Genomic DNA, 57,671 nt, shown 5'->3' on the forward strand with positions numbered 1-57,671 from the left:
CTAAACTGTCACGGTATGGGGACGTTTGTCCGAGTAAGGACTTTTGGCGTGAAGGCCCCCCGTCTGCCATAGTCGGGGACACGACCTCTCTTTGACCCGAGCCAGGTCGTCTTCAGTCGCCGTGGATCACACCCCCTCCGGTCCACGGCGGCGCTCCGCAGAAGCCCCCGCAGGCAGGCCGTACCCGGCAGGCACGGGGGCTTCGGCGTCTCAGCGGCTCTTCGCCGTATCAGCGGTCCGCGACCCGCATCTCGAACCAGGTCGTCTTGCCGCGCGGCAGCAGGTCCACGCCCCAGCGGTCGGAGAGCTTGTCGACGAGGAAGAGCCCGCGTCCGCTGGTGTCCATCTCGTGGACCGGCATCAGACAGGGCAGCCCGCGCGAGGGGTCGCGCACCTCGATCCTGATCCAGCCCCGGCGCCGCAGCATCCGCAGCCCGAAGGCGCGGGCGCCGGTGTGCCGCACCGCGTTGCCGACCAGCTCGGAGACGAGGAGGATCGCCTGCTCGGCGAGGGCCGGGGAGAGGCACCACTGACGGAGTATCACGCACTGGGTGAGCCGGCGCGCGGTCGCCGCCGACTCGGGCCGGGACGGCAGCCGCACCTCTTCGTCCGTCGGGTTGCCGAACAACTCCAGCGCCTCGAGCGCCCGTTCGTCCTCGACGGCCGGCGTCCACCGAGCCGCGGTCGCGCCGCCACGCCGCCGCGGTTGTTCCACACCCTCCAGCCCCGCCATGGACCCATCATGGCCGCCCGGAGCCCGCTCCGGGGCCGTTCCCCGGGAAAACGGCCCCCGGAACCAGAGGTTCCGGGGAGCCCGCTCAGCATGTGCCGAGGGCGGTGGACCACGTCCGTACCGCCCGCGAGCTGCGATGACGGCTCGCGATCAGCTGATCACCAAGCGTTCGGAGCCGGTCGTACTTAAGGTTGCCTTAAGGCCGGGCTAATCCACCCGCAGGGTGTACGTCGGCCCGCCAACGGCGCCGGGGTCAGAGGAACTTGGCCTTGCCGGGGCCCTCCTCGACGAAGCTGCGCATGCCGCGCTCGCGGTCCTCGGTCGCGAACAGGCCCGCGAACCAGTTCCGTTCGATGGCGAGCCCGGTCTCGATGTCCGTCTCCAGACCCGCGTCGATGGACTCCTTGGCGGCGCGCAGCGCCAGGGCCGGGCCCTGGGCGAGCTTCGCCGCCCAGGCGTGCGCCTCCTCGTACACCTTCTCCGCCGCGACCACCCGGTCCACCAGACCGAGCTCGAGCGCCTCGTCGGCCCTGACCATCCGGCCGGTGAAGATGAGGTCCTTGGCCTTGGCCGGGCCGATCAGCCGGGCCAGGCGCTGGGTGCCGCCCGCGCCCGGGATCAGGCCGAGCAGGATCTCGGGCTGGCCCAGCTTGGCGTTGTCGGCGGCGATCCGGATGTCGGCGCAGAGCGCGAGCTCGCAGCCGCCGCCGAGCGCGTAGCCGGTGACGGCGGCGACGACGGGCTTGGGGATGCGCGCGACGGCGGTGAACGACTCCTGGAGCGCCCGGGACCGCACCACCATCGCGGCGTGGTCCATCGCCTGCATCTCCTTGATGTCCGCGCCCGCCGCGAACACCTTTTCGCCGCCGTAGATCACCACGGCGCGCACGTCGTCGCGGCGGGTCGCCTCCTCGGCGAGCTCCCGCAGCCGGTCCTGGATCGCGATGTCCAGGGCGTTCATCGGGGGGCGGTCCAGGCGGAGGGTGCCGACGCCTTCGGAGACTTCGAGGGTCACAGTCATGACAGCAGGTTAGTGGCCGTTAACGGCGAGGGACCCGGTGCCGTTGGTCACAGCACCGGGTCCGTCGCGCGCGATCGCGGGGGTGTTACTTCGTCCACTCCGCCCAGGACATGTTCCAGCCGTTGAGGCCGTTGTCGGGCTGGATCTGCTTGTCCTTGGAGTTCTTCACGACGACCACGTCACCGATGAGCGAGCGGTCGTAGAACCAGGCCGCCGGGGTCGAGGAGTCGCCCGCGCCGCGCGCGTCGCGCAGACCCACGCAGCCGTGGCTGGTGTTGGTGGTGCCGAACACCGACGGGTCGCCCCAGTAGTTGCCGTGGATGAAGGTGCCCGAGCTGGACAGGCGCATCGCGTGCGGCACGTCCTTGATGTCGTACTCGCCGCCGAAGCCCACGGTGGCGCCGTTCATCCGGGTCACCTGGTACTTCTCGCTGATCACCATCTGGCCGTTGTACGTGGTGTTCTGCGGGGAGCCCGCGCTGATCGGGATGGTGCGCAGGACCTTGTCGTCGCGCACGACCGTCATGGTGTGGGCGGCGGCGTCCACCGTGGAGACCTGCGAGCGGCCGACGGTGAACTTCACCGTACGGGTCTGCTTGCCGTACACACCGGGCCGGCCCTCGACGCCGTCGAGGTTGAACTTGACGGTCACCTTGGTGCCCGCCGCCCAGTACTTCTCGGGGCGGAAGTCCAGGCGGTCGTTGCCGAACCAGTGGCCCTCGACGGGCACCGACGGCTCGGCCGTCACCTTGATGGCCTTCTCGACGGCCTGCGGGTTGGTGATGCCGCGGCTGAAGTTGATCGAGACCGGCATGCCGACGCCGACGGTGTCGCCGTCCTCGGGGGCGTAGGTGCCGATGAAGGTGTTCTTGGGGACGAGCGTGGTGAAGGTGGTGTCCTTGGCGGACTCGCGGCCCTCGCCGTCCTTGGCGACGGCGTGGACCTTGTACTTGGTGGCGGAGGCGAGGTGCTGGTCCGGGGTCCAGGCGGCGCCGTCGGCGGATATCTTTCCGGCCACCGCGTTGCCCTTGGTGTCCGCGACCGCGACGGCGGTGAGCTTGCCCTGGGAGGCGGACACCTTCAGCGCGCCGCTCGTCTCCACGTCGCTCGACCCGTCCTTGGGCGCGATGGTCACGACCGCGGCCGAGGCCTTGGTGTCCTCGGCCGCCTTGCCGGCGCCGCCGCCCTTGCCCTTGCCGTCCCCGCCTCCGGCGGAGTCGTCGCCGCCGCACGCGGTGACCAGCAGAAGCAGCGCCCCCAACAGCAGAGCCAGCAGACCCGGCGTGCCGCGCCGCCGTCCCGCCACTCTCTTCGGAGCCCCCGATATGTGCTGCCCGTTCACGACAGTTCTCTCCCCTCGCACGGCCTGGATCACGCCACGGCCCGCACTGAAAAACACCCCCGCGCGCGTCCTCGCGCGCACACGATTGCCTAGGTAATCACACCGGACGCACACGCGACGCCACGCGAATGTCACCGTTCAGTCCCAATGGTCCTGTGCGTTCGCTGTGGCTACATCAGGACGTCACCGGGGGTGTGTATGTACGGGCCGGACCGGCCGGCGAGGGAGGGTCAGAGGGCCGAGCCCGCCCTCCACTTCGCCCAGCCGAGGTTCCAGCCGCCGAGCCCGTTGTCGGGCGCGACCGTTCTGTCCCGGGAGTTGACGACCTCCACCACGTCCCCGACGAGCGTGCGGTCGAAGAACCAGCCCGCCGGGGTGTCCGGGCTGCCGCCCTTCACATCGCGCAGGCCCACACAGCCGTGGCTGGTGTTGCTGGAGCCGAAGGTGCCCGAGGACGTCCAGTAGTTGCCGTGCAGGAAGGTCCCGGAGGCGGTCAGCCGGATGGCGTGCGGCACGTCGGGGATGTCGTACTCCCCGCCGAAGCCGACCGTACGGCTGTTCATCCGGGTCACGTCGAACATCTCGGTGACGACCATTTTGCCGTTGTACGTGGTGTTCTTGGGCGATCCCGCAGAGATCGGGACCGTACTGACCAGCTCGCCGCCCCGGCGCACCTCCATCGTGTGCGCGTCGGCGTCCACCAGGGACTCCTGGTCGCGCCCGATGGTGAAGCCGACCCGCTTCTCCTGGATGCCGTAGACGCCCGGGGCGCCCGGCAGGTCCCGCAGCTTCATGTCGACGGTGACCTTGGTGCCCGGCTTCCAGTACTCCCTGGGCCGGAAGTCCAGGCGCTCCTTGCCGAACCAGTGGCCCACCACCTCCACCGGCGGCTTCGAGGTGATCCTGATGGCGCGCTCCACGGCCGCCCGGTTCTCGATCGCCTGGTTGAAGTTGAACGAGACGATCATGCCGACGCCGACCGTCGAGCGGTTCTCGGGCTTGAAGTAGCCGATGAACCGGTGCGCGGGCACCAGCGTGGTGAAGCTGGTGTGGCGGGCCTGGCGATGGCCGTGGCCGTCGAGCGCCACCGCGTCCACCGTGTACTTGGCGGCCAGTTCGAGCCGCCCCGCCGCTCCCCGGGTCGGCTCCCAGGACAGCCCGTCGTCGCTGATCCGGCCCGGCACCTCCTCGGGCTGCGCGTCCTCGGCCTTCATCACCCTGACCCGTTCCAGGCGCCCGCCGGGCACCCGCACCTCGATCCTCCCGTCCGCCTTGACGCCCTTGGCCCCGTCGTCGGGGGTCACCAGGATCGCGTCCCGGGGCGACTTCGCCTTGCCCGCGACGACGTCCTTGATCCCGTCGACCCCGCCGATGTCCAGGTGGTCCCCGCTGCACCCGGCCATCCCGGCCACCAGTGCCGCCATCAGTCCCACCCATGTCAGGGCGGCCGCGGTGGCGGCCCCTGCCCGCTTCGTTACGAATCTCACGACCGGTCAACGACCGTGCCCCGCCGGGGGAAACGTGAGTACGAGCCGGGTAACGGGAAGAACACCTGCGAGAACACGCGTGGGGAGCCGCGGCCGGGACGCCGTGCTCCGTCCAGGCGCCGAGCCGCGGGAGGCCGAGGGGTGTCGAGCGCAGCCGAGCAGGAGGCAGAGCGGGCGGTGGGGCGACCGGCTCCGCACGGGGAAGGGCACCGGGAACTGAACGGCCACCTCGGCCGGCGGGAAGGCCCCGACGGGCTGCGGCCGCCGGTCTGGCCGGGCGCGCCGACGCCGCTGGGGGCCCGGTTCCGGGTGGGGCCGGACGGGGTGGCGGGCACCAACTTCGCGCTGTGGGCGGGCGGGGCGGAGGCGGTGGAGCTGTGCCTGTTCGACGCGGCGGGCACCGAGACCCGGCTCGCCCTCGTCGAGCTCACCCATGAGATCTGGCACGGCTTCGTGCCGGGCGTGCGGCCGGGGCAGCGGTACGGCTACCGGGTGCACGGCCGCTGGGACCCCTGGACGGGGGCCCGCTGGAATGCGTCGAAGCTGCTGCTCGACCCGTACGCGCGCGCGGTCGACGGCGCCGAGGGGAATGATTTCAGCGCGCTGCCGCCGCAGGTGTACGGGCACGTGCGCGACTGGCCGCAGCAGCAGGTCGCCGACACCGTGCGCGACGACCGGGACTCGGCGCCGTACGTCCCCAAGGGGGTCGTCGTCCACGATGACGACGACTGGGCGGACGACCGCCGTCCGAAGACGCCGTGGGCGGACTCGGTGATCTACGAGCTGCATGTGCGCGGCTTCACCAAGCGCCACCCCGGGATCCCCCAGGAGCTGCGCGGCACATACGCGGGCCTGGCGCACCCGGCGGCGCTCGACCATCTCGTACGCCTGGGGGTGACGGCGGTCGAACTCCTCCCGGTGCACCAGTTCGCGCACGAGGACCACCTGCTGCGCCGGGGCCTGCGCAACTACTGGGGGTACAACTCGATCGGCTACTTCGCGCCGCACGCGGCGTACTCGGCGTCGGGCACGGCGGGCCAGCAGGTCGGCGAGTTCAAGCGGATGGTGCGGGCGCTGCACGCGGCGGGCATCGAGGTCATCCTGGACGTCGTCTACAACCACACGGCGGAGGCGGGCGAGCGCGGCCCGACGCTGTCGCTGCGCGGCATCGACAACAAGGGGTACTACCGCCTCCAGTCGGACGCTCGCCGCTACGCCGACTACACGGGCTGCGGCAACACGCTGCACGTGGTGCAGCCCCAGGTGCTGCGGCTGATCACGGACTCGCTGCGGTACTGGGTGACGGAGATGGGGGTGGACGGCTTCCGCTTCGACCTGGCGGCGGCGCTGGCCCGTTCGATGCACGACGTCGACATGCTCTCCCCGTTCCTGGCCGTCATCGCCCAGGACCCGGTGCTGCGCCGGGTGAAGCTGATCGCGGAGCCGTGGGACGTGGGGCGCGGCGGGTACCAGGTCGGGGCCTTCCCGCCGCTGTGGACGGAGTGGAACGACCGGTACCGGGACGCGGTGCGGGACTTCTGGCGCGGCGCGCTGCCGGACGTGCGGGACCTGGGCTACCGCCTGTCGGGGTCGAGCGATCTGTACGCGTGGGGCGGCCGACGCCCGTACGCCTCGATCAACTTCGTCACGGCCCACGACGGCTTCACCCTGCGCGACCTGGTCTCGTACGAGCGCAAGCACAACGAGGCGAACGGGGAGGGCAACCGGGACGGCACGGACGACAACCGGTCCTGGAACTGCGGGGTGGAGGGCGAGACGGACGACCCCCGGATCAACGCGCTGCGCCGCCGCCAGCTGCGCAACCTGCTGACGACGCTGCTGGTCTCCACCGGGGTGCCGATGCTGGTGGCCGGGGACGAGATGGGGCGTACGCAGGGGGGCAACAACAACGCGTACTGCCAGGACGGCGAGGTGGGGTGGGTCGACTGGTCCCTCCTGGAGGAGCCGGGCCCGCGCGGGCTGCTGGAACTGGCGCGCCGCCTGGTCGCGCTGCGCCACCGTCACCCGGTGCTGCGCCGACGCGCGTTCTTCTCCGGCCGCGCGCAGGGGGCGGACGGGCTGCGGGACCTGGCGTGGTTCACGGCGCGCGGGTCGGAGATGACGGAGCGGGACTGGTACGCGCCGACGTCCACGCTCGGGCTGTATCTGTCGGGCCGCGACATCCCCGGCCGGGATGCCCTCGGCGCGCCCGTGGTGGACGACAGTTTCCTGATCGTGCTGCACGCGGGGAGCCGACCGACGGGTTTCGTGGTGCCGGGGGCGCCGTGGGCGGAGGGGTACGAGGTGGTGGTCGACACGGCGTGCGAGGACCAGGCGGGGGTGCCGGGGCGGGTGCACCGGGGTGGGGTGGAGGTGGTGGTGGGGGCGCGATCGGTCCAGGTCCTGCGGGTGACGGGGTGAGTTGGTGAGGGGGTGAGCCGGTGACAGGTGAGTCGGTCCCCGCGCCGCCCGTTCCTCCTGCGCCGATCGGTCGAGGCGGAGTACGACCTTGGTCCCGGGTCAAAAAGCCGGTGGGCGTCGTCGCCGGCGAAGTTTAGGCTCGATGATTGATGCCAGACATACATGCACCCACCAAGAACCAGTCGACGGTCCGTACGCTGCTGAGGCTCTGGCCGTACGTACGCCCCGTCCGAACTCGCCTGTTCAGCGCGGCCTTTGTCGCGGTCGTCGCGTCCTGCCTCGGGCTGGTGATCCCGCTCGTCCTGAAGTGGATCGTCGACGGACCGGTCAGCGACGGTGACCCCGGCGGGGTCTGGCTGGGCGCGCTCGTCCTGTTGCTGCTCGGGGTCGCGGAGGCGCTCCTGTTCGGCCTGCGGCGGTGGCTGGTCGCGCGGCCGCTGGCGGGGGTGGAGGCGGCGATGCGGGCGGATCTGTACCGGCATGTGCAGCGGTTGCCGGTGTCCTTCCACGACCGGTGGCCGTCGGGCCAGTTGCTGTCGCGGGGGACGACGGATTTGAGCCTGGTACGGATGTTCCTGGCGTTCCCGCTGACGTTCTTGCTGGTCAACGGGGTGACGATCCTGGTGGGTTTCGTCATCCTGCTGTCGCAGGAGTGGACGCTGGGCCTGGTGCTCATCGTCCCCGTGGTGCCGCTGGTGGCGCTGTGCTCGCTCTTCGAGACGCGGTACTCGCTGGCGGCGCGGCGGGCGCAGGACCAGGTCGGGGATCTGACGACGCTGGTCGAGGAGAGCGTGCTCGGCATCCGGATCATCAAGGGGTTCGGACGCCATCGCAGCCAGGCGCGGGCGTTCGGTTCGCTGGCGCGGGGGTTGCGGGGCACGGAGCTGCACAAGGCGCGGCTGCTTGCGGCGCTGTGGGGCGTGATCACGGCGATTCCCGAGCTGGCCATCGGGGCGGCGCTGGTGCTGGGTACGGTGCGGGTGGCTGACGGTGGCCTGTCGGCCGGGACGCTGGTGGCGTTCCTGTCCACGGCGCTGGCCCTGCGGTGGCCGGTGGACTCGATCGGTTTCCTGCTGGCGATGAGCCAGGAGGCGGGCACGGCGACGGAACGGTACTTCGAGGTCCTGGACGAGGCTCCCGAAGGCGGTCTCCCGGGGACTACGCCCCCGGCCCCCGCCGCGGGGCCTGCGGCCCCCGCGCCCCGCTTTCGGGGCTCCGCCCCGGACCCCGCTCCCCAAACGCCGGAGGGGCTGGATTTGCCCAAGGGGCGCGGACAGAGCCCCCGGCCGCCCGCCGAGGGCTTTCGGGAAGGGGCGGGGCGGGGGACTCAAAAAGCCACACCCACCCGCGGACGAACCCCGGGCCAAGACCTCGGCATCAGATTCCACCGCGTCGCCTTCCGCTACCCCGACGCCCCCAGCGACAGCCCGCCCCTCCTCTCCGAGATCGATCTGCACATCCGCAGCGGCGAGACCATGGCTGTCGTGGGCGGGACCGGGTCGGGAAAGACGACGCTCACCGCGCTCGTGCCACGGCTGTACGAGGCGACCGCGGGGCATATCACCCTCGACGGGGTCGACATCGCCGACATGCCCCGCGAGCGGCTGCGCGAGCTCGTCGCCGTGGCGTTCGAGGAACCGACCCTCTTCTCCGCCTCCGTGGGTGAGAACGTCCTCATGGGCGGCGGCGGGCCCGAGGACCTCGACCGGGCGCTGGCCGTCGCGCAGGCCGGGTTCGTACGGGAACTCCCCCACGGCGTCGACACGCAGGTCGGCGAGCAGGGGCTCAGCCTCTCCGGCGGCCAGCGCCAGCGGCTCGCCCTCGCGCGGGCGGTCGTCGGACGGCCCAGGTTCCTGGTCCTCGACGACCCGCTCTCCGCACTCGACGTCCACACCGAGGCCCGCGTCGAGGCGGCCCTGCGCGACGTCCTGCGCGAGACCACCGCGCTGGTCGTCGCGCACCGCCCGTCGACGGTGCTGCTCGCCGACCGGGTCGCGCTGCTCTCCGAGGGCCGCGTCGCCGCCGTCGGCACACATCACGAACTGCTGCGCAGCAACGCCGAGTACGCCTGGCTGATGTCCGGCGCGGGGGACGAGGGGGAGAACCGATGACCACCACCATGGGCGCGGAACGCCAGGCCGAACCGGAGGAGCCGGAGGGGCACGCGAAGGCGTCGGCGGCAGAACCCCCGCCCGCCGGCGGGGATCCCTTCGACCGCGACGCCCTCCCCTCCCCGGCCGGCGCCACCCGCGCCCTCCTCCTCGACCTGCTGCGCCCCATGCGGCGCCGTGTCGTCGTCACCGCGCTGCTCATCCTGTTGCAGCAGGCCGCGGTGCAGGCGGGGCCGCTGCTCGTCGCGTACGCCATCGACCGCGGCGTGCCCGCCTTCCGGGCCCACGACTACGGGCCGCTGATCATCGTCGGCTCCGGGTACCTCGTCTGCGCCCTGGGGGCCGGGCTGCTGCAGTACGCGTTCATCAGCGCCTCCACCCGCGTCGGCCAGGACGTGCTGCTCGATCTGCGCGGTCGGATCTTCCGGCACGCGCAGGCGCTGAGCGTGGACTTCCACGAGCGGTACACCTCGGGCCGGCTCATCTCCCGCTCCACCTCCGACGTGGAGTCGCTGCGCGAACTCCTCAACGAGGGGCTCCAGGAGCTCATCGGCGTCGTCCTCTCCTCCGTCTACATCTGCGCGATGCTGCTCTGGCTCGACTGGGGCACCGGCGCGCTCGCCGTCGCCTCGTACGCGCCGCTGCACCTGCTGATCCGCCGCTACCGGCGCCGCGCCTCGCGCGCGTTCGACGCCCGCTCCACGGCGATCGCGGCCGTGATCGTCAAGTTCGCGGAGACCCTCAACGGCATCCGCCCGGTCCAGGCGTTCCGCCGCGAGCGCGCCAACGACGAGGAGTTCCAGAGGCTCAACCACCACCACGAGCGCACCAACGGCGACGCGATCCTGGAGATGGCCCAGTACGTGGTGGGCTCGCGCCTGGTCGCCAACACCGCCGTCGCCGCGATGGTGCTGTGGGGCGCCTACCGGGTCGCCGACGGCACCCTGGCGCTCGGTGTGCTGGCCGCCGCCGTGCTGTATCTGCGGCGGCTGTACGACCCGATCGACCGGCTGGGGATGTTCCTCAACTCGTACGAGTCGGCGGTCTCCTCGCTGAAGAAGATCGCCGGGCTGCTCGCCCAGACGCCCACCGTCCCCGAGCCCGTGCGGCCGGTGCCGCTGCCCGAGCGGTCCGGTGAACTGCCGGGGCGGCGCGTCGAGTTCGACGGCGTGGGGTTCTCGTACCGTACGGGCGGCGAGGTGCTCCCCCGCTTCGACCTGACGATCCCGGCCGGGCAGACCGTGGCCGTGGTCGGCTCGACCGGCGCGGGCAAGTCCACCCTGGCCAAGCTGCTGGCCCGCTTCTACGACCCTTCCCCCAGCTCTCCGACAGGCTCCGAGCAGGGGACGCCCCGACCCGGCCGGGTTCTGCTCGACGGCGTCGACCTGCGCGACCTGGCCGTGCCGGACCTGCGGCGCGGGGTCGTGATGGTCACCCAGGAGGCGTTCCTCTTCTCCGGCACGGTCGCCGACAACATCGCCATCGGCCGCCCGGAGGCGACCCGCGAGGAGATCGAGCGGGCCGCGAAGGCGATCGGGGCGCACGACTTCATCGCGCGGCTGCCGGACGGCTACGACACGGACGTGCGCAAGCGGGGCGGGCGCATCTCGGCGGGCCAGCGCCAGCTGGTCGCCTTCGCCCGCGCGCTGCTCGCGGACCCGGCGGTGCTGATCCTGGACGAGGCGACCTCGTCCCTGGACATCCCGGGCGAGCGGGCGGTGCAGCGCGCGATGCACACGGTGCTGCACGGCCGTACCGCCGTCGTCATCGCCCACCGGCTCTCCACCGTGGAGATCGCGGACCGGGTGCTGGTGATGGAGCACGGCCGGATCGTGGAGGACGGCCCGCCCGCCGAACTCATCGCGGGGACGGGCCGGTTCGCGGATCTGCACCGGGCGTGGCGGGAGAGTCTCGCCTAGCGAGGCGGGCGGGGAACCGGATGGGCGCCGCGCCCGTCCAACCGTCCGCCTGGCGGACGCATCGCGCGCTCCGGAGCGGCACGCGCTCAGTCGCATTGCGGCCATTGTCGAAAGCGACTTCCGCGCCCGCTCCGGAGCCCCTTCGCGCTGGTGGGGCAGGGTGCGTATCCGGACACTCCCGTCGATCGCGACGCACCCGACTGCTCACTGGACACAGGGTGTTGACAAAGGAAACGTCCGCTTAACGAACGTCATCTTTCGTACAACGAACGATTTCCAGCCAACTTCTTGACGCGCTCCTGACAGCATGCGGCCACTCCTGGCACTCTCTCCCCGATCCAAGAACCACTGCTCCGCATGCTCCGCCCGGACGGCCCCACCCAGCCGCCGGTACCCCCCTCGCAGAAGGAGTTCGCGTGAGATCCACGCACCGTCGTCGTGCCACCGCCACCGCCGCTCTGCTCTCCGCAGCCGCCATGCTCACCGTCGGAGTCCAGGCCGGTAGCGCCAGCGCACGCCCCGACGACTCCGCGTCCGCCAAGGCCCTCAAGGCACAGGCCGTACGCAACCCGGGCGCTCTGCCCGCCAAGCTCTCGCCCTCGCAGCGGGCCGAGCTCATACGCCAGGCCGGCGACAAGACGGCGGAGACCGCCAAGAAGCTCGGCCTCGGCGCGCAGGAGAAGCTCGTCGTCCGCGATGTGATCAAGGACCAGAACGGTACCCAGCACACGCGGTACGAGCGCACCTACGCCGGGCTCCCGGTCCTCGGCGGCGACCTCGTCGTCGACACCGCCGCCGGCGGCCAGACCCAGGGCGTCATCAAGGCGAACGCCGCCCAGCTGAAGAACGTCGTCACCACGGCCAAGCAGGGCCCGGCCGGCGCGCAGAAGCAGGCCCTCGCGGCCGCCGCCGACAAGGGGGCCAAGAAGGCCACCGCCGACCGCGCCCCGCGCAAGGTCGTCTGGATGGCCAAGGGCACGCCCACCCTCGCGTACGAGACGGTCGTCGGCGGTCTGCAGGACGACGGCACCCCGAACCAGCTGCACGTCATCACGGACGCGGCGACCGGCGCCAAGCTGTACCAGTGGCAGGGCATCGAGACCGGTGTCGGCAACACCCACTACAGCGGCCAGGTCACCCTCGGCACCACGCAGTCGGGCTCGAACTACACGCTGACCGACGGCGGCCGCGGCGGCCACAAGACGTACAACCTGAACCACGGTTCGTCCGGCACCGGCACGCTGTTCTCCCAGACCAACGACACCTGGGGCGACGGCACCAACTCCAACGCCGCCACCGCGGGCGCCGACGCCGCCTACGGCGCGGGCGAGACCTGGGACTTCTACAAGAACGTCTTCGGCCGCAGCGGCATCCGCGGCGACGGCGTCGGCGCGTACTCCCGCGTCCACTACGGCAACGCGTACGTCAACGCGTTCTGGGACGACAGCTGCTTCTGCATGACGTACGGCGACGGCACGGGCAACAACGACCCGCTGACCTCGCTGGACGTGGCCGGCCACGAGATGACGCACGGCGTCACCTCCAACACGGCGGGCCTGGAGTACAGCGGCGAGTCCGGCGGCCTCAACGAGGCGACCTCGGACATCTTCGGCACCGCGGTGGAGTTCTACGCCAACAACGCCTCCGACGTCGGCGACTACCTCATCGGCGAAAAGATCAACATCAACGGCGACGGCACCCCGCTGCGCTACATGGACAAGCCGAGCAAGGACGGCGGCTCCAAGGACAGCTGGTACTCCGGCATCGGCAACCTGGACGTCCACTACTCCTCGGGACCGGCGAACCACTGGTTCTACCTGGCCTCCGAGGGCAGCGGCACCAAGGTCATCAACGGCGTGACCTACAACTCGCCGACCGCCGACAACCTGCCGGTCACCGGCATCGGCCGCGACAAGGCCCAGCTGATCTGGTACAAGGCGCTCACCACCAAGTTCAACTCGAGCACCGACTACAAGGGCGCCCGCGACGGCACGATCGCCGCGGCGACCGAGCTGTACGGCGCCGGCAGCGCCGAGGTCAACAACATCACCGACGCGTGGGCGGCCATCGCGGTCGGCGCCCGCCACGGCGGCGGCGACCCGGGCGGCAAGGTCTTCGACAACCCGAACAACGTCAACATCCCCGACTCGCCCGGCGCGGCCGTCACCTCGTCGCTCAACGTCACCGGGGTCACGGGCAACGCGCCCAGCACCCTCAAGGTCGGCGTGAAGATCGTCCACACCTACATCGGCGACCTCCAGATCGACCTGGTGGCCCCCGACGGGTCGACGTACCGGCTGAAGAGCACCGGGACCGGTGGCTCGACGGCGAACCTCGACACCACGTACACGGTGAACGCCTCCTCGGAGGTCGCCAACGGCACCTGGAAGCTGAAGGTCCAGGACAAGGCGGCGTACGACACCGGCTACATCGACGACTTCAAGCTCACGTTCTGAGCTCTGGAGCCCACCTGCCGGTCAGGCGGCTGACCGGCACGTGAAAAGGTGCCCGGACCCCCACAAGGGGTCCGGGCACCGCTCGTTCTCACGCCCTCCTACGGCAGGGTCACCAAGGGGAGCTGGTCGGGACGGGGGCCGCCGCGAACGCACGGCCCTCGATGACCGAGCCGTCCTGCCTCCTGGTGTCGACGAGCACCCGGTCGGTGCCCGCCCGCCGCAGCAGTCCGGCCACGTACTCCCCGTCCCCGCCCCAGACGTAGACGAAGGCGGGGGTCTCGAAGTACGTACGGTTCGCGTCGTCCATCCCCGGCAGGTGGAGGGACTCGCCAACGGCGACCCTCACCCCGGCGGGCACGGCGCCGGCCGCCGCGACATAGGCGTCCTTGACCGCGTCCTCGACGACCAGCACATAGTCGGCCGTCGCCTCGTCCGACAGAGCACGCGTGACGGCGCGGGTGTACTCATCGGCGATCTCCCGGGAGAGCTGCGCCATCGGCGCGTACTCCCCCTCGTCCCCGAGCCGGGCGGCACGGAGCCACAGCTTCTCCTCGCGCGTGCGGAACCAGTCGGGCTCCGGGGTCGGGATCCTGCTCTGCCTCAGCTGCCAGTCGACATGTCCGGCATAGCGGTCGATCTCCTCCCGAAGCCGTACGAGGAACGCGCCTCCTGGATTCCCGCCGAGCCCCCAGGCGCAGTGACTCAGGATCGCCGCCGCCTGGTACGGGTAGTACGCCTCACCCGTCGGGGTCTCGTCCACGGTGTCGAGCGCCTCGTCGACCAGGCTCTCCAGCCTGGCTACGTCCCGGGGGGACGGAGGGGTGGTCGCCCACCCCTCCGCCGCCCCGACGGCCGGGCGGTACCCGGCGGGCACCGCCTCATTCCACCAGGTGGAGACGGACAACAGGGCGAGTGGGGCGAACCGGGCGACGGCCAGCCTGGCCACCTGGTCGGATTCGCCGTCACTCAGCGAGTTGAGAACCTCAGCCACACCCACAGTCACTCCTGAACGAGAACCCACGATGTCCGAATGGATACCGCTGTCGGACGGCTCCGTCCAGCATGAACACCACTCGCTGCCGCCAGGATGTGGGACCACCCAGATGTCCACCGGCGTCACGGATCGCGTTCTCGCAGAACGGGCAGACATTGCGGCTCACACCGCCGTCCACCTTAGTCCAGCCGTTCTTGTCGATGTGTTCCATGGCGTTGGTCTCGGCATGGAGGGCCGGGTTGTTGTCGGCCGCGACCTCGCCGTCGCGCAGCATGTTCTTCTGCGCCGCCGACAGACCGTCGCCGTTGGCGGCGACCACGTCCACGAGGTCGGGCTTGTCCGCCGTGCCGCGGTTCGCCCGGACGATCGCGACCGTGCCGTTCTTGGCCGCTCGCTTGCCCGCCTTCGTACCGTCGTCGAGAGCCTTGTTGATCTCGATCGCGCGGTCGCGGAGCTCGGGGTTGCAGTTGTGGACGAGGAGCTCGGCGTCACCGGCGACCACGTAGTACGTGTGCAGTCCGTCGACCGTGAGGTCGTACGTGACCTGGTGGTCGCTGTAGCCGCGGGCCTCCGTGACCCTCGCGTCCTCGCCGTCGGCGGTCTGGACCCGGTCCCCCGCCTTGAGGTCCTGCGCCCGCGTCCACTCGCCGGTGGTCGCGTTGTAGATCTGGTGCAGGGCCGTGGTGTGGAGGGTCTTCGAGCCGCCCTTCGTCGCGATGGTCACCGCGACGAAGTCACGGTCGTGGGTGGTCACATGGAGCTCGGTGACGCGGTGCGCCTCCTGCCCCTTCTTGCCGGTCTTGCCGGGCTCGGCGGTCAGGACGTAGTCCCCGACCTTCACCTGGCTGATGGCCTTGGTGGCGCCACTGGCCAGGACCACGGAGGTGGCACCGGTGAAGCTGTGGCAGGCGCCCTTGCTCATCTTGCCCGCCGCGGCACCGAAGATGCCGCCGGTCGCCGCGCCGATCGCGGTGGCCTTGGCGACCCCGCTGACGCTGCAGCCCTCTTCACTCACCCCACAGGTCACGCCGTAGCTGGCGGCGCCTTCGGCCATTCCGCCGACCGCGCCCTGGATACCGCCCCGGATCGCGTTGCTGGCGATGCCGCCGAGCAGCCGGCTGGCCGCGCCGGACGCGAGACCGCCCGCCGCACCGCCGATGACGCCGGTGACCGCGCCGATCGCGACGGCTCCGAGGAACCCGTTCAGGGTCTTGGGCCCGTCGCTCATGGCATAGCCGACGGCGTTGGCCGCCGCGCCGGCGAGTGCGGCGCATCCGAGTGCTCCGGCGCCCGCTGTCAGTGCCGTGCATCCGGCGAACACCGCGACGCCCGTGGCCACCGAGGCGATCGTCGAGGCGTGTTGCTTGACGAAGTTGGCTGTGGCCTTGGCCGCCTTCTTGACCGCTCTGCCGACCTTCTTGGCCGCCTTCACGACCTTGTGGGCGACGTGCTTGACGGCCTTGGCCACCGCCTTGGCGGCCCGCTTGACGGTCCGGACGACCTTGTGCACGTACTTCTTGACGCGCTTGTACGTCCGTTTGACGAATCTCTTGACCTTCTTGACGGCGTCATGGACGTAGTGCACGGCCTTGCGGATCGCGTGCTTGACCTTGTGGACCGCCTTCTTGACGGCCTTCTTGATCTTCTTGGCAGCCTTCTTGACGGCCTTCGCGACGTGCTTGACGGCGCTCTTGGTCTTGTGCCAAGCGGACTTGGCGGCGTGCTTGACCTTCTTCTTGAACTTCTTCCAGGCGCCGCCGAAGCTCCAGTGACCGGTGGGGTCGGTCATGGTCATCGGGTTGGCGTCGCCATAGGCGAACTTGTTGGCGCCGACCGAGTCCGGCAGCGGATCCATGTCCACCGTGTCGCGGCTGTTGAACTGACCGGTCTGCGGTGAGTACCAACGGGCCGCCATGTTGACCTTGGCGGTCTCCGGGTCGGTCCAGCCGGACTGGTAGCCCAGCCGGCCGAGCATGGTCGCGCTCTGCAGGACCTCACCGAAGGGCGAGTACGTCGTCGAGCCGGACAGCGCCTCGCCACCCGCCGTGAACTGCGCGATGACATCGGTGTGCAGATCCGTCATCGCCAGCGCCGACTGCGTACCGCTCTTGATGCCGAGCAGAGAGCCGTCGGCGTCACGGCTGTACGTGGACGAGCCGTCCGAGGCGACGTCGTTGCCCGCGCCGCTGTACTGGAAGCTGAACACCGGCCCCGTTCCGGGGTCGCTGGCGGCCAGCACCCGGTCCAGACCGTCGTAGGTGTAGGTGCGGTCCCCTTCGCTGATCACCCGGTTGAAGGCGTCCGCCTTGACGTCGGTCTGGGTGCCTCCCTCGTTCGTGGTGGTGGTCATCGTGCCGCGGGGCGAGTACGTGTACGTGTTGTGCCCGTCGGAGGTGAGCTCGTTGCGGGCGTCGTACGTGTAGGTGTCACCGCCCACGCGCGTCCGGTTGCCGGAGGCGTCGTAGCCGTAGCTCTCCGTCGTCGTCCCGTTGTTCCAGGACGACAGGCGGTTGGCCCAGTCGTAGGTGTACGTGTTGGCGGACGCGCCCGCGACACCCGTCGTCGTCTTCGACGTCTCGTTGCCGTTCTCGTCGTACCCGTAGTTCACCGAGGCCAGCGTCTTGCCGGTCGGGGAGGTCAGGGTGTCCGACTTGAGCTGCTCCAGGGCGTCGTAGCCGAAGGCGCGCTTGGCCTTGCCCGTGCCGTAGTCGACGGACTTGACGTTGCTGTTCACGTCGTAGCCGTAGGTCAGGGTCGAGCCCGTGACCGCGTCGTTGACCGTGGACAGGCGTCCCGCGGTGTCATAGCCGTACGTGGAGGTACCCGACGCGTCGGTGCGCGAGGTGAGTCCGCCGTCGGCGTTGTAGGCGAAGGACGAGCTGCCGGACGGGCCTGTCGTCGACAGCAGCTGGCCGCGGTCGTCGTACCCGAAGGTGTCCTTGCCGGTGTCCGAGTCCGTCCCGGTCACCGCCACCAGCCGGTCGTCCGCGTCATAGCTGTAGCTGTGATCGACGGTCGCGGCCTCGGCCCCGGTGCCGGTCTGCCGGGTGAGCCGGTTCTTCTGGTCGTACTCGTTGCTGACGACCACGCCACCCGGCGAACGCTGCTCCTTCACCCGGCCGTTGGCGTCGTACACCGTGGTGAAGGTGCGCTCCGCCGCCGACGGGTGGGCCGGCGTCGACGGCTCGATCTGCGATTCCGGCAGCCCCCAGGAGTTGTAGGTCTTGATGAACGCGTTGTTGCGGCCGTCGGTGAACCGGGTCGCGTTGCCCGCGACGTCGTACCCGAAGGACGTGGTGATGGACTCGGTCGCGGAGACCGGCTGTACCGCCTGGGTGACCAGACCCGTGGGGTCCACCGTGAAGCTGGTGGTGTGCCCGCGGAAGTCCGTCGTCGTGAGCGGGTTGCCCATCCGGTCGTAGGTGGAGCTGGTCGTACGCAGCACCTTGCCGGTGGCGTCCAGGTCGCTGATCGAGGTCAGGCGGCCGAACCCGTCGTAGGTGTTCTTGGTGCTCGTCTGGTCCGGATCGGTGGAGGTGAGGATCTCACCGTCCATGTCGTACGTGAACCGGGTGGTGTTCCCCGCCCCGTCGGTGACGGACGTGGTCTCCCCCAGCGCGTTGTACCCGTAAGACTCACTCACCCCCGCCGGGCTCACCGTCTTCGACAGCTGCTGCCCCGGCGCGTCGTAGTAGTTGATCGCCGTGAACGCCCGCTGGGTCGGCTGGCGGACGATGTCCGTGTTGGTCAGCTCGCGGCCCAGGTAGTCGAAGGTCGACTCCTGGCGGGCGCCGTTGGGGCGGGTCGCCGAGAGCTGGTCGCCGTTGGTGTCGTAGGTGTACCTGGTGGTGTCGCCGCCCGGCTCCGTCACCGAGGCGAGGTCGCCGAGCTGGGTGTACGTGTAGGACGTGCGGTTGCCCAGCGGGTCGACCTCCGCGGAGACCTGGCCGAGGTGGTTGTACTCGTTCCAGGACACCGCCTTGATCGGCGTCGAGGCACCCGGCGGGGTGTAGTCGGGAAGCGTCGTGGACGCCTCCTGGCCCTCCCCGTCGTAGGCCGTGACCGTGACGTTGCCGAGCGGGTCCGAGGACTCCGTCTGCTCGCCGAACGTGTTGTAGCCGGTCAGCGAGACCGGACGCACCGAGGCGGGCGTGCCGCCGTTCTGCTCGGCGTTGACCGCCGGCTCGGTGACGCTGGTCTGCTGGCCCGACTCGTCGTAGCCGTAGTCGGTGGTCGCGCCGTTGGCGTCGGTCATCGAGACCGGCATACCGCGCTGGTCCAGCTTCCAGCTGGTGGTGCGCACCGAGCTGCCGGCCGCCGGGAGCGTCTTGCCGTACACGCCGGAGACCTGCGTCGCGGTGAGCGCCTCGCCGTACACCTGGACGTCCGCGAGGGAGCCCTTGTGGTACTCGCCCTGCGTACCGCCCGACATGCGGCGGCCGATCTGGAGCGGGCCGGTGGCCTCCCAGGAGCCGCTGTACGGGGTGGTCGCCTTGAGCGCGCCGTTGACGTAGAGACGGATCTCGCCCGCCGTCGCGTCGTAGACACCCGTCAGATGCGTCCAGGTGTTGGCCGTCACCGCCGCCGTGCCGGAGGTGGCACGGGCCAGCGTCGGGCTCGCCACGTCGCCGGAGGTGCGGTTGAACGACCAGCCGTACGCCGTCGAGTAGTACAGCTGGAAGCCGTGGTCGGCCGTGCCGTCCTGCGAGACGAACGTGTGGTTGGCGGTGGTGTCGGCCAGCTTCACCCAGGTCGAGACGGAGAAGCTGCCGTTGGTGTTGACGGCCGGGCCGGTGCCCTGGCCGTACGCGTTGGCCGTGCCGTCGAAGACGGCGCTGCCGCCCTGCTCGGTGGAGCGGGTCACGCCACTGCCGAAGGTGACCTTGTTGTTGCCGCCCGAGGAGTCGGCGGCGAGCGTGCCGCTGGTCTCGTTCAGCTTCCAGCGGCCGACCGGAGCGGTCGTGCCGTCGTGGACGGTGTTGCCGGTGACGTTGCCGAGCGCGTCGTAGCGCGTGTCGGTGGTGCTGGTGTCGCCGGTCGGGTCGTAGTCCGTCTCGGACACGACGTTGTCGTCGGGGTCGTAGGAGACCTTGTTGGTCCGGGCGAGCCCGCCCGGGTCCATCGTCGTCGACGTCGTACGGTCGGCCGCGTCCACCGTGAAGGAGGTGGTCGTGGTGCCGTCGTTGGTGACCTGCTTGACCAGGTTCCCGGCCGCGTCATAGGTGTTCGCCTGCTCGGTGAACGCCTTGTTGTTCTGCGGGTCCTTGCGGACAACTGTCGCGGACAGGCCGTCGTCGGTGTAGGTGTACTCGGTCACCCAGCCCATCGCGTCGGTGATCGACGCGAGGCGCCCGGCCGGGTCGTACGCCCGCGACTCCTGCACCAGCTTCGTCGGGGCGGACGGGCTGTTCGGGTCGCCGGTGTAGTTCAGCAGACTCGTGGTGAGCGGGCGCCCCTCGGCGTCGAAGGTGTACTCGTTGACGTTCCCGACCGGGTCCGTCTCCTTGACCTTGTTGCCGTAGACGTCGTACTCGAACGCCGTGACGTCGCCGCCCGGGTCCGTCCGGGTCGCGACCCGGTTGTACGCGTCGTACGTCATCGAGGTGACCCGGGCCGCGTCGCCGCCGGTGGCGTCCGCGACCGTCTGGGACTGGACGTTGCCGTCCGGGTCGTAGACGGTCGTCGACTTCGCCTGGTGGACCGCGCCGGTGACCCGGTTGGTGACCTTGGGGCTGATCTCCGAGACGACCTGGTCGTCCTTGTCGTACGCCAGCGTGGTCGTCAGACCCGCCGGGTAGGAGTCGGAGATCTCGGTCTTGGTGAGCTGGCGGCCCAGGTTGTCGTACGTGTACTTCACCGAGGCGCCGTTGGCGTCGGTGATCTGCGCCAGGTCGCCGTTCTTGAAGTACGTGTACTTGGTGCTGCGGCCGCCCGGGGTGCGCACCTCGGCGACGAGTCCGGCCGGGGCGTAGTTGGTGCCGCCCTCGGCCGCGACGGTGGTCGCGGTGGTGTAGGTGGTGGTGGCGGTCCTTCCGTTCGGCGAGCCCGGCACCGGCGGGGTGGTCACCGAAGTGACGTTTCCGCCCGTGTCATAGGTGTAGCTGGTGAGGTACGTGTTGTCCGTGGGCCCGGAGGAACGGCCGTCGCGCTCGGTGAGCACCAGGTCGTTGCGCGGGTCCATCGGCGGGAACAGCGTGGTCGCGTCCGGGTAGAACGTGTAGTACTCGGTCGCGCAGGTGTTGGCCGCGGTGTTCTGGCAGGTGGTCGTGGAGACCGTGTTGCCGCGCACGTCGTGGCCGGTCACCGACCGGTTGCCGTTGGCGTCCGTCACGGTGTGCAGGAAGCCGGACGTGTCGTAGCCGTAGGTGGTGCGCTGTCCGTTGGTGTCGGTCGCCGCGAGCAGGCGGTTGCCGAGCTCCGCGTCGTACACGTAGGTGAGCGTCTTGTCGGTCGGGTCGGTCAGCTTGACCGTGCGGACCGGGGCGGTGCCCGAGGACGCCTTGGCGGCCGAGTAGTGGCGGCCGACCTCGTCCGCGGTCAGCGGCTGTGCGTAGAAGGCGACTTCGGCGATCGAGCCGTCGAAGTAGCTGACGTCGGAGGGCGAGCTGATCCAGCCCTTGGTGAAGCCCGCGCCGATGAAGGTGCGGGTGGTCGTCTGGTCACCGGCGGCGCCGGTGTAGTCGGCCTGCTTCTCGCCGTCCAGGTAGAGCGTCTGGGTGGTGCCGGAGGCGGAGAGGACCGCGTGGTGCCAGGCGTTGTCGGTGACCGTCGACGTGGAGCCGAAGTCGGTCGTGCCGCTGCCGGTGGCGCTCCACCAGTGGCCGCGCAGCTTGCCGTCCGCGCCCACGTACATCAGCGGCGAGTAGGCAGCGCCCGCGCCCGCCGGGTCGTTGGGCACCCGGGCCTGGTCGGCGGCGATCACACCGGGCTTGGCGGTGCGGAACCACAGCTCGATCGCCCGGTTGCCGGAGCGGTGCAGCGGGGCGTAGGGCAGCTCGGCGAACGAGGCGGCGCCGTCGAAGTCGACCGCCGTGGCGTCGTCGGGCCCGAAGGGACCCTCCGCGCCCTGGGTGACCGCGTTGTACGTGCCGAAGCCGGTGTGCACCTCGTTGGCGGCCTGCGGCGCGCCCTGGGTGTCGCCGAGGCGCCAGTACCCGGAGGGGGCGGCGCCCATCACGGCCGAGCGGTAGACCTGCGAGGAGCCGGTCACGGTGGCCGGGTTCAGCTTCCAGGTGCCGCCGTCGCCGTCGACGGCCTGGGTGACCGTGTCGTCGGCGGTGGAGTAGGTGACGGCGCTCTGGACCTTGCCGTTCGGCGTGGTGATCTTGTTGAGCAGTCCGGCGGGGCGGGTCGCCGCCTGGTACTGGGCGGTGATCACGTCCTGGCTCAGCGGCTCGGAGTAGATCGCCGCCTCGGCGAGCTGGCCGCTGAAGTGGCCGAGCGGGTCGGCCGCGTTCATGTTCGGCCAGCCGTCGGTGTTCACACCGGCGCCAAGGGTGAGGTAGGGCTGCGCCCAGTCGTTGATGGTGCCGGACTTGGTGCCCTGCGAGACGCCGTCGAGGTAGAGCGACATGGTGGTGGCGGCGCCGGTGAGGACGGCCTGGTGCCACTTGTTGTCGTTGACGGCGGCGGCGGAGACGATCGTGGTGTTGCAGCCGGGCGACGAGGCGAAGCAGCCGTGCAGCTTGCCGTCGGTGCCGACGTAGACCGCCGGGGTGTTGTGGGTCGTGGTGCCCACCGGGTCGGGGTCGCTCAGCGGCTTGTCGCCGTAGTAGAAGAGGACGCCGCCCGCCTGGGAGGTCTTGAACCAGAGCGAGACGCTCGCGTACGAGGGGGTCGCGCCCGGGGCGCTGGGTATCTCCACGTAGCTGCTGGTGCCGTTGAACGACGCCGTGGGCTGGGTGGACCCGGCGAGCACGCTCGCGCCACCGGTGGTCACGTTGTGGTAGATGCCGTTGTACTTGCCCTGGTTGAGGTCGACCGCGTCCTTGGCGACGCTGTCACCGGCCGCCTCGCCGAGCCGCCAGTACGCGAACGGGTCCTCGTCCAGGACCGTGGTGCGGTAGTGGTTGCCGGTGGCGTACCCGTAGGTGATGCACTTGGACCAGTCGGCGGGCGGGCAGACCTTGCTGAGCTGGTCGCCGGTGTAGCTGTACTGCCAGGTCTGGGCGGTGGCGGAGTCGCCCGCGGTCGACGGGTCGGTGGCGACCGTCGCGACGTGCGCGGCGGTGGCGCCCGCGGGGGTCTGCCAGCTGAGGGTCAGCGAACGGTTGGACGTGGTGTTCGTGATCTTGGTCAGCTGGTTGCCGGTGTAGAGGAACGTTTCGCCACGGTTGGCGAAGTCCGTGATGGTCTTGAGCGCGTAGACGCCGGCCTTGGCCGTGGTCTGCGTGAAGCTGTAGGTGGTGAAGTCCTTGTCGACCAGCGTGTAGCCGCCGGTCACCGCCTGGAAGCGGGCGTACCGGCCCAGCGGCGGGACGAAGGTGCCGTCGCTGTTGCGGCCGAAGGCGACCTGCTCACCACCCGGGTAGGTGATCACCACGCTGGTGACCGCGCCGGAGCCGTCCTTGACCTCGGCGGCCTTCATGTCCGCGATGGTCGCCCAGCCCGCGCCGAACGCGCTGTCCTGGCGCGGGTCGAGGCTGTTGTAGGAGCGCTCGATGGAGAGCGAGGGCCCGGCGACCTCGACGTCCGCGTCGGTGTCGTCGGTGGTGTAGTTGCCGTCGCTGGGGTCGAACTCGTGGCCGTCGGTGTTCTGGGTGAGCCCCGAGGTCACCGGCGGCTGCGGCACGGCGGTGGTGAACCGGCTGTCGTACGACACCGAGTTGGTGCCGTCGCTGACGGTGGCGAACCAGAGGTAGTTCTTGCTCCACCGCAGCTTGCCGGCCGGGATCGCCCAGGCGCCCTTGGTCAGGGTGCCGGAGCTGACCACCGGGGTCTGGCTGGTGGAGTCGGCGTCGAAGACGTCGAAGGAGTACGACAGGGCGCTCGGGCCGTGGTCGGCGTCGGTCGCGTAGACCGTCAGCTCCGGGCGGAGCGTGTTGGCCTGGTGGTTCTCCGGCGGGTACTGGGCGTTGACCTGCGGGGCGACATTGGCCGTGTAGGTCAGGTCCAGCGCCGGGCGGAAGCCCGCGGTGGTGGAGTTGTCCGAGTGGAACTTCTTCCAGTGCAGCATGTCACTGGTGATCGCGGTCATCGCGAGGCCGTAGTTGGCCCCGCCGCCCGCGACCGTGTTGAACCAGCTGGTGTTGAGCGGGACGGGCATCTTCACGCCGACGCTCGTGGAGCTGGAGGAGTTGGAGCAGGACGCGCCGGGCGCCACCGTGGCCGAGCCGATCGCCGAGCCGTAGGCCGGGCCGGGGTAGCTCGTCACGCCGGACGGCGTCCAGGACTGGGTCACCGGGTGCACGTTGAACGGCTCGGCGGTGCAGGTCGAGGACCAGACCGCGTACACGTTCAGGGTCGCCGCGGTGACCTTCTGGCCGGCCAGCGTGGTGCCGAGCGAGGAGAACTGGAGGAACGAGTTCGCCTTGTTGGTACCCGAGTCGTACGACCCCACCTTGATCATGTTCTCGGTGGAGTGGTCCCCGCCGATGGTGTTCTGGGCGTACGTCGAGTTGCTGGCCGTCACCGTCGGGTCGACGGTCACCGGGAAGACGCGCTTCGGGTCGTCCAGCCAGGCCCGGTCCGCGGTCATCCGCAGCGCGGGGGCGCCGTCCACCGTGGTGAGCTCGTAGCTGACCGCGCGCGACTGGGCGGCGTCGCCCGAGCGCGGGTCGATCCTGGAGTCCTCCATGAAGGCGTGCGGAACGGTCGCGGTCACCTTGCCGTCGGCGTCGGTGAACACCACGTCGCCGTTCTGAGCGACCTTCGGGGTGAGCCCCTTGGTCTTCAGCGGGAAGAGCCAGGTGTTGGGCGCCGCCTTGGAGCGCAGGACGATCCGCTCCTTGAAGCCCTCGGTGAGCGGCGACAGCTTGAGGTCGGTGTCCCGGAGAACGTTGTCGTACGTGGCGGTGGAGTCGCCGTCGACCACCGGCTGGCTCTTGGCGGCGCCGTGCAGCCCGTACGACAGCGCGCGCCCGGAGCCGAAGTCGACCGAGGCGAGGTCGGGGGTGACCGCGTCGGGGGCGAAGGTGACGCCGAGCGAGTTGGCGTTCTCGACCAGCCGGCCGCCCTTCTCCTCGCGCAGCTTGGTGTCGATCGGCTTCCAGCTGCCGTCGGCGGCCTTGAAGTTGGAGCGGCCGGTGTAGTGGCGCACCGTCGTGGAACCGTCGGTGTTGGTGTAGAAGTCCGAGGTCGCCGTCGACTTCTTGGCGTCGCGCTTGCTGGTGCGCGCGTCGAAGCTCTTGGCGGTCCCGGCCGCCTTGCCGGTCTTCTTCAGCTCGGCCTTGTCCTCGGGTCTCTTGTACGCCCCGAGCTCACCCTTGCCCTTGCCGGGCTTGTGGCCGTTGCCGCCCTTGGCCCGGGTCTGCTTGGCGGCGGCGGTGTGGCTCTTGCCGCGCGCGGTGCCGCTCTGCTGGTCGGGGGTGTCGAGCGGGGACTTGTTGGCCCACTCCCACAGCCCCGACAGGGACCACTTCGGCATCGACAACCGGGGCAGCGTCGCCCCGGTGGCCTCCGCCGTCTCGGTGGTGAGCATGAAGGAGAAAGCCAACAGGACCAGGAGGGAGACCCTCCTGGCCCTGCGACGCCCCGGTGGACCGGGTGGGAACAACAGACGGGACGTTCGGGCCCATCGAGCACGCATTGAGGCAGCCTTTACTTACGCGTGGCTTACAGGAGACAAAGCCAGGCGATCGTGCCTCACGGTTTTACGGAGGTTGCCTCCACCCCATGATCCTTTGACATTTCTTTGCCATGTTCATGCGGTGCGGAACGACAAATTCCGGGCTATCCGGGTGTATTGACTCCCTGCTTGACCGCACGGGCGACATCGGCCCGCACTCCGTCACCCGGCTTCACGGCCGTCACATTGGCCGCCGAGGCCTCGCCGCCGACCACCACGAAACGGACCTTGGGGTGGCCCTTCGCCGCCGCCCCGGCCGCCGCCACCGGAGCCTTGCCGACCGCCACGACCACGTCGCAGGAGCGCTGGAGAAGGCTGTTGACGAACGGCGTGGCGTTGGCCGCGGTCTGCTCGCCCGTCACCGGCACGAAGTTGACCCGCGCGTGGGTGGCCTGCGAGGCGTCCTGCATCCCCGCCCACACCGGCGCGCCCTCGGTGCCCTCGGTGACGCCCTTGTCCCCGGTGAGCAGACAGGCGTCGACGTTCTTGTACTGCCGCGCCCGCGGATCCGGAGGCCCGGGCTTCTCGTCCCCGCCGAGCACCGAGACCAGCACCGCGGCCACGACCACGGCCGCCGCCACGCCCGCCGCGATCCAGATCCGCCGCCGGTGCGCCCGCGCCAGCGCGGTGAGCCGGGCGAACCGCACCCGGTAGCGCGCGTACCTGTCCTGCTTGTCCTGCTCCTCCCGGGCGGCCTTCGCCGCCTGGGCCTGACGTACCTGCTTGACCTGCTTCACGCCTTCTTGCCGTTCTCGTTCGGGGACTGCCGGGCCGTCGGCCACGCCTTCCAGGCGTGCACGGCCGCTCCGGCCGTCGACAGCCCGAGGAGCAGCACGTCGGCCGCGAACTTCATGCCGTGCGTGGTGTCCGGAGTGGTCGCCAGCTGGAGCACCCAGGACACCCACACCGCGCTGAAGACCGCGAAGGCGGCCCAGTCCGCGCTCCGGTGCCGCCGCAGGGCGATGACCAGCGACGGGACCGGGCACAGCAGCCCCAGGGTCGCGAAGGGCAGCAGCGCGAGGCCCGTGCGCGCCGCCCAGCTCCCATACGGACGTATGGGGCGAGCGGCGACATTCTCGACAGGGTTCACAATCGGACCTCGCAGTTCCGTACGGGGTGCATGGCAGCGGCCGACGTACGGTACAACCCCTCCGCCCTCAGCGCATCAGCACCCCCGCCCCCTCCCCCGTCGCCTCGGTGGGCAGCGCGACCAGGCCGAGATCGGCGCCGTCGGCCAGCAGCCGGTGGGCCGGCAGGACGCGGACCGTGTAGCCGTACGGGCCGGTGCGGTCCAGGGCGAGCGGGCCCTCGTACACCCAGCGGCCCTCCAGGTCCGGGCCGCCCGCGGGCTTCAGGGCGACCGTACGGGCCTCCGCGAGGGTGTCGGCGGCGTCCACCCGCCCCGCGACCGCCTGTACCTCCACGTCGTCCGGCTGGAGCCCGCCGAGCCCGGCCCGCACCCGCAGCACGAGCGTGGAGCCCAGCTCGGCGTGACCGTTCGGCGCGGTCGCGGCCACCGCCTCCACATGGTCGACGGCCACCCGCGGCCAGGCCGCCCGCACCCGGGCCTTCCAGTCCGCCAGCTCCCGGGCGGTGTCCGGCTCCAGCTCACGGTGGGCCCGCGCGGCGGGCGCGTACAGCCGCTCCACGTACTCGCGCACCATCCGCCCCGCCAGCACCTTGGGGCCGAGCGAGGAGAGGGTCTCGCGGACCATCTCGATCCAGCGGCCCGGCAGCCCGTCCGCGCCCCGGTCGTAGAAGCGCGGCGCCACCCGGTCCTCGATCAGGTCGTACAGCGCGTTCGCCTCCAGCTGGTCCCTGCGGTCCTCGTCGGTGGCAGCGCCGTCGGCGGTCGGGATGGCCCAGCCGAAGTCCGGCTCGAACCACTCGTCCCACCAGCCGTCCAGGACCGAGAGGTTCAGACAGCCGTTGAGCGCGGCCTTCATCCCACTGGTCCCGCACGCCTCCAGCGGCCGCAGCGGGTTGTTCAGCCACACGTCGCAGCCCGGGTAGAGCTTCTTGGCCATCGCCATCCCGTAGTCGGGCAGGAAGACGATGCGGTGCCGCACCCGGGGGTCGTCGGCGAACCTCACCAGCTCCTGGACGAGGCGCTTGCCGCTGTCGTCGGCGGGGTGCGCCTTGCCCGCCACCACAATCTGCACCGGCCGGGTCGGATGGAGCAGCAGCTCCATCAGCCGGTCCCGGTCGCGCAGCATCAGGGTCAGCCGCTTGTACGAGGGGACGCGGCGGGCGAAGCCGATGGTGAGGACGTCGGGGTCGAGCACCCCGTCCACCCAGCCGAGCTCGGCGGTGCCGGCCCCGCGGGTGCGCCAGGACGCGTACAGCCGCTCGCGCACTTCGAGGACCAGCTGCTCGCGCAGCTCGCGCCTGAGCTCCCAGATCTCCGCGTCCGGGATGTCGGCGACCGCGTCCCAGCGCGGCGAGCCGCCCACGGTCAGCGCGTCCTCGGCGCGCCCGGCCCCCATCTGCCGGGCGCCGAGCCGGTACACCTCGGGCGCCACCCAGGTCGGCGCGTGCACCCCGTTGGTGACGGAGGTGATGGGCACCTCCGAGGGGTCGAACCCGGGCCACAGGCCCGCGAACATCTGCCGGCTGACCTCGCCGTGCAGGGTGGAGACGCCGTTGGCGCGCTGGGCCAGGCGCAGCCCCATCACGGCCATGTTGAAGAGGTTGGGCTCGCCGCCGGGGTAGGTCTCCATGCCGAGCTGGAGGATCTTGGAGACGTCGACGCCGGGCAGTTCGCCCAAGTCGCCGAGGTGGTGGGCGACCAGCTCGCGGTCGAAGCGGTCGATCCCGGCGGGGACCGGGGTGTGGGTGGTGAAGACGGTCCCGGCCCGCACCGACTCCAGGGCCGCGTCGAATTCCAGCCCCTCACCGGCCAGTTCGCGGATCCGCTCCAGACCCAGGAAGCCCGCGTGACCCTCGTTGGTGTGGAAGACCTCGGGTGCGGGGTGCCCGGTGATCCGGCAGTACGCGCGCACCGCCCGCACCCCGCCGATGCCGAGCAGCATCTCCTGGAGCAGCCGGTGCTCGCTGCCGCCCCCGTAGAGCCGGTCGGTGACCTCGCGTTCGCCCGGGCCGTTCTCCTCCACGTCCGAGTCGAGCATCAGCAGCGGGACCCGGCCGACCCGGGCGATCCAGACCACCGCGTGCAGCGCGCGGCCGCCGGGCAGGTGAAGCGAGACGCGGGCGGGCTCGCCGTCGGCCTCCCGCAGCAGCGCGAGGGGCAGCTCGTTGGGGTCGAGCACGGGATAGTGCTCCTGCTGCCAGCCGTCGCGCGAGAGCGACTGGCGGAAGTAGCCGTGCCGGTAGAGGAGCCCGACGCCGATCAGCGGCACGCCGAGGTCGCTGGCGGATTTGAGGTGGTCGCCGGCGAGGATGCCGAGCCCGCCCGAGTACTGCGGCAGGGCGGCGGTGATCCCGAACTCCGGGGAGAAGTAGGCGATCGCGCGCGGCAGCCCCTCGGACTGCTCCTGGTACCACCGCCGCCCGCCCAGATAGTCGGCGAGGTCGTCGGCGCAGGCGGTCAGGGCGCGGACGAAGCGGCGGTCCTCGGCCAGCGCGGCGAGCCGGGCGGCGGAGACCGACCCCAGCAGGCGTACGGGATCCTCTCCGGCCTCCCGCCATCCCTCGGGGTCGACGGACTGGAAGAGTTCGCGGGTCTCCGGATGCCAGGACCAGCGCAGATTGCGGGCCAGCTCGCTCAGCGGCCGCAGGGGCTCGGGGAGGACGGGTCGGACGGTGAATCGACGGATTGCCTTCACGAGTTCCACCTTCGCAGGGGATGTACGCAACAGGTTGGACGTACGGCTCTGTTCGACTGTCCTTCACCCTCGAAGGTAGTGGGCGGCCGCCCCGCACTACCACGGCGCACGGGAGCGACCGCCCCCGGCGCGCGCGGCCACCGGGGTTCGGCACCGATCCCCTCGCGCCGGGTGTGGGCACCCGCCCGGCGTGGAACACGGAGGTCATGGCGTACCGGACCCGGTCGGGCACGCCGATGGCGGGCCCGCACGGGCCGCCACCGGGCGGATCGGCCGCGCCGGGCCCGGCGCGCCCGGCCGTCCGCCGCGGACGGGCGGCGATCCGGGCGCCAACTGAACTTGTGGGTAGGCAAATTCTGGTGCGGTCCCGCCGAAAGACGGGGCCGTTTCCTTGTCCTATCCGTTACGCGCAGGTAGTTAACAAACCACCGGAATGCCCACTCGGAGCCTGTGGAAGGCTCCACCGGTAGGACGCCGTCTGTGCAACCGCTAACCGCCACCCGAGTGAACGCGGACAGGAGCGGCCATGCCCGCAGCCCGCCAAACGTCAACGGAGCAGTTACAAAGAGCAGACCCCGCCACGCCCCGCACCCACCAGCCACCAGGTGAGCCCGTGAATCTGCCCATCGGCCGTATCCCCGTCCTGGACGTCCGCCCCGCCGTCGACTGCGGCAGAAGGCCGGCGAAGGCGGTGGCGGGTGAGACCTTCCTGGTCACCGCCACCGTCTTCCGCGAAGGCCATGACGCGGTCGCCGCCAATGTGGTCCTGCGCGACCCGCGCGGGCGGCCCGGCCCCTGGACCCCGATGCGCGAGCTGGCGCCCGGCAGCGACCGCTGGGGCGCCGAGGTCACTCCGGCGGCCGAAGGGCACTGGTCGTATACGGTCGAGGCGTGGGGCGACCCGGTGGCCACCTGGCGGCGGCACGCCTCGATCAAGATCCCGGCGGGCCAGGACACCGAGCTGGTCCTCACCGAGGGCGCCGCGCTGTACGAGCGGGCCGCGCGCGGGGTGCCGAAGACCAAGGGGCGCGAGGCGGTGCTCGCCGCGGTGGACGCCCTGCGCGACGGCTCCCGCCCGGCCGCCGCCCGGCTCGCCGCGGCCCTGACCCCGCAGGCGGACGCGGCCCTCGCCCGGTACCCGCTGCGCGAACTGGTCAGCACCAGCGAGCCGTTGCCGCTGCTCGTCGAGCGCGAACGGGCGCTCGTCGGATCCTGGTACGAGCTGTTCCCGCGCTCCGAGGGCGCGGTCGTCAAGGCCGGGAAGCCGATCGCGAGCGGCACCTTCCGGACCGCCGCCGAGCGGCTGCCCGCGGTCGCCGCGATGGGCTTCGACGTGGTCTATCTGCCGCCCGTGCACCCCATCGGCACCACCTTCCGCAAGGGCCCCAACAACAGCCTGTCGGCCGCGCCCGGTGACGTGGGCGTGCCCTGGGCGATCGGCTCGCCGGACGGCGGGCACGACGCGATCCACCCCGACCTCGGCACCCTCGACGACTTCGACCACTTCGTGCGCACGGCCCAGGACCTGCGCATGGAGGTCGCCCTCGACTTCGCGCTCCAGTGCTCGCCGGACCACCCGTGGGTGGACAAGCACCCCGAGTGGTTCCACCACAGGGCCGACGGCACCATCGCGTACGCCGAGAACCCGCCCAAGAAGTACCAGGACATCTATCCCATCGCCTTCGACCGGGACATGCCGGGCCTGGTCGCCGAGACCGTGCGGATCCTGCGGTTCTGGATGGACCACGGAGTGCGGATCTTCCGGGTCGACAACCCGCACACCAAGCCGGTGGTGTTCTGGGAGCAGGTGCTCGCCGAGGTCAACGGGAGCGACCCGGACGTGGTCTTCCTGGCCGAGGCGTTCACCCGGCCCGCGATGATGCACACGCTGGCCCGGATCGGCTTCCAGCAGTCGTACACGTACTTCACCTGGCGCAACACCAAGCAGGAGCTGACCGAGTACCTCACCGAGCTGACCGGCGAGTCGGCCGCCTACATGCGGCCCAACTTCTTCGTGAACACGCCGGACATCCTGCACGCCTACCTCCAACAGGGCGGACGGCCCGCCTTCGAGGTGCGCGCGGTGCTCGCCGCGACGCTCTCGCCGAGCTGGGGCGTGTACGCCGGCTACGAGCTGTGCGAGAACACGGCGCTGCACGACGGCAGCGAGGAGTACCTGAACTCGGAGAAGTACGAGCTGCGGCCCCGGGACTGGGAGGCGGCCGAGCGCGAGGGCCGTTCGCTGGCCCCGCTGCTGACCTCGCTGAACCGGATCCGCCGCCGCCACCCGGCGCTGCGGCAACTGCGCTCGCTGCGCTTCCACCACACCGACAACGACGCGGTGCTCGCGTACAGCAAGCGCTCGGGGTCGAACACCGTTCTGGTGGTCGCCAACCTCGACCCCCACCACACCCAGGAGGCCACGGTCTCGTTGGACATGCCGGAGCTCGGCCTCTCGTGGCACGAGTCCGTCCCGGTGCGCGACGAGCTCACCGGTGAGACCTACCACTGGGGCAGGGCCAACTACGTGCGTCTGGAGCCGGGCCGTGTGCCCGCGCACATCCTGGTCCTGCGACCGTCCCCGCCGATCGGAGGGTCACCCACACCATGATCGTCAACGAGCCCGTCCACGACACCTTCGAGGACACTCCCGCCAAGGACCGCGATCCCGAATGGTTCAAGCGGGCCGTCTTCTACGAGGTGCTCGTGCGGTCCTTCCAGGACAGCAACGGCGACGGCGTAGGGGATCTCAAGGGCATCACCGCCAAACTCGACTACCTGCAGTGGCTGGGGGTGGACTGCCTCTGGCTGCCGCCCTTCTTCAAGTCACCGCTGCGGGACGGCGGTTACGACGTCTCGGACTACACCGCGGTGCTCCCGGAGTTCGGCGACCTCGCCGACTTCGTGGAGTTCGTGGACGCCGCCCACCAGCGCGGCATGCGCGTGATCATCGACTTCGTGATGAACCACACCAGCGACCAGCACCCGTGGTTCCAGGAGTCGCGCAAGGACCCCGCGGGCCCGTACGGCGACTACTACGTCTGGGCCGACAACGACAAGCAGTTCCAGGACGCCCGGATCATCTTCGTCGACACCGAGACCTCCAACTGGACCTTCGACCCCGTCCGCAAGCAGTACTACTGGCACCGCTTCTTCTCCCACCAGCCCGACCTCAACTACGAGAACCCGGCCGTCCAGGACGAGATCCTGGCCGCGCTGCGGTTCTGGCTGGACCTGGGCATCGACGGCTTCCGCCTCGACGCCGTCCCGTACCTCTACCAGGAGGAGGGCACCAACTGCGAGAACCTGCCCGCGACCCACGACTTCCTCAAGCGGGTCCGGGCCGAGATCGACGCGAGCTACCCGGACACCGTGCTGCTCGCCGAGGCCAACCAGTGGCCGGAGGACGTCGTCGACTACTTCGGCGACTACGCGGCGGGCGGCGACGAGTGCCACATGGCGTTCCACTTCCCCGTGATGCCGCGCATCTTCATGGCCGTGCGCCGCGAGAGCCGCTACCCGGTCTCCGAGGTGCTCGCCAAGACCCCGGCCATCCCCAGGACCTGCCAGTGGGGCATCTTCCTGCGCAACCACGACGAGCTGACCCTCGAAATGGTCACGGACGAAGAGCGCGACTACATGTACGCGGAGTACGCCAAGGACCCCCGGATGCGCGCCAACATCGGCATCCGGCGCCGGCTCGCCTCCCTGCTGGACAACGACCGCAACCAGATCGAGCTGTTCACCGCCCTGCTGTTGTCCCTGCCCGGCTCGCCGATCCTCTACTACGGGGACGAGATCGGGATGGGCGACAACATCTGGCTGGGCGACCGGGACGCGGTGCGCACCCCCATGCAGTGGACGCCCGACCGCAACGCGGGCTTCTCGTCCTGTGATCCGGGACGGCTGTTCCTGCCCACGATCATGGACCCGGTCTACGGCTACCAGGTCACCAACGTGGAGGCCGCCATGGCCTCGCCGTCCTCGCTGCTGCACTGGACCCGGCGGATGATCGAGATCCGCAAGCAGAACCCGGCCTTCGGGCTCGGCTCGTACACCGAACTCCCGTCCTCCAACCCGGCGGTCCTGGCGTTCCTGCGGGAAGTACCCGCTTCTGGCGGAGAGGGCGACGACCTGGTGCTCTGCGTGAACAACTTCTCGCGTTTCGCCCAGCCCACCGAGCTCGATCTGCGGGCCTTCGCCGGACGCCATCCGGTGGAGCTGATCGGCGGGGTGCGCTTCCCGGCCATCGGCCAGTGGCCGTACTTGCTGACCCTGGCGGGTCATGGCTTCTACTGGTTCCGGCTGCGCAAGGACAGCATCGCGATCGGCTAGTTCCACCCCGCTGAGGGGCGCTTTCGGGCCGCCCCGGACGGGCCGGTTTCCTCCGGCCCGCCCGGGGCACTCTCCTCAGCGACGCTCCGGACCGCTCCCAGTGGCCTACCGGACGCTCCGCGCGCCGCCGGACAGCCAATGCCGCAATCCGGGACACTCTGCGCACATCCTTGTGAGCCCGGGGAAAGGACGCGCTGCCATGCCCAAGGCCGCACCCACCCTGACTCCTGTCGCGCTGCTGCCCTCGCTGGCGCCGCTGCTGCACGAATGGCTCCCCAGACAGCGCTGGTTCGCGGGCAAGGGCCGCCCGGTCACCGGCTTCTCGCTCGTCTCGGTCACCGAACTGCTCCCCGGCTGCCTCCACCTGCTCGTCCGGGCCGAGCAGCCCGGCTCCGCCTCCGAGCCCGGCCCCGGCGATGTCTACCAGCTGCTGCTCGGCGTGCGGAAGGTGCTGCCGCCGCCGCTCGCCCCCGCGCTCGTCGGCCACGCCACCGCCGGACCGCTGACCGGCCTCACCGTCTACGACGCGCTCCAGGACCCCCAGGTGGCCTCCCTGCTCCTGGAACGGCTGCGCACCCCGGGGCGGCTGGGACCGCTGCGCTTCGGCTGCGACGGCGCCATCCCGGTCCCGGCCGGACTCGCGCCCCGCCTCCTCGCCGCCGAGCAGTCCAACTCCTCGCTGGTGTACGGAGATACGTTCATCCTCAAGGTATTCCGCCGGATCCACTTCGGGGTCAACCCCGACCTGGAGCTTCCGCTGGTGCTGGCCCGGCACGGGTGCGCCCGGGTGCCCGCGCCCGCAGCCTGGATCCAGACGGACCTGCCCGAGAACGCCACGCTCGCCGTGCTCCAGCCCTATCTGCGCGGCTCGCAGGACGGCTGGCGGCTGGCGCTGCGCGCGCTCGCCGAGCGGCGCGACTTCACCCGGGAGGCGCACGCGCTGGGCCGGGCCACCGCCGAGGTGCACACCGCGCTCGCCGAGGCGCTGCCGGTGGTCACCCTCGGCCGCGCCCAGACCGAGCTGCTCGCGACCGCGATGCACGAGCGGCTGGAGGCGGCCGCGCAGGCGGTGCCGACGCTGCAGCCCCATGTGCCCGGGCTGCGGGCCGCGTTCGACGCGGTCACCCGGGTGGCCGCGGCCCGGCCCGCCCAGCGCGTCCACGGCGATCTGCACCTGGGCCAGACCCTGCGGACCGGCGGCGGCGACTGGGCGGTCATCGACTTCGAGGGCGAGCCCGCCCGGCCGCTGGCCGAGCGCCGCCGCCCGCAGCCGCCGGTCCGCGACGTCGCCGGGATGCTGCGCTCCTTCGACTACGCGGCCCGCACCCAGCGACCGTGGCGCCCCGAGTGGGCCGAGTCCTGCCGGGACGCGTACTGCACGGGTTACGCGGCGGCCGCCGGCACCGACCCGCGCGACGAGCCCGAGCTCCTGCGGGCGTACGAGACCGACAAGGCGGTGTACGAGGTGCTGTACGAGGCCCGCCACCGCCCCGACTGGCTCGCCGTCCCGATGGCGGCGGTCCGCCGACTGGCCCAGGACTGACCCCGACCCCGCACCACCCCCCGAGGAGGCCGTACCCGTGACCGCCCGCCCGCCCACCGGCGACCGACCGCAGAACCCCGATCCCTCGCGGCCCGCCCGCGCCGCCACGCCGTCGAAGCCGAAGCGCGCGTCGAAGCCGAAGCCCGAGCCGAAGGCGAAGCCCGAGTCGACGGCGAAGCGCGCGTCGAAGGCCAAGCCCGAGTCGAAGGCCAAGCCCGAGTCGAAGGCGAAGCCCGGCGGGAGTCAAGGCGTCCGGCCCGCGCGGCCGCTCGCCGCCGACGACCGCGCCCGGCTGCTCGCCGGGGCGCACCACGACCCGCACGCGCTGCTCGGCGCCCACTCCGTGCGCGGCGGCGTCGCCTTCCGGGTGCTGCGCCCGTACGCCCAGGGCGTGAGTGTCCTGGCCGACGGCCACCGCGCCGAGCTGCACGACGAGGGCGACGGCCTGTTCGGCGGGGTGCTGCCGCTGCGCGAGGTCCCCGAGTACTCGCTGCTGGTCACCTATGACGACAACGAGCTGAAGGCCGAGGACCCGTACCGCTTCCTGCCCGCGCTCGGCGAGCTCGATCTGCACCTGATCGGCGAGGGCCGCCACGAGGAGCTGTGGACGGCGCTGGGCGCCCGTCCGATGACCCACCAGGGCGTGCCCGGCACCCGGTTCACCCTCTGGGCACCCAACGCCCTCGGCGTCCGCGTCACCGGCGACTTCTGCTACTGGGACGGCACCGCGTTCCCGATGCGCTCGCTCGGCTCCACCGGTGTGTGGGAGCTGTTCCTGCCCGGCGTCGGCGAGGGCGCGCTCTACAAGTTCGAGATCACCCGCCCCGACGGCTCGCACACCCTGCGGGCCGACCCGATGGCTCGGCGCACCGAGGTCCCGCCCGCGACCGCGTCGATCGTGACCGACTCGCACCACGTGTGGCAGGACGACCTGTGGATGGCGGCGCGCGGCGACCGGCCGGTCCACGAGTCGCCCTTCTCGGTGTACGAGGTGCACCTGCCGTCCTGGCGGCCGCGGCTGACCTACCGCCAGCTCGCCGAGCAGCTCCCGGCGTACGTACGCGACCTGGGCTTCACCCACGTGGAGTTCCTGCCGGTCGCCGAGCACCCCTTCGGCGGCTCCTGGGGCTACCAGGTGACCGGCTTCTACGCGCCCACCGCCCGGATGGGCACCCCGGACGACTTCCGCTTCCTGGTGGACGCGCTGCACCGGGCCGGGATCGGGGTGATCGTCGACTGGGTGCCCGCGCACTTCCCGAAGGACGACTGGGCGCTGGCCCGCTTCGACGGGCGCACGCTCTACGAGCACGAGGACCCGTCCCGCTCCGAGCACCCCGACTGGGGCACCCTGGAGTTCGACTACGGCCGCAAGGAGGTCCGCAACTTCCTGGTGGCCAACGCCACGTACTGGTGCGAGGAGTTCCACGTCGACGGGCTGCGGGTGGACGCGGTCGCCTCGATGCTCTACCTGGACTACTCGCGCGAGGAGGGTGAGTGGTCGCCCAACGAGCACGGCGGCCGGGAGAACCTGGACGCGGTGGCCTTCCTCCAGGAGATGAACGCCACCGTCTACCGCCGCTGCCCGGGCGTGATCACCATCGCCGAGGAGTCCACGGCCTGGGACGGCGTGACGCGCGCGACCCACCACGTGGGCCCCGGCGGCTTCGGCGGGCTCGGCTTCGGCCTGAAGTGGAACATGGGCTGGATGCACGACTCGCTGGGCTACGTGTCCAAGGAGCCGGTCCACCGCAAGTACCACCACAACGAGATGACTTTCTCGATGGTGTACGCGTACAGCGAGAACTACGTCCTGCCGATCTCCCACGACGAGGTCGTGCACGGCAAGAGCTCGCTGGTCTCCAAGATGCCCGGCGACTGGTGGCAGCGGCGCGCCACCCACCGCGCCTATCTGGGCTTCATGTGGGCACACCCGGGCAAGCAACTCCTCTTTATGGGGCAGGAGTTCGCCCAGGGGGCGGAGTGGTCGGAGACGACCGGCCCCGACTGGTGGCTGCTCGACCCGTCGTACTCGGCGGAGCCGGACCACCGGGGCGTACGGGACCTGGTCCGCGACCTGAACACGGTCTACCGCGACGCCCCGCCGCTGTGGCAGCGCGACACCGACCCGGGCGGCTTCGCCTGGGTGGCGGGCGACGCGGCGGAGGACAACGTCTTCGCCTTCCTGCGCCACGACGCCTCCGGCAACCCGCTGCTCGCCGTCTCCCACTTCTCCCCGGTCGTCCGCCACGACTACCGGCTCGGTGTGCCCGACACCGCGTCCGCCTGGGCGGAGGTCCTCAACACGGACGCCGCGCGGTACGGCGGCGGCGACATCCGCAACGAGGACCCCCTCAAGCCGGACTCCACGCCGAGCCACGGCCGGCCGGTCAGCATCCAGCTGACGCTGCCGCCGCTGGCCACGGTGTGGCTGCGGCCGGTGTGAATCAGCCCTCCAGCGCCTGGGCCAGCGCCTTCGGCAGCGGCGCCGAGTGCAGCACGCCCAGGCGCTGGGTGGCACGGGTGAGCGCCACGTACAGGTCGCTCACCCCGTACTCGCCCGGCTCCACCACCAGCACCGTGTCGAACTCCAGCCCCTTGGCCTGACGCGGGTCGAGCAGGACGACCGGGCGGGTCAGATCGGGCTCGCCCGGCGGGACCTCCGGGAGCGCGGCGTGCAGCGCGGGGTGGAGGGTGCGGGGCGCGACGACCGCGAGACGGCCGTCCTCCGGCGTCTCCGCCTTCACCGCCTCGGCCACGGCCTGCGCGAGGGCGCCCGGCGCCGCCTGGCGCGCCCAGGGCCGCACCCCTGTGGCCCGTACCGAACTCGGCGGCTCGAAGGAGGGGTCCACCGCGCGGCAGACCTGCGCCGCGACCTCCATGATCTCGGCGGGCGTACGGTAGTTGACCCCCAGGCGCACATGCTCCCAGCGGTCCTCCACGTACGGCTCCAGAATCCGCCGCCAGGAGCCGACGCCCGCCGGGTCGGCGGTCTGTGCGGGGTCGCCGACCAGGGTGAGCGAGCGGGTCGGGCAGCGGCGCATCAGCAGCCGCCAGGCCATCGCGGAGAGCTCCTGCGCCTCGTCCACGATGATGTGGCCGAACGCCCAGGTGCGGTCGGCGGCGGCCCGCTCGGCGGCGCTGCGGTGGTCGGCCTCCTCGTGGCGGTCCGCGAACCGCTCGGCGTCGATGATGTCGTGCGCCGCGAGCACCTCGGACTCCTCGTCCTCGAACTCGAAGCTCTCCGAGCCCGCGGAGAGGTCGAGGACGCCCTGCGCGTACGCGATCCGGTCCTGACGCTCGGCCTCGGCGGCGGCGCGGGCCGCCGAGTCGTCCTCGCCGAGGAGTTCGGCGGCCTCGTCGAGCAGCGGCACGTCGGCCGCCGTCCAGGGGCCGCCCTCGCGCCGGATCAACTCCGCGTCGGCGTCCGCCAGATGGGTCGGGTCGGCCAGGAAGTCGGCGACAAACCGCTCCGGCGTGAGCGTGGGCCAGAACTCCTCGATCGCGGCGTGCACCTCGCGGCTGGTGGCGATCTCCTTGCCGAGCTGGGCGAGGTCGTCGGGGCCCAGCAGGTTCTCGCCGCCGAAGGGGTCGGCGCCGATCCGCTCCGCGAGCTGCGCGGTGAGCGCGTCGATGATGTGGAAGGCGAAGTGCGGGCGGGCCAGGTTGTGCGGCAGCCCGCTCTCGCGGGCCTTCCAGCGGGCGTCCTCGGCCATGGCGCGGTCGAGGCTGAGCGTCCCGTACCCCTCGTGGTCGATCTCGGCGGCGATGTGCGGAACGGTCTGCCGGTCCCGCACGGCCTTGGCGAGCACCTCGGCCATGTCACTGCGCCCCTTGACCTCGGCGGCGGCCGGGGTGTCGGTCCCCTCGGCCCGCACGCCCGGGAAGAGCTCACCCATGGTGGCGAGGAGCACCCCGGTCTCACCGAGGGCGGGCAGCACCTCCCCGATGTAGCCGAGGAAGGCGGGGTTGGGGCCGACGATCAGCACGGCGCGCCGGGCGAGCTGCTCGCGGTACGCGTAGAGCAGATACGCCGCGCGGTGCAGCGCGACCGCCGTCTTGCCGGTGCCGGGCCCGCCCTCGACGACCAGGACGCCGCGCTGCGGGGCCCGGATGATTTTGTCCTGCTCGGCCTGGATGGTCTGCACGATGTCGTGCATCCGGCCGGTGCGGGCCGCGTCGAGCGCGGCGAGCAGCACGGCGTCGGCGTCCGCGCCCTCGTGCCCGGTGCGGGCCGCGTCGGTGAGGTCGAGGATCTCGTCGTGCAGCGCGGTGACCGTACGCCCCTGGGTGGTGAGGTGGCGCCTGCGGCGCAGCCCCATCGGGGTGTACCCGGTGGCGAGATAGAACGGCCGCGCCACATCGGCCCGCCAGTCGACGACGAGGGGCGTGCGTTCCGTGTCGTCCCGGCGGATTCCGATGCGGCCGATGTGGTGGGCGCGGCCGTCGGAAAAGTCGAGGCGGCCGAAGCAGAGCCCGTTCTCGCCGCCGTCGAGCGCGCTGAGCAGCCCGGACTGCTCGGCCACCAGCACATCGCGCTCCAGCCGCGCCTGAAGACCGGTCCCGACCTGCGCCAGGGCGCTGCGCACCGACACCTCGGCCTGCGCGCGCAGGTCTTCGAGGCGCGCGTAGAGCCCGTCGATGAATTGCTGCTCTTTCCGAATTTCCTCGGTTGACAATTCCGCTCCTGACGCGATACAGTGCATTCTGTAAGGGCTTTTCGCGTGCTTCCGAATGGTCGCACACGAAGAATCCACTATACGCAGAGAAAAACCCCGGCCGCAATATCGGACCGGGGCTTTTTGGTTTCTCTGGTGCTTACTGCTGCAGTACGTCTTCGAGCTCCTGCATCAGGCGGCGCTTGGGGCGCGCGCCCACCATCGACTTCACCGGCTCGCCCGCGCGGAACACCATGAGCGTCGGCATCGACAGCACGCCGTACTTCACGGTCGTCTCCGGGTCCTTGTCGACGTCCAGCTGGACGACCTTGAGCCGGTCGCCCTCCTCGAAGGCGATCTGGCTCAGCACCGGCGCGAGCTGGCGGCACGGGCCGCACCACTCGGCGGTGAACTCCACGAGCACCGGCAGATCCGCCGCCAGCACCTCCGCCTCGAAGGTCGCGTCCGTCACCACGTCCACACCTGCGGCCTGCACTGTCATATCCGCTCCTCCGTCATCCCGGTCAGTTCGCACCCGGGGGCCCCGGGCACCAGCGAATCGGCCTCCAGCTCGGCGCGGGCCGTCTCCGCGCGGGCCAGCTGGGCGCCGACCTGGTCGCGTACGGACTGGAGCTGCCCGATGAGCCCGTCGAGCTCGGCCAGCTTGCGCCGGTACACGGCGAGCGACGCGGGACAGGTGTCGCCCGCCGGGTGGCCGGCCCGCAGACACTCCACGAACGGCCGCGTCTCCTCCAGCTCGAACCCGAAGTCCTGCAGGGTCTGGATCTGCCGGAGCAGACGCAGGTCGTCCTCGTCGTACGCGCGGTACCCGTTCTCCGCCCGACGCGCGGTCAGCAGCCCGCGCGACTCGTAGTAGCGCAGCGCCCGGGTGGTGGTCCCGGCACGTGCGGCCAGCTCGCCGATTCGCATGCTGTGACGGTATTCCTTGACGCGGACGTCAAGGCAAGGGGAGCCGCCCCGGCCGCGGCCTCCCGCCCCCGCCCCCTCACTCCGGCGGCAGCAACGGCCTCCCGTCCACCGGTGACGACAGCACGATCGACGTCGTCGTCCGGCCCAGTGCCGACACCTCCGCCAGCACCTCCTCCAGATGCCCCGTGTCCGTCACCGCGACCTTGATGATCCAGCAGTCCTCGCCCACCACGTGGTGGACCTCGCGGATCTCCTGGCGGGCCATCAGCTCCAGCGTCCGGGGGTGCTTCAGGGTGTAGCCGCCGTGCGGGTTGACCCGGATGAACGCCTGGATGCCGTAGCCGAGGCGGGCCGCGTCGACGCGGGCGCCGTAGCCCGTGATCGCGCCGCCCGCCTCCAGGCGCCGCAGCCGTTCCGTGACGGCGGCGGGGCTCAGCCGCACCCGCCGGCCCAGCTCGCTCAGCTTGATCCGGCCCTCCGACTGGACCAGTTCGAGGAGCTGCCGGTCCACCTGGTCGAAGGCCGGTGAGGAATCGTGGGCCGAAGCCCTCGAACTCCGTGGTTCCTTCGGTACAGCGGACAGTTCTCCCATGTTTCCCCCTTCAGGACGCCGCCCGTCAAAGTAACACTGTGTACATGGCAAACGACATGACACAGAAGCCCCGAAACGTGCTGGTCATCGGCGGCAACCGCTACTTCGGCAAGCGGCTGCTCGCGCGGCTCGTCACCGCCGGTGACCACGTCACCGTACTGAACCGGGGGTCCTCCCCACCTCCTCCCGGCACCGGCCACCTCGTCGCCGACCGCGACGACGAGGCCGCCCTCGAAGCGGCCCTCGGTGACCGGACGTTCGACGTCGTCTTCGACCAGGTCTGCTACACCCCGCGCCAGGCCGCCGTCGCCCGCCGCGTCTTCGCCCACCGCACCCGCCGGTACGTGATGACGTCGACCGTCGAGGTGTACGAGTACGAGGACTCGGGCCTGCCCGTGCCGGAAGCCGCCATCGAGCCCGGAAGTGTCGCGGTCGACCTCCAACTCCCCTGGGACGACGCCGAGTTCCTCGGTGCCCACTACGGCGAGGGCAAGCGGCAGGCCGAAGCCGTGTTCGCCGCCGCGCCCGGCTTCCCGTACGTCGGCGTCCGCGTCGCCCACGTCCTCGGCGGCGCCGACGACTTCACCGGGCGCGTCGCCCACTACGCGGACCGCCTCCGTAGCGGCGAGCCCATCGCCGTCCCCGCCCTCAACCATCCCGCCACGTACATCAACGTCGACGAGATCGCCGACTTCCTCTTCTGGACGGCGGGGCAGGACTTCACCGGGCCCGTGAACGCAGCCTCGCACGGGCCGCTCACCACCGAGGACATCGTGGCCGCGATCGGCGGCGGCCCCGCCCGGTACCTGACGGTGCAGGTCGGCGAGGTCTCGCCGTTCTCCTTCCGGCGCTCGTACGGCATGGACAACACCCGCGCCGAGCGGCTCGGATTCACCTTCTCGCACACCGGGGACTGGCTCACGGACGCCGTGGCCGAGACGCTCAAGGGGAGCAACTGACATGCGGTACCGCACACTTGGGGATCTGAAGGTCAGCGCCATCGGGTACGGCGCCATGCCCCTGTCCATCGAAGGGCGGCCCGACGAGGCGCGCGCCCTCGCCACCGTCCACGCGGCGCTCGACTCGGGCGTGACCCTCCTCGACACCGCCGACTCGTACTACGCCCCCGGCGGCGAGCCCGGCCACAACGAGCTGCTGCTCGCCCGCGCCCTCGCCTCGTACGGCGGCGACACGTCCGACGTCCTCGTCGCCACCAAGGGCGGGCGCGGGCGGACCGACGACGGGGACTGGAGCGTCGACGGGCGGCCCGAGCACCTCAAGCGGGCCGCGAAGGAGTCGCTGCGGCGGCTCGGCACCGAGGCGATCGGCCTCTACCAGCTGCACAAGCCGGACCCGGCCGTCCCGTACGCGGACTCGCTCGGCGCCCTGCGCGAGCTCCTCGACGACGGTACGGTCCGGCTCGCCGGGATCTCCAACGCCGATGTCCACCAGATCCGGCAGGCGAAGGAGATCCTCGGGGACCGGCTGGTGTCGGTGCAGAACCGCTACTCCCCCGCCGTCCGCGACGCCGAGCCCGAGCTGCGGCTCACCGCCGGGCTGGGGCTGGCGTTCCTGCCGTGGAGTCCGCTCGGCGGCATCTCGCGCAGCTCGCTCGACGGGGAGTCGTCCGGCATCGCCGCCGACCCCTCGTACGCCGGGTTCCACGCGGTCGCCGGCGCCCGGGGAGTCAGCCCGCAGCGGATCGCCCTGGCCTGGCTGCTCGACCGCTCCCCGAACGTGATCCCCATTCCGGGCGGCAGCCGCCCCGAGTCCGTACGGGACTCGGCGGCGGCCGCCGATCTGGTCCTCACCGACGAGGAGCGGGCACTGCTGCCCCGCGACCTGTAGGCCCAGGGCCTGGCGGCTGTACGTCAGTGGCTCGTGCGGCGCCCGCGGATCTTGCGCACGATCAGCCAGATCACCAGGACGATCAGTGCCACGAAGAGCAGGAAGATCACCAGCAGGAAGATGCCCAGCTTCTTGAGGAAGCTCTTCTTCTTTTTCTTCTTCTTGGGCTTGGCGAGCGTCACATGGGACGACTTGCCGTAGGTGTGGTGCGCGGCGGCCGACGCGCCCGTCAGCGCGGGCGCCTGGGCGTCGGGCGCCGCCACCGACACCGTCCGCACCACCGCGCTCGGCGCGGCCTCGGCCGCCGCCGGTGCCACCAGGGCCGTGCCCAGGAGCAGGGCGAGTACCACTGCGATCTTCTTGCTCATCGTTCGGCTTCCCTTCACGTCGTCCCCACCAGGAGGCCCGCCGTCGCCTCGACTTCCATCAGCGACGCGCTGTGCCTCTCCGCCTCAAAGGCTGCCCGCCCACCCCGCAGGCCGAACAGGCGCTTGGAGAGCAGGATGTAGAGCACGGCGAGGATGTTGAGCCCCAGCGTGGCGATCTTGAGGTAGCTGATCTTCTCGGTGAGCTCGTAGATCTCCAGCGGCAGGAACGCCGCCGTGGCCACCACGGTCAGGTACTCCGCCCAGCGCTCGGCCCGCCACAGCCCGACCGCCTCGACGATCTCGATCAGCGCGTACACGAGCAGCGCCACGGCCACGGCCACCAGCGTGGAGTGCTTGTAGCCGAAGGACTTCTGGATGGTGCCCACGACGGGCGAGTGGTCGAGGTCGTAGTGGAAGTGCTGGAACACCGGGCGGAAGACGTCCAGGTTCTCGTCGAAGAGCCGGCGCACCGCGTCCTGGCTGTTGCTGAACTTCCACACCGCGGCCGCCACCAGGACGATGAACACCCCGCGCACCAGCCGTTCCACGGCCAGGAACCGCAGGATGAACAGGTCCCGCAGCACCTTGCCGCGCGGCACCAGCGGCGCGTCCTGTGCGGGCCCCGAGCCGTGCGGGGCGCCGAGGGCGAAGTCGCCGCAGCGCAGACAGCGCCAGGCGTCGCCGAGCCCGGTGTGGGCGCGCAGCCGCTCGCGCAGCTCCGCCTCGCTCGGCTCGTACGTCACATGCCCCCGGCGCGCACAGGTACGCCGGTCCCAGTCGATCTTCATTCCGCTCACTTTCCCCGTCACCCGCTTCCGGACGGACGCCCCGCACGGTAGTGGACACCTGTCCGGACGCGTTCAGGGGGTGGCGGGTTCCCGCGGCTCGGGAACGTCCTGAGCGGCGGCTTCCTTGGTGAGGGTGACCTCCCGCTCCTGGACCTGCTCCCGCTCCCGCTCCCGCTCCCGCTCCCGCGGCGAGTCGGCGGGGCCGTGCGCGTCGCTCGCCGCGAACGTCACCTCGTCGAACGGCATCCGTCCCGCGAGCACCTCCTCGACCCGCGCCTTGTCGATCTCCTTCGTCCAGGTGCCGACGAGCACCGTCGCCACCGCGTTGCCCGCGAAGTTGGTCAGCGCCCGCGCCTCGCTCATGAAGCGGTCGATGCCGACGATCAGGCCGACGCCGTCGACGAGTTCGGGGCGGTGCGACTGGAGGCCGCCGGCCAGCGTCGCCAGGCCCGCGCCGGTCACTCCGGCCGCACCCTTGGAGGCGACGATCATGAAAAGGAGGAGCGAGATCTGCTGCCCGGCGCCGAGCGGGCTGCCCATCGCGTTGGCGATGAAGAGCGAGGACATCGTGAGGTAGATCGCGGTGCCGTCGAGGTTGAACGAGTAGCCCGTCGGCACGGTGATGCCCGCCACCGACCGGCTGACCCCCAGGTGCTCCATCTTGGCGATCAGCCGCGGCAGCGCGGTCTCGGAGGACGAGGTGGAGAGGATCAGCAGGAACTCGCGGCCCAGGTACTTCAGCAGCCGGAAGATGTTCACCCCGGCCAGCAGGCGCAGCAGCGTGCCGAGGACCACGAAGACGAAGAGCGCACAGGTGATGTAGAAGCCGACCATGATGACGGCCAGCGACTTCAGCGCGTCCGTGCCGGTCTCGCCGACCACCGCCGCGATGGCGCCGAACGCGCCCAGCGGCGCCACCCACATCACCATCGACAGAATCCGGAAGACCAGTTTCTGGATGTGGCCGATGCCGCGCAGCACCGGCTCGCCGGCCGAGCCCATGGCCTGCAGCGCGAAGCCCACGAGCAGGGCGATCAGCAGGGTCTGCAGGACCTGGCCCTCGGTGAAGGCGGAGACCATCGTCTTGGGAATGATCCCGAGCAGGAAGTCGGCGGTGGACTCGCTGGCCCCGGCCGCCTGCTTGGCTCCCGCGTGCTTGGTCGCCTCGGTGAGGTGCAGGCCCGAGCCGGGCTCCAGGATGTTGCCGACGACCAGACCGATGGCGAGCGCCACGGTCGACATGATCATGAAGTAGCCGAGCGCGAGTCCGCCGACCGCCCCGACCTTGGCGGCCTTGCGGACCGATCCGACGCCGAGCACGATCGTGCAGAAGATGATCGGCGAGATCATCATCTTGATCAGGTTCACGAAGCCGGTGCCGATCGGCTTGAGCTCGACGGCCACCCCGGGGGCGGCGAAGCCCACGGTGATGCCGATGAGCACCGCGGCGATCACGGCTAGATAGAGATAGTGCGTGCGGTCCCGCCGGGCGGCTGCTGGGGTCACGGGGTGCCTCCTACTGATTCCGTACGCGTCCCACGTACGTGCGTCTGTGTCCCGATGGCTCGATGGATCCCCGCGACTATCCACCAGGCTGTGACGCCGGTCACCCTTGCGTGCATTTCGTTCACACGGCTTGTCCTCACCGTGATGTGCGCGGGTGCACACTGTCCGGCATGCGCATACCCCGTCCCCGCAGCCTCGCGGGCCAGCTCTTCGCCATGCAGGTGGTGCTGGTCGCGGCGATCGTGGCGGGCTGCGTGCTCTACTCGTACGTCCAGGACCGGGCCCAGGCCGAGGAGACCGCGCGGCGCCAGACCACCGCGATCGCGACCGCGGTGGCCACCTCGCCCGCGGTGGTGGAGGCGGCCCGCTCCCCGGACCCTACGGCGGTCCTCCAGCCGTACGCGGAGACCCTGCGCCACACCTCGGGCGTCGACTTCGTGGTGATCCTGGCGCCGGACGGGACCCGCTGGACGCATCCGGTGCCCGGCGAGATCGGCCGCAAGTACCTCGGTGACATCCGGCCCGCGCTGCGCGGCGAGACCTTCAGCGAGACGCACATGGGCGTGCTCGGGCCGTCCGTGCGGGTCGTCTCGCCGGTGCGCGACCACGGTCGGATCACCGCCCTGGTCAGCGCGGGCATCACCATCGACAGGATCAGCGAGCAGGTACGCGAGCAGGTGGCGGCGCTGCTCGCGGTCGCCTCCGGGGTGCTGGCGTTCGGCGGGCTCGGCACGTATGTGATCAACGCGCGGCTGCGGCGGCACACCCACGGGATGAACGCGGCCGAGCTGAGCCGGATGCACGACTACCACCAGGCCGCGCTGCACGCGGTGCGCGAGGGGCTGCTGATGCTGGACGGGCAGCGCCGGATCGCGCTGATCAACGACGGCGGCCGGGAGCTGCTCGGGCTCGGCGAGGACGCGGTGGGCAGGTCGGTGGCCGAGCTCGGGCTGCCCGCGCCGCTCGCGGGGGCGCTGCTGGCGAGCGAGCCGAGGGCGGACGAGGTCCATATGACGGCCGACCGGATCGTGGTGGTCAACACCCGCCCGGTCTCCAGCGGCGGCCGCCGGGGCACCGTGGTGACCCTGCGCGACCACACCGAACTCCAGGCGCTTTCGGGGGAGTTGGACTCCGAGCGCGGGTTCACCCAGGCGCTGCGGGCGCAGGCCCACGAGGCGGCGAACCGGCTGCACGCGGTGGTCTCGCTGATCGAGCTGGGCCGGGTCGAGGAGGCCGTCCAGTTCGCCACCGCCGAGCTGGAGCTCGCCCAGGCCCTCACCGACCAGGTCGTCACCGCCGTCGGCGAGCCGGTGCTCGCCGCCCTGCTGCTCGGCAAGGCCGCCCAGGCCAACGAGCACGGCGTCGAACTGGCGCTCACCGAGGGCAGCGCCATCGAGGACGGCCTGCTGCCGCCCACCCTGCCGCCCCGCGACCTGGTCACGGTCCTGGGCAACCTGGTGGACAACGCGGTCGACGCGGCCCAGGGCAGCGCGGGTGCCCGGGTCGCGGTCACCCTCACCACCGAGGACGAGGAGCTGGTGGTGCGGGTCGCGGACAGCGGGAACGGGGTCGACCCGGCCGCCGTGGACGCCGTCTTCGAGCGCGGCTGGTCGACCAAGAGCCCGGGGCGCGGCATCGGCCTGGCGCTGGTGCGGATGACGGTGGCGCGGCACGGCGGAAGCGTGGAGCTGTCGCAAGGGCCGTACGGGGGCGCCGAGTTCACCGTACGGCTGCCGCTGCGCAGCGAGGTGGTCGCGGTATGACGGCCGCCGACGGGCCCATCAGAGTGCTGGTCGTCGAGGACGACCCGGTCGCCGCCGACGCGCACCAGCTGTACGTCGGCCGGGTGCCCGGCTTCGCGGTGGCCGGGGCCGCGCACTCGCGGGCCGAGGCGCTGCGGGTGCTGGAGCGCGTCGAGGTGGACCTGCTGCTGCTCGACCTCTATCTGCCGGACGGGCACGGCCTCCAGCTGGTGCGCTCGCTGCGGGCCGCCGGGCACGGCGCCGACGTCATCGCGGTGACCTCGGCCCGCGATCTGACGATGGTGCGCGAGGGCGTCTCGCTGGGCGTCGTCCAGTACGTCCTGAAGCCCTTCACCTTCGCCACCCTGCGCGACCGGCTGGTGCGGTACGCCGAGTTCCGCGCGACCGCCGGGGAGGCCAGCGGGCAGGAGGAGGTCGACCGGGCCCTGTCCACCCTGCGCGCCCCGCAGCCCGCGGCCCTGCCGAAGGGGCTCAGCGCGCCCACGCTCCAGGCGGTGACCCGCACCCTGCGGTCCTCGCCGGCGGGCGTCACCGCCTCGGCTGCGGCCGAGGCCGTCGGCATCTCGCGCATCACCGCACGCCGCTATCTGGAGCACCTGGTCACCACGGGCCGCGCCGAGCGGACCCCGCAGTACGGGCAGATCGGGCGCCCGGAGCTCCAGTACCGCTGGGTCGACTCCCGCCGCTGACAAGTGACTTGACGAGCCATCAGGAGATCGCGACGGCCGACGGGCCCCATTGACCATGCCCCGGGGCGGCTTTACGTTCACCGGGCAGCCATTCGTGGCCCGAGGAGGTCGTGCCCGTGCGCCCCACCGCCCTTGCCCCACTGGTCCTCGCCACCGCGCTCGCCGCCGGTTCGCTCGCCGCCTGCGGCGACTCCGGCGGTGACTCCGCAACCGTCAAGATCGCCTACAACCGGAACACCGACAACAAGGTGCACTTCAAGGACGACTTCCTCCAGTCGATGAAGGAGCGGTTCGAGAAGGACCACCCCGGCAAGAAGGCCAAGCTCGTCCCCATCCAGGCGCCGGACAACGACTACGCCACCAAGGTCCAGCAGATGATGCGCTCGGCCAAGACCGCGCCGGACCTGGTCTACGAGGACACCTTCCGCATCAACTCCGACATCAAGGCCGGGTACTTGAGACCGCTGGACGACCAGCTGGCCAAGTGGGACGCCTGGAGCCGCTTCGTCCCCACGGCGAAGGCGGCCGCGAAGGCCGAGGACGGCAAGACGTACGGCGTCCCGGACGGCACCGACACCCGGGGCCTGTGGTTCAACAAGCAGTTCTTCGCCAAGGCGGGCCTGCCCGTCGACTGGCAGCCCCGCACCTGGGCGGACATCCTGGACGCGGCCCGCACCATCAAGAAGAAGGTCCCCGGTGTCATCCCCATCAGCGTCCTGACCGGCAAGGCGCTCGGCGAGGCGGCGGTGATGCAGGGCTTCGAGATGCTGGTGTACGGGACCGGCGACAACCCGCTGTACGATCCGGCCGCCAAGAAGTGGGTCACCGGCTCGCAGGGCTTCAAGGACGCGCTGGACTTCGTCAGGACGGTGTACGGCGAGAAGCTCGGCCCGGACGTCTCCGACGCGCTCGACCCCAATGTGAACACCCGCGTCGCCACCGAGTGGCTGCCCGAGGGCAAGCTGGCGATCGCGCTCGACGGCTCGTGGCTGGGCCAGTTCTGGGGCCCCAAGGGCGCGAAGGAGTGGCCGCGCTGGCCCGCCGTACTCGGTCAGGCCGCGATGCCGACCCAGAACGGCCAGGCGCCCGGCCGGGTCTCCCTCTCCGGCGGCTGGACCTGGGCGATCCCGCGGAAGGCCGGGAACCCGGAGCTGGCCTGGGAGTTCCTCCAGCAGATGCAGACCCCGGCCAACGCGGTGAAGTGGGACGTGGTGGACGCGCAGATCGCGGTGCGCGACGACGTGGCGAAGGACCCGGCGTATCTGAAGTCGATGCCGGGCATCGACTTCTTCACCGGCCTGGTGAAGGACACCCACTACCGCCCGGCCCTGCCGGTCTACCCGCAGGTCTCCTCGGCGATCGGCGAGGCGATGGAGGCGGTGACGACGGGTGACTCTACGGCGGCCGAGGCGGCCAAGGCCTATGACGGTCAGTTGCGAACGATCACCGGGGGTGCGGTGACTTCGCGGTGACCGGCGCGCGCCGTGGCAATCGTACGGGCCGTGCGCTGGGGGCTCTGCCTCCAGACCCCCGCTCCTCAAACGCCGGAGGGGCTGTCTTTCGCTGGCTGCCGCTGGCACCCGCCACCCTCCTGCTGCTGCTCTTCCTCGCCGGGCCCATCGGCTACTGCGTCTACATCGCCTTCACCGACATGCAGCTGACCGGCTCGTCCGGCACCAGCTTCGTCGGGTTCGCCAACTTCCGGCGGGCGTTCGCCGACCCCGGCTTCCGCAACGCGGTGTGGCTGACGGTGGTGTTCACCGTCCTCTCCTCGATCGTCGGGCAGAACACCCTGGGCCTGGCGCTGGCCGCGCTGATGCGGCACGCCTCGCGGCCGGTGCGCACGCTCACCGGGACGCTGGTGGTCGCGGCCTGGGTGCTCCCGGAGATCGTCGCGGCCTTCTTGCTGTACGCCTTCTTCCGCCGCGAGGGAACCCTCAACGCCGTCCTCCACTGGCTCCATCTGCCCACCCAGAACTGGCTGTTCGGCCTGCCGATCCTGGCGGTCTCCTTCGCCAACGTGTGGCGCGGCACCGCCTTCTCGATGCTGATCTACTCGGCCGCGCTCGCCGAGATCCCGCAGGAGATCACCGAGGCGGCGGAGGTGGACGGCGCGAGCGGGCTGCGCCGCCTGTGGCACATCACGCTGCCGATGATCCGCCGCTCCATCGGCACCAACCTGATGCTCAACACCCTCCAGACCCTCTCCGTGTTCGGGCTGATCTGGGCGATGACGAGGGGCGGCCCGGGCCGGCGCAGCCAGACGCTCCCCGTGTTCATGTACGACCAGGCGTTCCTGAAGAGCCTCATCGGGTACGGGACGGCCGTGGCGCTGCTGCTGCTCCTGGTGGGGGCGCTGTTCTCCGTCGTCTATCTGCGGCTGATGAAGGTGGAGGTATGAGGGTGCTCCGAGGCGGGCCGCGCCGCCGGACCCGGGAGCGGCTGGCCGTCGACGCCGCGCTGCTCGCGGTCGCCGCCGCGTTCGCGCTGCCGCTGCTGTGGCTGCTGCTGTCCTCGCTCGACGCGGACGCGGACCTCAGGGTGCGGCTGCCCAGCTCGCCCACCCTGGACAACTTCTCGGCGGTGTGGACCGACGAGGTCACGTTCACGCCGATGCTCAACAGCCTGGTGCTGTGCGGCGGCGCGACGGCCCTGACGGTGGTCTGCGCGGTCCTCGCCGCCTACCCCCTCTCCCGCTACCGCTCCCGCCTGACCCGCCCGTACCTGCTGACCGTCCTGTTCACCACCTGTCTGCCGATCACGGCGGTGATGGTCCCGGTGTACGGGCTGTTCGTGCAGGTCGACCTGATCGACACGGTGTACGGCACGGCCCTGTTCCTGGCCACCGCGCAGCTGCCGTTCGCCATCTGGCTGATGAAGAACTTCATGGACGGCGTGCCCCGGGTCCTGGAGGAGGCGGCGTGGACGGACGGGGCGTCGATGCCGCAGACGCTGTGGCGGGTGGTGCTGCCGCTGATGGGCCCGGGCGTGATGGTGGTGACGATCTACACCTTCATCATGCTGTGGGGGAACTTCTTCGTCCCCTTCATGCTGCTGCTCTCCCCCGACCGGCTGCCCGCCTCGGTCTCGATCTTCACCTTCTTCGGCAACTACGGCTCGGTGGTCTACGGCGAGCTGGCCGCCTTCTCGATCCTCTACTCGACACCGGTCCTCCTCCTGTACGTGGCGATCGCCCAGCGTCTGGGCGGCGGTTTCGCGCTGGGCGGGGCGGTCAAGGGGTGAGGGGCGGGTTGTGATGTACCCGATAAATCAAGCCGTACCTTCCTACGGACTGACAGGTTTGGGTGAACACACCGTGGTCATCCGTCACCCTGTGCACCTACGGTGTGCGCGTGCACCCCACCCCGCCGTTCAACGCCCCCGCCATGCGCCGTCTGCGCGAGGCGCTGGGCATGGCGCCCGGCCATGTCGCCTACGGCCTGTACGCCCAGTACGGGCTGCGGGTCTCCCCCGAGACCGTCTCCTCCTGGGAGCAGGGCTTCGCCACGCCCGACTCCCGTGAGCTGACCGCGCTGGCGGGGGTGCTGTGGTGCTCGCCGGGCGATCTGATGGCGGCGGCGGCCACGCTCCGCGAACACCGCATGGCCCGCGGCCTCAGCCCCGAGGACCTGGCGCGGCGGGTGGGCCTCGACGTGACGGCCTATCTCCGCATGGAGGAGTCGGGCCGCTGGCGCGGCAACGAGCGCCAGTCGGAGGCGCTGGCCCAGGCGCTGAACCTGTCGCTGCGCGAGTACGTCACGGCGACGGGCCAGCACGAGGACCTGGCGGAACTGCTGCGCAGCGCGGTCACCACCCGCTGGCAGGCCTACGTCCGCCCCGCCTCCAAACTCCTCCCCCTCCCCCGCCACCACCTCCAGGACGTCCTGGAGCAACTGCACACCGACTACCAGGGCCGCATGGTGTCCACGATGAGCTGGGGCACGAGCGGCTCGGCCGCGGAGTCGACGGCGGGCGACGCGGGCCGCGAGTTCCTGGAACGGATCGTGGACCACTTCTGGGCGCTGGCGCAGGTGTAGGGGCCCGGGGGTCGTCTGCGGGCCGGTGGTGGTTGCCCGCGCCCCCGGGCCGCAGACAAACGCGCAGCGGGGTGCGGTCCTGACCCGCACGGTAGCGCTGATCGAACAGACCGGTACAGCGTGGACGGCGAGCTGTGGACGGGACCGACCACGGCCTTGGTCACCGTGGCCGCGAACTGCTCCCACACGCCGAAGCCAGGAGGGTGCGGGCCCATCAACCCCGGCAAGTGCGCCTCCCACTGTGCGGGAGGCGACGACGGTGATGATGGCTAGGCTTCCTGCACCTACGGCTGAGAGGTGAGGGCATGGACGCGGAAGAGGCCCGCCAGACGGACGCCAAGCTGCGGCGGATGGGGATCCCGTGGGTGGTGGCGCCGGTGGATCCGGAGGCCCCGGCGGGGAAGTGGGGCGTGTACGACAGCGCCGAACCATCGACCCGCAAGCCCATCACCCCAGACGTGCTGGGGGATGTCATGGCGAAGCTCCGCGCAACCCGGCCTGAGTCATCAGGGAAGCGGCAGGCCCCGACGCGGGGATTCGTCCTCCTGTCCAAACAGGACTGACAAGTCGGTGGGGCCCCGGGCGGCGTCTACGTGAACGCCGGCCGGGGCTCTTGGCAACGGGCAGGGGGTGCAGCCCCGCCAGGGGTGCAGGGGGCCCAGCCCCGCGAACGGGGGGCCGGGGGCGTAGCCCCCGGGAAACCCCCTCAGAACACCGACTCCGCCTCGAACATCCGCCTCGCCGGCACCCTCTTCAGCTCGGTGACCGCCGACGCCAGCGGCGCCATCACCACGTCCGTCCCCCGCAGCGCCGTCATGTTGCCAAAGTCCCCCCGGTGCACCGCCTCCACCGCGTGCCACCCGAACCGGGTGGCGAGGACGCGGTCGTACGCGGTGGGCACGCCGCCGCGCTGGACGTGGCCGAGGATGACCGGCCGGGCCTCCTTGCCCAGGCGCCGCTCCAGCTCGATGGCCAGCCGGTTGCCGATGCCGGCGAACCGCTCGTGACCGTACTGGTCGATCGCGCCCTTCTCGTACGGCATGGCACCCTCCGCGGGGTGCGCGCCCTCGGCGACGCAGATGACCGCGAACTTCTTGCCGCGCGCGAAGCGCTCCTCGACCATCTTGACCAGGTCGTCGACCTCGAAGGGCCGCTCGGGCAGACAGATGCCGTGGGCGCCGCCGGCCATGCCGGACTCCAGCGCGATCCAGCCCGCGTGGCGCCCCATGACCTCGACGACCATCACGCGCTGGTGCGACTCGGCGGTCGTCTTCAGCCGGTCGATGGCCTCGGTCGCGACCATGACGGCCGTGTCGAAGCCGAAGGTGCGGTCGGTCGCGGAGATGTCGTTGTCGATGGTCTTCGGCACGCCGACCACCGGCATCCCGGCGTCGGAGAGCATCCGGGCCGCCGTCAGCGTGCCCTCGCCGCCGATCGGGATGAGCGCGTCGAGGCCGTAGCGCCGGGCCAGCTCCGCGCAGTTCTCGGCGGCCTCGCGCAGCCGGGCGCGCTCCAGGCGGGCCGAGCCGAGGATGGTGCCGCCGCGCGCGAGGATGCCACTGACCGAGTCCAGGTCGAGCGGGCGGAAGTGGCCGTCGAGCAGGCCCTTGAACCCGTCCTCGAAGCCGATGACCTCGTCGCCGTGGCCGGTCAGGGCGCGGTGCACGACCGACCGGATCACTGCGTTCAGGCCGGGGCAGTCGCCGCCCGCGGTGAGGACTCCGATGCGCATCGTGACTCAGTCTCCTGCTCTGTGGTGCCGTGCCCGCCGGCGCGAGGAACCGGGCCGACGACCCGATTGTCACACGCACCGCACCGGCCCCGCCCGCCCAGTACCGCCACACCGCTCCCACTGGAGGCCTTTCGCCCCTTGGGTTCCGGGCCCTTCGGCCCCTGTGCAGGGGCCCGTCGTCCGTACCGCCGTCCGGCGGGCGCCTTAACCACCCGTGGGGGTATTGTCAAGGGGGCAACCTTGGCCTATCTGCATTTTTTCCGACCGTCAGAGCGACCACAGACAGAAACAGACAGAACGGGAGAGCACGCGTGACGCGCAGCGTGTACGTGACCGGGATCGACCGGGGAGACGGCCGCCAGGTCATCGAGCTGGGAGTCATGGAGCTCCTGACCCGCCAAGTGGACCGGGTGGGCGTCTTCCGCCCGCTCGTGCACGACGGCCCGGACCGCCTCTTCGACCTGCTCCGCGCCCGCTACCGGCTGTCCCAGGACGCCGCGACCGTATACGGGATGGACTACCACGAGGCCTCCGCGCTCCAGGCCGAGCGCGGCACCGACGAGCTGGTCTCCCAGCTGGTCGAGCGCTTCCACAAGGTCGCCCGCGACTACGAGGTGGTGCTGGTCCTCGGCACCGACTTCGCCGCCACCCAGCTCCCGGACGAGCTCTCGCTCAACGCGCGCCTGGCCAACGAGTTCGGCGCGTCGGTGATCCCGGTGGTCGGCGGCAAGGGCCAGCCCGCCGAGTCGGTGCGGGCCGAGGCGCGCAACGCCCACCGCGCCTACCAGGCGCTCGGCTGCGACGTGTTGGCGATGGTCGTCAACCGGGTGAACCCGCAGGACCGCGACGGTATCGCGGAGCGCCTCAAGGCCCGCCTCCCGGTGCCCTGCTACGTGCTGCCCGACGAGCCCGCCCTCGCCGCGCCGACCGTCGCCCAGATCACCTCGGCGCTCGGCGGTACGGTCCTGCTCGGCGACGACGCCGGGCTCGCCCGGGACGCGCTGGACTTCGTCTTCGGCGGCGCGATGCTGCCGAACTTCCTCAACGCCCTGACCCCGGGCTGCCTGGTGGTGACCCCGGGCGACCGCGCCGACCTGGTGGTGGGCTCGCTGGCCGCGCACAGCGCCGGGACACCCCCGATAGCGGGCATCCTGCTGACCCTGGACGAGCGGCCCGGCGAGGCCATCCTCAAGCTGGCCGACCGGCTCGCGCCCGGCACCCCGGTGGTCGCCGTGACCGGCGGCTCCTTCCCGACTGCTGGTGAACTCTTCTCCCTCGAAGGCAAGTTGAACGCCTCGACGCCGCGCAAGGCGGAGACCGCGCTCGGCCTCTTCGAGCGGTACACCGACACCGCCGACCTGCTGGCCCGGATGTCGGTGGCCCGCAGCGGCCGCGTCACCCCGATGATGTTCGAGCACGAGCTCCTGGAGCAGGCCCGCGCCAACCGCCGGCGGGTCGTGCTGCCCGAGGGCGCCGAGGAGCGCGTGCTGCGCGCCGCCGACGTGCTGCTGCGCCGCGACGTCTGCGAGCTCACCCTGCTCGGTGACGTCGAGGCCATCCGCAAGAAGGCCGCCGACCTCGGCATCGACCTCACCACGTGCCAGATCATCGACCCGCACACCTCGGAGCTGCGCCAGCGCTTCGCCGAGCGGTACGCCGAGCTGCGCGCGCACAAGGGCGTGACGGTGGAGCTCGCGTACGACGTGGTCGCGGACGTCAACTACTTCGGCACGCTGATGGTCCAGGAGGGCCTGGCCGACGGCATGGTCTCCGGCTCGGTGCACTCCACCGCCGCCACCATCCGCCCCGCCTTCGAGATCATCAAGACGAAGCGGGACGCTTCGATCGTGTCGTCCGTCTTCTTCATGTGCCTCGCCGACAAGGTGCTGGTGTACGGCGACTGCGCGGTCAACCCGGACCCGAACGCCGAGCAGCTCGCCGACATCGCGGTCCAGGCGGCCGCCACCGCGGCCCGGTTCGGCGTGGACCCGCGGATCGCGATGCTCTCGTACTCGACGGGCACCTCCGGCTCGGGCGCCGACGTCGACAAGGTCCGCGAGGCCACCAAGCTGGTCCGCGAGGCCCGTCCGGACCTGCGGATCGAGGGCCCGATCCAGTACGACGCGGCCGTGGAGCCGTCGGTGGCCGCGACCAAGCTGCCGGAGTCGGAGGTGGCCGGCCAGGCCACCGTCCTGATCTTCCCGGACCTCAACACCGGCAACAACACCTACAAGGCCGTGCAGCGCTCGGCCGGCGCCGTGGCCGTGGGCCCGGTGCTCCAGGGCCTGCGCAAGCCGGTCAACGACCTCTCGCGCGGCGCCCTCGTCCAGGACATCGTCAACACCGTCGCCATCACGGCCATCCAGGCCCAGGCTCAGGGGCAGGAGACCTCCGCATGACCACCCCCGCCACCCCGTCCCGCGTGCTCGTACTCAACTCCGGCTCCTCGTCGGTGAAGTACCAGCTCCTCGACATGACCGACTCCTCCCGCCTGGCGGTGGGCCTGGTCGAGCGGATCGGTGAGGAGACGTCGCGGCTGAAGCACACCCCGCTGGCCACCGGCGGCGAGCCCCGCGAGCAGACCGGCCCGATCGCGGACCACGCGGCGGCCCTCAAGGCGGTCTCCGAGGAGCTCGCCAAGGACGGCCTGGGCCTGGACTCCCCCGAACTCGCCGCGATCGGCCACCGCGTGGTGCACGGCGGGCTGAAGTTCAGCGCGCCGACCGTCATCACCGAGGAGGTCATGGCGGAGATCGAGCGGCTCGTCCCGGTCGCCCCGCTGCACAACCCGGCGAACATCACCGGCATCCGCACCGCGCAGTCGCTGCGCCCGGACCTGCCGCAGGTGGCCGTCTTCGACACCGCCTTCCACACCACGATGCCCGAGCATGCGGCCCGGTACGCGATCGACATCGAGACCGCCGACGCGCACCGCATCCGCCGCTACGGCTTCCACGGCACCTCGCACGCGTACGTCTCGCGCGAGACCGCGAAGCTGCTCGGCAAGGACCCCTCCGAGGTCAACGTGATCGTGCTGCACCTGGGCAACGGCGCCTCGGCGTCGGCGGTCCGGGGCGGGGTGTGCGTGGACACCTCGATGGGGCTCACCCCGCTGGAGGGCCTGGTCATGGGCACCCGCTCGGGCGACATCGACCCGGCGGTCACCTTCCACCTGGAGCGGGTGGCCGGGATGTCCACGGACGAGATCGACACCCTGCTCAACAAGAAGAGCGGCCTGGTCGGGCTCTGCGGCGACAACGACATGCGCGAGATCCGCCGCCGGATCGAGGCGGGCGACCAGCGCGCGGCGCTCGCCTTCGACATCTACATCCACCGGCTGAAGAAGTACATCGGCGCCTACTACGCGGTGCTGGGCAAGGTGGACGCGGTCGCCTTCACCGCCGGGGTGGGCGAGAACGCGGCGCCGGTGCGCGAGGCCGCCGTCCTGGGTCTGGAGGAGCTGGGGCTGGCGGTCGACGGCGAGCTCAACGCCGTACGGTCCGACGCGCCGCGGCTGATCTCGCCGGAATACGCACGGGTGGCCGTGGCAGTGGTACCCACGGATGAGGAGCTGGAGATCGCGACGCAGACGTACGCACTGGTCCGGTCCAGCGAGGGCGCGAGCGGCACGGGCGCCTGAGCAGGGTCCGTTTCAGGCCACGCCTGAGCGCGCCTCCGCCCATTTGTACATTCCACCAGACGGAATATTCCGGAGCGAAACAAACCGATAGGATCGCCTCATGCGCCGTTCCAAAATCGTCTGCACACTGGGCCCCGCCGTCGACTCCTACGAGCAGCTGACTGCTCTGATCGAGGCCGGTATGAACGTG

Annotated in this window: 37 protein-coding genes (1 of these 37 cut by a window edge); 20 read left to right on the plus strand and 17 right to left on the minus strand. The window is 71.1% G+C overall.

The features are described from left to right. Nucleotides 1–229: 229 nt before the first annotated feature. The 4 genes from AB0G17_RS14585 to AB0G17_RS14600 all read right to left on the minus strand — a co-directional run bounded on the left by AB0G17_RS14585 (nt 230) and on the right by AB0G17_RS14600 (nt 4,520). On the minus strand, nt 230–871 hold the full coding sequence (locus AB0G17_RS14585) for an ATP-binding protein (protein WP_361381194.1): 642 nt from the start codon (nt 869–871) through the stop codon (nt 230–232). Nucleotides 872–986: 115 nt separating this feature from the next. Then, nucleotides 987–1,754 carry an enoyl-CoA hydratase-related protein gene (locus AB0G17_RS14590; RefSeq protein WP_361381024.1) on the minus strand — a complete coding sequence of 256 codons (768 nt, stop codon included), beginning with the start codon at nt 1,752–1,754 and terminating at the stop codon, nt 987–989. Between the two features lie 85 nt (nt 1,755–1,839). Next, nucleotides 1,840–3,096 (minus strand): Ig-like domain-containing protein, encoded by a 1,257-nt coding sequence (locus tag AB0G17_RS14595; protein ID WP_361381027.1) that lies wholly within the window; start codon nt 3,094–3,096, stop codon nt 1,840–1,842. 230 nt (nt 3,097–3,326) lie between these two features. Continuing rightward, entirely contained in the window at nt 3,327–4,520 is a 1,194-nt protein-coding gene (locus AB0G17_RS14600) for an Ig-like domain-containing protein (RefSeq protein ID WP_361381030.1), read from the minus strand. A 204-nt stretch (nt 4,521–4,724) separates the two neighbouring features. Between AB0G17_RS14600 and glgX the strand changes: the two genes are divergently transcribed. The 4 genes from glgX to AB0G17_RS14620 all read left to right on the plus strand — a co-directional run bounded on the left by glgX (nt 4,725) and on the right by AB0G17_RS14620 (nt 13,490). Next, on the plus strand, nt 4,725–7,004 hold the full coding sequence (glgX, locus tag AB0G17_RS14605) for a glycogen debranching protein GlgX (protein ID WP_361381033.1): 2,280 nt from the start codon (nt 4,725–4,727) through the stop codon (nt 7,002–7,004). A gap of 149 nt (nt 7,005–7,153) precedes the next feature. After that, nucleotides 7,154–9,115: an ABC transporter ATP-binding protein gene (locus AB0G17_RS14610; RefSeq protein ID WP_361381036.1), complete on the plus strand. Its 1,962-nt coding sequence runs from the start codon at nt 7,154–7,156 to the stop codon at nt 9,113–9,115. Next, nucleotides 9,112–11,034, plus strand: coding sequence for an ABC transporter ATP-binding protein (locus tag AB0G17_RS14615; protein ID WP_361381039.1), 1,923 nt, complete (start codon nt 9,112–9,114; stop codon nt 11,032–11,034). The genes AB0G17_RS14610 and AB0G17_RS14615 overlap by 4 nt, the downstream gene beginning before the upstream one ends. A gap of 416 nt (nt 11,035–11,450) precedes the next feature. Next, the gene (locus AB0G17_RS14620; RefSeq protein WP_361381042.1) at nt 11,451–13,490 is read left to right on the plus strand and encodes a M4 family metallopeptidase; all 2,040 of its coding nucleotides are present in this window, start codon (nt 11,451–11,453) and stop codon (nt 13,488–13,490) included. A 109-nt stretch (nt 13,491–13,599) separates the two neighbouring features. Here the strand turns inward: AB0G17_RS14620 and AB0G17_RS14625 are convergent, their stop codons facing one another. From AB0G17_RS14625 to glgP, 5 genes are all read right to left on the minus strand, one after another. Further along, nucleotides 13,600–14,481, minus strand: coding sequence for a hypothetical protein (locus AB0G17_RS14625; RefSeq protein WP_361381045.1), 882 nt, complete (start codon nt 14,479–14,481; stop codon nt 13,600–13,602). Next, nucleotides 14,474–25,138, minus strand: a complete 10,665-nt coding sequence (locus tag AB0G17_RS14630) for a LamG-like jellyroll fold domain-containing protein (RefSeq protein ID WP_361381048.1) — start codon at nt 25,136–25,138, stop codon at nt 14,474–14,476. Before AB0G17_RS14630 ends, AB0G17_RS14625 begins: the two co-directional genes overlap by 8 nt. A 236-nt stretch (nt 25,139–25,374) precedes the next feature. After that, nucleotides 25,375–26,007 carry a BMP family ABC transporter substrate-binding protein gene (locus AB0G17_RS14635; RefSeq protein WP_361381051.1) on the minus strand — a complete coding sequence of 211 codons (633 nt, stop codon included), beginning with the start codon at nt 26,005–26,007 and terminating at the stop codon, nt 25,375–25,377. After that, entirely contained in the window at nt 26,004–26,360 is a 357-nt protein-coding gene (locus tag AB0G17_RS14640) for a hypothetical protein (protein WP_361381054.1), read from the minus strand. Before AB0G17_RS14640 ends, AB0G17_RS14635 begins: the two co-directional genes overlap by 4 nt. 67 nt (nt 26,361–26,427) lie before the next feature. Beyond that, the gene (gene glgP, locus AB0G17_RS14645; RefSeq protein ID WP_361381057.1) at nt 26,428–29,055 is read right to left on the minus strand and encodes an alpha-glucan family phosphorylase; all 2,628 of its coding nucleotides are present in this window, start codon (nt 29,053–29,055) and stop codon (nt 26,428–26,430) included. 526 nt (nt 29,056–29,581) lie between these two features. On the opposite strand from glgP, the gene AB0G17_RS14650 reads away from it, so the two are divergent. The 4 genes from AB0G17_RS14650 to glgB all read left to right on the plus strand — a co-directional run bounded on the left by AB0G17_RS14650 (nt 29,582) and on the right by glgB (nt 37,376). Further along, the gene (locus AB0G17_RS14650; protein WP_361381060.1) at nt 29,582–31,666 is read left to right on the plus strand and encodes an alpha-1,4-glucan--maltose-1-phosphate maltosyltransferase; all 2,085 of its coding nucleotides are present in this window, start codon (nt 29,582–29,584) and stop codon (nt 31,664–31,666) included. After that, complete coding sequence (treS, locus tag AB0G17_RS14655; protein WP_361381063.1) at nt 31,663–33,390, plus strand: maltose alpha-D-glucosyltransferase; 1,728 nt, start codon at nt 31,663–31,665, stop codon at nt 33,388–33,390. The genes AB0G17_RS14650 and treS overlap by 4 nt, the downstream gene beginning before the upstream one ends. Before the next feature lie 199 nt (nt 33,391–33,589). Further along, nucleotides 33,590–34,933 carry a maltokinase gene (locus AB0G17_RS14660; protein WP_361381066.1) on the plus strand — a complete coding sequence of 448 codons (1,344 nt, stop codon included), beginning with the start codon at nt 33,590–33,592 and terminating at the stop codon, nt 34,931–34,933. 37 nt (nt 34,934–34,970) lie between these two features. Further along, nucleotides 34,971–37,376, plus strand: a complete 2,406-nt coding sequence (gene glgB / locus AB0G17_RS14665) for a 1,4-alpha-glucan branching enzyme (protein WP_361381069.1) — start codon at nt 34,971–34,973, stop codon at nt 37,374–37,376. A gap of 1 nt (nt 37,377) precedes the next feature. On the opposite strand, the gene AB0G17_RS14670 is transcribed toward glgB, so the two are convergent. The 4 genes from AB0G17_RS14670 to AB0G17_RS14685 all read right to left on the minus strand — a co-directional run bounded on the left by AB0G17_RS14670 (nt 37,378) and on the right by AB0G17_RS14685 (nt 41,110). After that, entirely contained in the window at nt 37,378–39,636 is a 2,259-nt protein-coding gene (locus AB0G17_RS14670; RefSeq protein ID WP_361381072.1) for a helicase, read from the minus strand. A gap of 112 nt (nt 39,637–39,748) precedes the next feature. Beyond that, a complete protein-coding gene (gene trxA, locus AB0G17_RS14675) occupies nt 39,749–40,090 on the minus strand; it encodes a thioredoxin (RefSeq protein ID WP_361381074.1) in 342 nt (113 codons plus the stop codon). After that, nucleotides 40,087–40,518, minus strand: coding sequence for a MerR family transcriptional regulator (locus AB0G17_RS14680; RefSeq protein WP_361381077.1), 432 nt, complete (start codon nt 40,516–40,518; stop codon nt 40,087–40,089). The genes trxA and AB0G17_RS14680 overlap by 4 nt, the downstream gene beginning before the upstream one ends. Before the next feature lie 76 nt (nt 40,519–40,594). After that, on the minus strand, nt 40,595–41,110 hold the full coding sequence (locus AB0G17_RS14685) for an Lrp/AsnC family transcriptional regulator (protein ID WP_361381080.1): 516 nt from the start codon (nt 41,108–41,110) through the stop codon (nt 40,595–40,597). A 44-nt stretch (nt 41,111–41,154) separates the two neighbouring features. Here AB0G17_RS14685 and AB0G17_RS14690 point away from each other — a divergent pair, with 44 nt between their 5' ends. Together AB0G17_RS14690 and AB0G17_RS14695 are read left to right on the plus strand one after the other, a co-directional pair. After that, a complete protein-coding gene (locus AB0G17_RS14690; RefSeq protein WP_361381083.1) occupies nt 41,155–42,069 on the plus strand; it encodes an NAD-dependent epimerase/dehydratase family protein in 915 nt (304 codons plus the stop codon). Between the two features lies 1 nt (nt 42,070). Continuing rightward, on the plus strand, nt 42,071–42,958 hold the full coding sequence (locus AB0G17_RS14695) for an aldo/keto reductase (protein WP_361381086.1): 888 nt from the start codon (nt 42,071–42,073) through the stop codon (nt 42,956–42,958). A gap of 23 nt (nt 42,959–42,981) precedes the next feature. On the opposite strand, the gene AB0G17_RS14700 is transcribed toward AB0G17_RS14695, so the two are convergent. From AB0G17_RS14700 to AB0G17_RS14710, 3 genes are all read right to left on the minus strand, one after another. Next, nucleotides 42,982–43,326: a hypothetical protein gene (locus tag AB0G17_RS14700; RefSeq protein ID WP_361381089.1), complete on the minus strand. Its 345-nt coding sequence runs from the start codon at nt 43,324–43,326 to the stop codon at nt 42,982–42,984. Nucleotides 43,327–43,340: 14 nt separating this feature from the next. Then, a complete protein-coding gene (locus AB0G17_RS14705; protein ID WP_361381092.1) occupies nt 43,341–44,114 on the minus strand; it encodes a DUF2127 domain-containing protein in 774 nt (257 codons plus the stop codon). 72 nt (nt 44,115–44,186) lie between these two features. Then, a complete protein-coding gene (locus AB0G17_RS14710; RefSeq protein ID WP_361381096.1) occupies nt 44,187–45,620 on the minus strand; it encodes a cation:dicarboxylase symporter family transporter in 1,434 nt (477 codons plus the stop codon). Nucleotides 45,621–45,790: 170 nt separating this feature from the next. Between AB0G17_RS14710 and AB0G17_RS14715 the strand changes: the two genes are divergently transcribed. The 7 genes from AB0G17_RS14715 to AB0G17_RS14745 all read left to right on the plus strand — a co-directional run bounded on the left by AB0G17_RS14715 (nt 45,791) and on the right by AB0G17_RS14745 (nt 52,672). Continuing rightward, entirely contained in the window at nt 45,791–47,383 is a 1,593-nt protein-coding gene (locus AB0G17_RS14715; RefSeq protein WP_361381100.1) for a sensor histidine kinase, read from the plus strand. Beyond that, nucleotides 47,380–48,072, plus strand: a complete 693-nt coding sequence (locus AB0G17_RS14720) for a response regulator (protein ID WP_361381103.1) — start codon at nt 47,380–47,382, stop codon at nt 48,070–48,072. The genes AB0G17_RS14715 and AB0G17_RS14720 overlap by 4 nt, the downstream gene beginning before the upstream one ends. A gap of 116 nt (nt 48,073–48,188) precedes the next feature. After that, on the plus strand, nt 48,189–49,544 hold the full coding sequence (locus tag AB0G17_RS14725) for an extracellular solute-binding protein (protein WP_361381106.1): 1,356 nt from the start codon (nt 48,189–48,191) through the stop codon (nt 49,542–49,544). Nucleotides 49,545–49,579: 35 nt separating this feature from the next. Further along, the gene (locus tag AB0G17_RS14730; protein WP_361381197.1) at nt 49,580–50,473 is read left to right on the plus strand and encodes a sugar ABC transporter permease; all 894 of its coding nucleotides are present in this window, start codon (nt 49,580–49,582) and stop codon (nt 50,471–50,473) included. Continuing rightward, the gene (locus AB0G17_RS14735) at nt 50,470–51,315 is read left to right on the plus strand and encodes a carbohydrate ABC transporter permease (RefSeq protein ID WP_361381109.1); all 846 of its coding nucleotides are present in this window, start codon (nt 50,470–50,472) and stop codon (nt 51,313–51,315) included. Before AB0G17_RS14730 ends, AB0G17_RS14735 begins: the two co-directional genes overlap by 4 nt. Before the next feature lie 143 nt (nt 51,316–51,458). Beyond that, complete coding sequence (locus AB0G17_RS14740) at nt 51,459–52,109, plus strand: helix-turn-helix domain-containing protein (RefSeq protein ID WP_361381200.1); 651 nt, start codon at nt 51,459–51,461, stop codon at nt 52,107–52,109. 305 nt (nt 52,110–52,414) lie between these two features. Beyond that, complete coding sequence (locus tag AB0G17_RS14745; RefSeq protein WP_361381112.1) at nt 52,415–52,672, plus strand: hypothetical protein; 258 nt, start codon at nt 52,415–52,417, stop codon at nt 52,670–52,672. A gap of 143 nt (nt 52,673–52,815) precedes the next feature. Here AB0G17_RS14745 and AB0G17_RS14750 read toward each other — a convergent pair whose 3' ends face one another. Next, on the minus strand, nt 52,816–53,841 hold the full coding sequence (locus AB0G17_RS14750; RefSeq protein WP_361381115.1) for an ATP-dependent 6-phosphofructokinase: 1,026 nt from the start codon (nt 53,839–53,841) through the stop codon (nt 52,816–52,818). Between the two features lie 311 nt (nt 53,842–54,152). Between AB0G17_RS14750 and pta the strand changes: the two genes are divergently transcribed. The 3 genes from pta to pyk all read left to right on the plus strand — a co-directional run. Continuing rightward, on the plus strand, nt 54,153–56,240 hold the full coding sequence (gene pta / locus AB0G17_RS14755) for a phosphate acetyltransferase (RefSeq protein WP_361381118.1): 2,088 nt from the start codon (nt 54,153–54,155) through the stop codon (nt 56,238–56,240). Continuing rightward, on the plus strand, nt 56,237–57,481 hold the full coding sequence (locus AB0G17_RS14760; RefSeq protein ID WP_361381121.1) for an acetate kinase: 1,245 nt from the start codon (nt 56,237–56,239) through the stop codon (nt 57,479–57,481). Before pta ends, AB0G17_RS14760 begins: the two co-directional genes overlap by 4 nt. 100 nt (nt 57,482–57,581) lie before the next feature. Then, on the plus strand, nt 57,582–57,671 hold the 5' end (the start) of the coding sequence (gene pyk / locus AB0G17_RS14765; RefSeq protein ID WP_361381124.1) for a pyruvate kinase. 1,341 nt of this gene lie beyond the right edge of the window; only the first 90 of its 1,431 coding nucleotides appear in the window; its start codon is at nt 57,582–57,584; its stop codon lies off the right edge, out of view.

Source organism: Streptomyces sp. NPDC023838, assembly GCF_040639555.1.
GTDB lineage: Bacteria > Actinomycetota > Actinomycetes > Streptomycetales > Streptomycetaceae > Streptomyces.

Excerpts from the sequence above, each read along its gene's own strand:
- AB0G17_RS14715 (WP_361381100.1), top strand. The coding sequence starts at position 45,791 with ATGCGCATACCCCGTCCCCGCAGCCTCGCGGGCCAGCTCTTCGCCATG.
- AB0G17_RS14735 (WP_361381109.1), top strand. The coding sequence starts at position 50,470 with ATGAGGGTGCTCCGAGGCGGGCCGCGCCGCCGGACCCGGGAGCGGCTG.
- AB0G17_RS14600 (WP_361381030.1), bottom strand. The coding sequence starts at position 4,520 with ATGGCGGCACTGGTGGCCGGGATGGCCGGGTGCAGCGGGGACCACCTG.
- AB0G17_RS14760 (WP_361381121.1), top strand. The coding sequence starts at position 56,237 with ATGACCACCCCCGCCACCCCGTCCCGCGTGCTCGTACTCAACTCCGGC.
- AB0G17_RS14610 (WP_361381036.1), top strand. The coding sequence starts at position 7,154 with ATGCCAGACATACATGCACCCACCAAGAACCAGTCGACGGTCCGTACG.
- AB0G17_RS14705 (WP_361381092.1), bottom strand. The coding sequence starts at position 44,114 with ATGAAGATCGACTGGGACCGGCGTACCTGTGCGCGCCGGGGGCATGTG.
- AB0G17_RS14670 (WP_361381072.1), bottom strand. The coding sequence starts at position 39,636 with ATGCACTGTATCGCGTCAGGAGCGGAATTGTCAACCGAGGAAATTCGG.
- trxA (WP_361381074.1), bottom strand. The coding sequence starts at position 40,090 with ATGACAGTGCAGGCCGCAGGTGTGGACGTGGTGACGGACGCGACCTTC.
- AB0G17_RS14650 (WP_361381060.1), top strand. The coding sequence starts at position 29,582 with ATGCCCGCAGCCCGCCAAACGTCAACGGAGCAGTTACAAAGAGCAGAC.
- AB0G17_RS14740 (WP_361381200.1), top strand. The coding sequence starts at position 51,459 with ATGCGCCGTCTGCGCGAGGCGCTGGGCATGGCGCCCGGCCATGTCGCC.
- AB0G17_RS14680 (WP_361381077.1), bottom strand. The coding sequence starts at position 40,518 with ATGCGAATCGGCGAGCTGGCCGCACGTGCCGGGACCACCACCCGGGCG.
- AB0G17_RS14615 (WP_361381039.1), top strand. The coding sequence starts at position 9,112 with ATGACCACCACCATGGGCGCGGAACGCCAGGCCGAACCGGAGGAGCCG.
- AB0G17_RS14690 (WP_361381083.1), top strand. The coding sequence starts at position 41,155 with ATGGCAAACGACATGACACAGAAGCCCCGAAACGTGCTGGTCATCGGC.
- AB0G17_RS14700 (WP_361381089.1), bottom strand. The coding sequence starts at position 43,326 with ATGAGCAAGAAGATCGCAGTGGTACTCGCCCTGCTCCTGGGCACGGCC.
- AB0G17_RS14745 (WP_361381112.1), top strand. The coding sequence starts at position 52,415 with ATGGACGCGGAAGAGGCCCGCCAGACGGACGCCAAGCTGCGGCGGATG.
- treS (WP_361381063.1), top strand. The coding sequence starts at position 31,663 with ATGATCGTCAACGAGCCCGTCCACGACACCTTCGAGGACACTCCCGCC.
- AB0G17_RS14590 (WP_361381024.1), bottom strand. The coding sequence starts at position 1,754 with ATGACTGTGACCCTCGAAGTCTCCGAAGGCGTCGGCACCCTCCGCCTG.
- AB0G17_RS14685 (WP_361381080.1), bottom strand. The coding sequence starts at position 41,110 with ATGGGAGAACTGTCCGCTGTACCGAAGGAACCACGGAGTTCGAGGGCT.
- AB0G17_RS14660 (WP_361381066.1), top strand. The coding sequence starts at position 33,590 with ATGCCCAAGGCCGCACCCACCCTGACTCCTGTCGCGCTGCTGCCCTCG.
- AB0G17_RS14750 (WP_361381115.1), bottom strand. The coding sequence starts at position 53,841 with ATGCGCATCGGAGTCCTCACCGCGGGCGGCGACTGCCCCGGCCTGAAC.
- AB0G17_RS14720 (WP_361381103.1), top strand. The coding sequence starts at position 47,380 with ATGACGGCCGCCGACGGGCCCATCAGAGTGCTGGTCGTCGAGGACGAC.
- AB0G17_RS14695 (WP_361381086.1), top strand. The coding sequence starts at position 42,071 with ATGCGGTACCGCACACTTGGGGATCTGAAGGTCAGCGCCATCGGGTAC.